At 71.6% G+C, this 57,110-nt stretch carries 51 protein-coding genes (1 of these 51 cut by a window edge); 30 read left to right on the top strand and 21 right to left on the bottom strand.

Annotated features, from left to right (window positions below; all coding sequences use genetic code 11):
- Positions 1-163: 163 nt before the first annotated feature.
- From BUB75_RS09950 to BUB75_RS46160, 3 genes are all read left to right on the top strand, one after another.
- Positions 164-2,908, top strand: coding sequence for a toxin glutamine deamidase domain-containing protein (locus BUB75_RS09950; RefSeq protein ID WP_143175107.1), 2,745 nt, complete (start codon positions 164-166; stop codon positions 2,906-2,908).
- A complete protein-coding gene (locus tag BUB75_RS09945) occupies positions 2,905-3,639 on the top strand; it encodes a YwqJ-related putative deaminase (RefSeq protein WP_073254611.1) in 735 nt (244 codons plus the stop codon). The genes BUB75_RS09950 and BUB75_RS09945 overlap by 4 nt, the downstream gene beginning before the upstream one ends.
- A 196-nt stretch (positions 3,640-3,835) precedes the next feature.
- A complete protein-coding gene (locus BUB75_RS46160) occupies positions 3,836-4,318 on the top strand; it encodes an SUKH-3 domain-containing protein (protein WP_073254608.1) in 483 nt (160 codons plus the stop codon).
- Positions 4,319-4,741: 423 nt separating this feature from the next.
- Here BUB75_RS46160 and BUB75_RS09935 read toward each other — a convergent pair whose 3' ends face one another.
- On the bottom strand, positions 4,742-6,370 hold the full coding sequence (locus tag BUB75_RS09935; RefSeq protein WP_073254605.1) for a right-handed parallel beta-helix repeat-containing protein: 1,629 nt from the start codon (positions 6,368-6,370) through the stop codon (positions 4,742-4,744).
- Between the two features lie 47 nt (positions 6,371-6,417).
- On the opposite strand from BUB75_RS09935, the gene BUB75_RS09930 reads away from it, so the two are divergent.
- The 3 genes from BUB75_RS09930 to BUB75_RS09920 are packed head-to-tail and all read left to right on the top strand — an operon-like array spanning position 6,418 to position 7,990.
- Positions 6,418-6,810 carry a YwqJ-related putative deaminase gene (locus BUB75_RS09930; protein ID WP_073254603.1) on the top strand — a complete coding sequence of 131 codons (393 nt, stop codon included), beginning with the start codon at positions 6,418-6,420 and terminating at the stop codon, positions 6,808-6,810.
- Complete coding sequence (locus tag BUB75_RS09925) at positions 6,807-7,292, top strand: SUKH-3 domain-containing protein (RefSeq protein ID WP_073254600.1); 486 nt, start codon at positions 6,807-6,809, stop codon at positions 7,290-7,292. The genes BUB75_RS09930 and BUB75_RS09925 overlap by 4 nt, the downstream gene beginning before the upstream one ends.
- Positions 7,289-7,990 carry a histidine phosphatase family protein gene (locus BUB75_RS09920; protein WP_073254597.1) on the top strand — a complete coding sequence of 234 codons (702 nt, stop codon included), beginning with the start codon at positions 7,289-7,291 and terminating at the stop codon, positions 7,988-7,990. The genes BUB75_RS09925 and BUB75_RS09920 overlap by 4 nt, the downstream gene beginning before the upstream one ends.
- 129 nt (positions 7,991-8,119) lie before the next feature.
- Here the strand turns inward: BUB75_RS09920 and BUB75_RS09915 are convergent, their stop codons facing one another.
- On the bottom strand, positions 8,120-8,635 hold the full coding sequence (locus BUB75_RS09915; RefSeq protein ID WP_073254594.1) for a hypothetical protein: 516 nt from the start codon (positions 8,633-8,635) through the stop codon (positions 8,120-8,122).
- A gap of 112 nt (positions 8,636-8,747) precedes the next feature.
- Between BUB75_RS09915 and BUB75_RS09910 the strand changes: the two genes are divergently transcribed.
- The gene (locus BUB75_RS09910; RefSeq protein WP_073254591.1) at positions 8,748-9,308 is read left to right on the top strand and encodes a hypothetical protein; all 561 of its coding nucleotides are present in this window, start codon (positions 8,748-8,750) and stop codon (positions 9,306-9,308) included.
- Positions 9,309-9,318: 10 nt separating this feature from the next.
- Here the strand turns inward: BUB75_RS09910 and mycP are convergent, their stop codons facing one another.
- Positions 9,319-10,644 (bottom strand): type VII secretion-associated serine protease mycosin, encoded by a 1,326-nt coding sequence (mycP, locus tag BUB75_RS09905; protein ID WP_073254588.1) that lies wholly within the window; start codon positions 10,642-10,644, stop codon positions 9,319-9,321.
- Between the two features lie 263 nt (positions 10,645-10,907).
- Between mycP and idi the strand changes: the two genes are divergently transcribed.
- Positions 10,908-11,492: an isopentenyl-diphosphate Delta-isomerase gene (gene idi / locus BUB75_RS09900; protein WP_218617409.1), complete on the top strand. Its 585-nt coding sequence runs from the start codon at positions 10,908-10,910 to the stop codon at positions 11,490-11,492.
- On the opposite strand, the gene BUB75_RS09895 is transcribed toward idi, so the two are convergent.
- Positions 11,469-12,389, bottom strand: coding sequence for an alpha/beta fold hydrolase (locus BUB75_RS09895; RefSeq protein ID WP_073255264.1), 921 nt, complete (start codon positions 12,387-12,389; stop codon positions 11,469-11,471). The two genes, idi and BUB75_RS09895, sit on opposite strands and share 24 nt — an antisense overlap.
- A 234-nt stretch (positions 12,390-12,623) precedes the next feature.
- On the opposite strand from BUB75_RS09895, the gene BUB75_RS09890 reads away from it, so the two are divergent.
- Complete coding sequence (locus BUB75_RS09890) at positions 12,624-13,625, top strand: WD40 repeat domain-containing protein (protein WP_073254582.1); 1,002 nt, start codon at positions 12,624-12,626, stop codon at positions 13,623-13,625.
- Between the two features lie 100 nt (positions 13,626-13,725).
- Here the strand turns inward: BUB75_RS09890 and acs are convergent, their stop codons facing one another.
- Positions 13,726-15,699: an acetate--CoA ligase gene (gene acs, locus BUB75_RS09885; protein ID WP_073254579.1), complete on the bottom strand. Its 1,974-nt coding sequence runs from the start codon at positions 15,697-15,699 to the stop codon at positions 13,726-13,728.
- A 337-nt stretch (positions 15,700-16,036) separates the two neighbouring features.
- Here acs and BUB75_RS09880 point away from each other — a divergent pair, with 337 nt between their 5' ends.
- Positions 16,037-17,683 carry a TolB-like translocation protein gene (locus tag BUB75_RS09880; protein WP_073254576.1) on the top strand — a complete coding sequence of 549 codons (1,647 nt, stop codon included), beginning with the start codon at positions 16,037-16,039 and terminating at the stop codon, positions 17,681-17,683.
- Positions 17,684-17,713: 30 nt separating this feature from the next.
- Positions 17,714-18,448, top strand: coding sequence for a Fic family protein (locus tag BUB75_RS09875; RefSeq protein ID WP_073254573.1), 735 nt, complete (start codon positions 17,714-17,716; stop codon positions 18,446-18,448).
- Positions 18,449-18,455: 7 nt separating this feature from the next.
- Here BUB75_RS09875 and BUB75_RS09870 read toward each other — a convergent pair whose 3' ends face one another.
- Together BUB75_RS09870 and BUB75_RS09865 are read right to left on the bottom strand one after the other, a co-directional pair.
- Complete coding sequence (locus tag BUB75_RS09870; RefSeq protein WP_178379811.1) at positions 18,456-19,640, bottom strand: hypothetical protein; 1,185 nt, start codon at positions 19,638-19,640, stop codon at positions 18,456-18,458.
- Positions 19,641-20,360: 720 nt separating this feature from the next.
- Positions 20,361-21,359 carry an HAD family hydrolase gene (locus tag BUB75_RS09865; RefSeq protein WP_084740628.1) on the bottom strand — a complete coding sequence of 333 codons (999 nt, stop codon included), beginning with the start codon at positions 21,357-21,359 and terminating at the stop codon, positions 20,361-20,363.
- Between the two features lie 635 nt (positions 21,360-21,994).
- Here BUB75_RS09865 and ssd point away from each other — a divergent pair.
- The 7 genes from ssd (at position 21,995) to BUB75_RS09830 (ending at position 26,929) form a co-directional block, all read left to right on the top strand.
- Positions 21,995-23,080 (top strand): septum site-determining protein Ssd, encoded by a 1,086-nt coding sequence (gene ssd, locus BUB75_RS09860; protein ID WP_073254564.1) that lies wholly within the window; start codon positions 21,995-21,997, stop codon positions 23,078-23,080.
- Complete coding sequence (locus BUB75_RS09855) at positions 23,077-24,249, top strand: TadA family conjugal transfer-associated ATPase (protein ID WP_073254561.1); 1,173 nt, start codon at positions 23,077-23,079, stop codon at positions 24,247-24,249. Before ssd ends, BUB75_RS09855 begins: the two co-directional genes overlap by 4 nt.
- Positions 24,246-25,136, top strand: coding sequence for a hypothetical protein (locus tag BUB75_RS09850; RefSeq protein WP_073254558.1), 891 nt, complete (start codon positions 24,246-24,248; stop codon positions 25,134-25,136). Before BUB75_RS09855 ends, BUB75_RS09850 begins: the two co-directional genes overlap by 4 nt.
- Positions 25,133-25,870 carry a type II secretion system F family protein gene (locus tag BUB75_RS09845; RefSeq protein WP_073254555.1) on the top strand — a complete coding sequence of 246 codons (738 nt, stop codon included), beginning with the start codon at positions 25,133-25,135 and terminating at the stop codon, positions 25,868-25,870. Before BUB75_RS09850 ends, BUB75_RS09845 begins: the two co-directional genes overlap by 4 nt.
- A 182-nt stretch (positions 25,871-26,052) precedes the next feature.
- Entirely contained in the window at positions 26,053-26,184 is a 132-nt protein-coding gene (locus BUB75_RS09840) for a DUF4244 domain-containing protein (RefSeq protein WP_425430877.1), read from the top strand.
- A gap of 20 nt (positions 26,185-26,204) precedes the next feature.
- Positions 26,205-26,525 carry a TadE family type IV pilus minor pilin gene (locus tag BUB75_RS09835; protein WP_143175105.1) on the top strand — a complete coding sequence of 107 codons (321 nt, stop codon included), beginning with the start codon at positions 26,205-26,207 and terminating at the stop codon, positions 26,523-26,525.
- Between the two features lie 68 nt (positions 26,526-26,593).
- The gene (locus BUB75_RS09830) at positions 26,594-26,929 is read left to right on the top strand and encodes an Rv3654c family TadE-like protein (RefSeq protein WP_178379810.1); all 336 of its coding nucleotides are present in this window, start codon (positions 26,594-26,596) and stop codon (positions 26,927-26,929) included.
- 220 nt (positions 26,930-27,149) lie between these two features.
- Here BUB75_RS09830 and BUB75_RS09825 read toward each other — a convergent pair whose 3' ends face one another.
- The 5 genes from BUB75_RS09825 to BUB75_RS09805 all read right to left on the bottom strand — a co-directional run bounded on the left by BUB75_RS09825 (position 27,150) and on the right by BUB75_RS09805 (position 33,746).
- On the bottom strand, positions 27,150-27,488 hold the full coding sequence (locus tag BUB75_RS09825; RefSeq protein WP_073254552.1) for a nuclear transport factor 2 family protein: 339 nt from the start codon (positions 27,486-27,488) through the stop codon (positions 27,150-27,152).
- A gap of 102 nt (positions 27,489-27,590) precedes the next feature.
- Entirely contained in the window at positions 27,591-29,000 is a 1,410-nt protein-coding gene (locus BUB75_RS09820) for a metallopeptidase TldD-related protein (protein ID WP_073254549.1), read from the bottom strand.
- Positions 28,997-30,517: a TldD/PmbA family protein gene (locus tag BUB75_RS09815; protein WP_073254546.1), complete on the bottom strand. Its 1,521-nt coding sequence runs from the start codon at positions 30,515-30,517 to the stop codon at positions 28,997-28,999. Before BUB75_RS09815 ends, BUB75_RS09820 begins: the two co-directional genes overlap by 4 nt.
- Positions 30,518-30,608: 91 nt before the next feature.
- Complete coding sequence (locus BUB75_RS09810) at positions 30,609-31,310, bottom strand: hypothetical protein (RefSeq protein WP_073254543.1); 702 nt, start codon at positions 31,308-31,310, stop codon at positions 30,609-30,611.
- A gap of 51 nt (positions 31,311-31,361) precedes the next feature.
- The gene (locus BUB75_RS09805) at positions 31,362-33,746 is read right to left on the bottom strand and encodes a DEAD/DEAH box helicase (RefSeq protein WP_073254540.1); all 2,385 of its coding nucleotides are present in this window, start codon (positions 33,744-33,746) and stop codon (positions 31,362-31,364) included.
- Positions 33,747-33,946: 200 nt separating this feature from the next.
- On the opposite strand from BUB75_RS09805, the gene BUB75_RS09800 reads away from it, so the two are divergent.
- From BUB75_RS09800 to BUB75_RS09790, 3 genes are all read left to right on the top strand, one after another.
- Positions 33,947-34,285, top strand: coding sequence for an STAS domain-containing protein (locus BUB75_RS09800; protein ID WP_073254538.1), 339 nt, complete (start codon positions 33,947-33,949; stop codon positions 34,283-34,285).
- Positions 34,285-34,728: an ATP-binding protein gene (locus BUB75_RS09795; RefSeq protein WP_073254536.1), complete on the top strand. Its 444-nt coding sequence runs from the start codon at positions 34,285-34,287 to the stop codon at positions 34,726-34,728. The genes BUB75_RS09800 and BUB75_RS09795 overlap by 1 nt, the downstream gene beginning before the upstream one ends.
- A gap of 524 nt (positions 34,729-35,252) precedes the next feature.
- Positions 35,253-37,598 carry a sodium-translocating pyrophosphatase gene (locus tag BUB75_RS09790; RefSeq protein WP_073254534.1) on the top strand — a complete coding sequence of 782 codons (2,346 nt, stop codon included), beginning with the start codon at positions 35,253-35,255 and terminating at the stop codon, positions 37,596-37,598.
- Positions 37,599-37,652: 54 nt separating this feature from the next.
- Here the strand turns inward: BUB75_RS09790 and BUB75_RS09785 are convergent, their stop codons facing one another.
- The 3 genes from BUB75_RS09785 to BUB75_RS09775 are packed head-to-tail and all read right to left on the bottom strand — an operon-like array spanning position 37,653 to position 40,947.
- Positions 37,653-38,105 carry a response regulator gene (locus BUB75_RS09785; RefSeq protein WP_073254532.1) on the bottom strand — a complete coding sequence of 151 codons (453 nt, stop codon included), beginning with the start codon at positions 38,103-38,105 and terminating at the stop codon, positions 37,653-37,655.
- Positions 38,102-39,712, bottom strand: coding sequence for a sensor histidine kinase (locus BUB75_RS09780; RefSeq protein ID WP_084740620.1), 1,611 nt, complete (start codon positions 39,710-39,712; stop codon positions 38,102-38,104). Before BUB75_RS09780 ends, BUB75_RS09785 begins: the two co-directional genes overlap by 4 nt.
- Positions 39,709-40,947 (bottom strand): PP2C family protein-serine/threonine phosphatase, encoded by a 1,239-nt coding sequence (locus BUB75_RS09775; protein ID WP_218617407.1) that lies wholly within the window; start codon positions 40,945-40,947, stop codon positions 39,709-39,711. Before BUB75_RS09775 ends, BUB75_RS09780 begins: the two co-directional genes overlap by 4 nt.
- Before the next feature lie 214 nt (positions 40,948-41,161).
- Between BUB75_RS09775 and BUB75_RS09770 the strand changes: the two genes are divergently transcribed.
- The 5 genes from BUB75_RS09770 (at position 41,162) to topA (ending at position 46,950) form a co-directional block, all read left to right on the top strand.
- On the top strand, positions 41,162-41,530 hold the full coding sequence (locus tag BUB75_RS09770; protein ID WP_073254527.1) for an STAS domain-containing protein: 369 nt from the start codon (positions 41,162-41,164) through the stop codon (positions 41,528-41,530).
- Positions 41,527-41,898 carry an STAS domain-containing protein gene (locus BUB75_RS09765; RefSeq protein WP_178379809.1) on the top strand — a complete coding sequence of 124 codons (372 nt, stop codon included), beginning with the start codon at positions 41,527-41,529 and terminating at the stop codon, positions 41,896-41,898. Before BUB75_RS09770 ends, BUB75_RS09765 begins: the two co-directional genes overlap by 4 nt.
- A 44-nt stretch (positions 41,899-41,942) precedes the next feature.
- Positions 41,943-42,818, top strand: coding sequence for a GntR family transcriptional regulator (locus BUB75_RS09760; RefSeq protein ID WP_073254521.1), 876 nt, complete (start codon positions 41,943-41,945; stop codon positions 42,816-42,818).
- 116 nt (positions 42,819-42,934) lie between these two features.
- On the top strand, positions 42,935-43,780 hold the full coding sequence (locus BUB75_RS09755; RefSeq protein ID WP_073254518.1) for a lysophospholipid acyltransferase family protein: 846 nt from the start codon (positions 42,935-42,937) through the stop codon (positions 43,778-43,780).
- Between the two features lie 281 nt (positions 43,781-44,061).
- Positions 44,062-46,950, top strand: a complete 2,889-nt coding sequence (gene topA, locus BUB75_RS09750; protein WP_084740610.1) for a type I DNA topoisomerase — start codon at positions 44,062-44,064, stop codon at positions 46,948-46,950.
- A 38-nt stretch (positions 46,951-46,988) separates the two neighbouring features.
- On the opposite strand, the gene ppgK is transcribed toward topA, so the two are convergent.
- Both ppgK and BUB75_RS44965 read right to left on the bottom strand, forming a co-directional pair.
- Entirely contained in the window at positions 46,989-47,726 is a 738-nt protein-coding gene (ppgK, locus tag BUB75_RS09745; RefSeq protein ID WP_073254515.1) for a polyphosphate--glucose phosphotransferase, read from the bottom strand.
- A gap of 124 nt (positions 47,727-47,850) precedes the next feature.
- Positions 47,851-48,069, bottom strand: a complete 219-nt coding sequence (locus BUB75_RS44965) for a hypothetical protein (RefSeq protein ID WP_143175104.1) — start codon at positions 48,067-48,069, stop codon at positions 47,851-47,853.
- Between the two features lie 239 nt (positions 48,070-48,308).
- Here BUB75_RS44965 and BUB75_RS09740 point away from each other — a divergent pair, with 239 nt between their 5' ends.
- Positions 48,309-49,262 (top strand): ADP-ribosylglycohydrolase family protein, encoded by a 954-nt coding sequence (locus BUB75_RS09740; RefSeq protein WP_218617406.1) that lies wholly within the window; start codon positions 48,309-48,311, stop codon positions 49,260-49,262.
- A gap of 33 nt (positions 49,263-49,295) precedes the next feature.
- Entirely contained in the window at positions 49,296-50,207 is a 912-nt protein-coding gene (locus BUB75_RS09735) for an alpha/beta hydrolase-fold protein (protein ID WP_143175103.1), read from the top strand.
- Here BUB75_RS09735 and BUB75_RS09730 read toward each other — a convergent pair.
- The 3 genes from BUB75_RS09730 to BUB75_RS09720 form a co-directional block, all read right to left on the bottom strand.
- A complete protein-coding gene (locus tag BUB75_RS09730) occupies positions 50,204-51,001 on the bottom strand; it encodes a spermidine synthase (protein ID WP_218617405.1) in 798 nt (265 codons plus the stop codon). The two genes, BUB75_RS09735 and BUB75_RS09730, sit on opposite strands and share 4 nt — an antisense overlap.
- 128 nt (positions 51,002-51,129) lie before the next feature.
- Positions 51,130-51,933 (bottom strand): hypothetical protein, encoded by an 804-nt coding sequence (locus BUB75_RS09725; protein ID WP_073254503.1) that lies wholly within the window; start codon positions 51,931-51,933, stop codon positions 51,130-51,132.
- A 57-nt stretch (positions 51,934-51,990) separates the two neighbouring features.
- The gene (locus tag BUB75_RS09720) at positions 51,991-52,866 is read right to left on the bottom strand and encodes a polysulfide reductase NrfD (RefSeq protein WP_073255247.1); all 876 of its coding nucleotides are present in this window, start codon (positions 52,864-52,866) and stop codon (positions 51,991-51,993) included.
- Between the two features lie 443 nt (positions 52,867-53,309).
- Here BUB75_RS09720 and tmk point away from each other — a divergent pair, with 443 nt between their 5' ends.
- A complete protein-coding gene (gene tmk / locus BUB75_RS09715; protein WP_084740603.1) occupies positions 53,310-55,478 on the top strand; it encodes a dTMP kinase in 2,169 nt (722 codons plus the stop codon).
- On the top strand, positions 55,475-56,677 hold the full coding sequence (locus BUB75_RS09710; RefSeq protein ID WP_218617404.1) for a DNA polymerase III subunit delta': 1,203 nt from the start codon (positions 55,475-55,477) through the stop codon (positions 56,675-56,677). The genes tmk and BUB75_RS09710 overlap by 4 nt, the downstream gene beginning before the upstream one ends.
- Here the strand turns inward: BUB75_RS09710 and BUB75_RS09705 are convergent.
- Positions 56,651-57,110 carry the final stretch of an LPXTG cell wall anchor domain-containing protein gene (locus BUB75_RS09705; protein WP_073254498.1) on the bottom strand. It continues 764 nt past the right edge of the window, so 460 of the gene's 1,224 nt are visible here — the last part of the coding sequence; its start codon lies beyond the right edge, outside the window; it ends in the stop codon at positions 56,651-56,653. The two genes, BUB75_RS09710 and BUB75_RS09705, sit on opposite strands and share 27 nt — an antisense overlap.

Below are 57,110 nucleotides of genomic sequence, written 5' to 3'. Positions count from 1 at the left end.
GGGTACTTTGCTGACTGGATCACAACAGTGGTCTCGGTTTCGGTAGTCTCGCCGCGCGTGTCCGAAGGAAGACCGAACCCGGCGAACAGCTTAGAACTGGATATTGCGGTTCCGCGCGTCACGATGTCCGGACGGAGCGGCTGACGCCGCGTACCGTGTCCCCGTGGAATCCTCCGGTCTGGCGCTCCACGGTCTCCCGGAGCCGTCCCGCACGGCCCGCGGTGGCTCGGTCGACGAGGCAACAGAAACAGCCCTCCCCGTCCCTGTGGACGAGGAGACCGACGACGTGCAACGGATGGGGCCACCGGAGGCCGACCCCGACGCGACCAGGTGGGCCGCCGGTCCCGCGTTGCCCGCGAGCGCGTCCGAACCGTCCTTACCGGACGGCCCCGCCTCTCCGACGGCGGTCCCCCACGCGTTGCTCCGCAGCCCGCAGCTGGAGCTGGTGCGCGGCGAACGGGACGCCCGGCCGCAGCGCTCCCGCTGGACCCGCTCCGACTTCCGCCTCGCAGCCGACCCGGACGTCGAGGCCGGCCCCCCGGCGCTGCACAACACGCCTGCGCTTCCGGACCCCAGCGACCGGATGAACGCCGACCGCCGCCGCCGTTTTGTCGACGAGCCCACCCAGCCCTACCAGATGCCGGACCCGGCCGACTTCGAACCCGGTCCCACCCCGCCTGAACTTCTGACCCCACCCGAGTTTGTCAGTGCGCCGGTAGAAACTGCTTCGGACGACGTTCAGCAGGTGCCCCTCGCGCAGGCCTTCTCTGTTGATGTGGACGAGACGCCCGCGCCAGTTTCTCCGGCGCCGACGGTGACTCCGGAGACCACGCAAGAACCAGCCGAGCCGGACACCCAGCTGATGCCACTTCCGGTCGCGGAACAGCGTCCGGATGTGCTTTTGCCGTTGGTGGATGTTGGCATCGAACCGGTCGAGCGCGATCCGTCGGGGCCGTTCGGCGGTGCACGGGACTACCGGCAGGCGGTCGCAGACCGCCTGCCGCGGGCGATCCGGCTGTTGATGCCTCCGCCGGTTGCTCCGCCGGACGCTCTGCCCCGTACCCAGGCGATCGAGTCCGGGCGGCGGCGTTCCGACGTGGAGCTTCAGGTCCAGGCGCACCGGTCCGGACGCGAGGCGCAGGTCGCGGAGGCGCGCACCGCCGAGCTGAGCAGGCAAGCCGCGATCGCCCGCGACCAGGCCTACGAGGCGCGGGCCACCTGGCAGTGGACGGCGCACCGGCGGACGACGCTCGCCGACGAGCTGCAGCAGATCACCACCGAGGCGAACACGGTCGCCGACGAACAGCGGCGGCTGTCCGAGCAGGCCCGCGGAGCGATGCGCGACGTCGCTGCCTGGGACGCGTGGATCGGGCAGCTCCGCGAGGAGGGCGCTCGGCTCGCGGCGGAGGGTCAGTCTGCGGACGCCGAGGCCGCGCTCGCCAGGGCAGAGCAGGGACAGGCGCAGGCCGGGCAGCTCCGTGACTGGCTGGACCGGGCCGAACAGCGGTTCCGGCAGCTCGGTGCTCACCTCGACGGGTTGGCCGGCGAGCGCGACAAGCGGGTCAACGAGTCCGTGGAGCTGGCCGCGCGGCAACAGTTGCTCGTCGATCGTTACCAGCGTCTCGGCAGCGAGGCGCAGCAGATGGACCGGGAGGCCGCCGCGGCGGGCGCCGAGGCGATCGGACTGCGGCTGGAGTGCCGGGAGCGGCTGATCGACCTGGTCGGGCTGCGGCCCGAGCTGTGTCGGTGGGTGAACGGTGCTGCGGTGGCGCTGGTCCGTGAGGGCGGGCGGCACGGGGTCGGACGTTATGAAATCCCGGTCGGGTATCGCCGGCCGTTGCAGTCCGAGCACGTGGCGCTGGAGCAGGTGCTGCCGCGCACCGAGGATGGGGCGTTCGAGGCGGCTCCGGAGCCGACGTCGGACTGGTTGGCCCGGCTGAACGGCGTCGGACCGTACGCGGACAACAGCCGCGCCCAGAACTGCGTCGACGCGACGCTGGCGTTTTTTGACGCCTACGTGCGCGGTCGGCCGCGGGTGGCAGTGCCGCGGATCGTGGACGCACATCGCAGCGGCACGACGCGGTTGCCGCTGCGGGGTGAGCCGACCGGACGGCGGCGGCTGGAGGACGCGCTGGGCGGGAACCTCCAACTGTTGTTCCGGCAGGCCGAGCAGGTGCAGAGCCGATTCGAGACGTACCAGGTACACGCGGCATTCGACACGGTCACGGACCAGCTGCGGAAGGCCGGGCACGGCGCGTTTGCGGTGCTGGTCAGCGGATGGCAGGACGGTGACGCGCGCACGACGGCGGTGGTCAACCATCGTGGTGCGGTGCGGTGGGTGGATCCGCAGCTCGGTGTGGTGTCGGACGCGCCGGTTCCGGTGGAGTGGGTGCGGACGCTGGAGACGGTGATCGTGGACGGCAAGGGGCGGCCGGTGCCGCTGCCCGGGATGCCGCTGTCGCCGTGGACGACGCGGACCGCGTCGACGGCGTACGCCACTGCGGTGACCGAGCCTGCGCCGGCGAACCTCCCGCCGCCGACGGCGGCCGGGCCGCCTCCCGCAGCGCCGGTGTCCCCGGCGCCGGTCTCCCCGGCTGGGGCAGCGGCCTCCCCGGTTGGGGAGCCGATTGCTCGAGAGGCTGCGCTGCCGCCGGAGGCCGCGCCGACTCCCGCGGTGCCAGCCTCGTCGCCGACGGCCGCCGCGCCGGGCGGCCCGGCTGGGGCGCCGGGTTCGCCGGGTACCCCGGCGACGGGCGCGGCTCCCGTCTCCCCGGCGGTCGGCAGCGCCTCGGCCGCCCCGGTCTCCCGGGCAGCGATACCCGCCGCGACGGCGCCGGGCAGCATCTCCGCGGCGCCGGGTAGTAGCCCTGTGGCGCAGGGCGGTAGCCCGGCCGGGACGGTGTCGTGACCGCTCCCGGTATCACCGCGAACGAAGCGCGGCGGATCGCCGCCCGCTGGGTCGCCGAAAGCAGCCCCGACCTGTCGCCCCAGCTCTACGAATTCGACGCCGGTTTTGTCGTGTGGGGAGCAGGCGCCGACCCCCAGCTCGGCGCCGGCCGTGGCGTCATCGACCGGGAGACCGGCGAGCTCTCGGTCTGGCCCGCGTTGCCGGTCGAGGTCGTCGCTCAGCGGTACCGGGCGGCACGTACGTCGCTCCCGCGTCCGCGTGCGGCCGGTGACCAGCTCACTCAGGTCCGGCGCGATCTGGACCGGGTGGGCACGCCGGCGACGATCACCTACTTGCTGATCGACGGTCCACCGGTGACCGCCCGCAGCGTGAAGGGCGACTCCGCACCCCAGCATCACCCGCTGGTCGAGGACGCTCTGCAGCGCCTTCCGGTGGAGTTCCGCGAGCGGGGATACCAGCGATGCTCCGAGGTCGTCGCGCTGTCGGTCGCGCTGTTGGCCGAGGACGCTCGTCGGGCCGGCGCAGGCGTGGCGCCGACCACTTTGGACGAGGCCCGTAAGCGGGTGTTTCGCGGCGCGGAGCTCGTCACCTATCGCGTGCGCGAGCCGGCTGACCCGCAGGATGCCGTGCTTGGTGCACCGTGCCTCTCCTGCTTGGCGATGCTCGCCTACTTCGGCTTCGACGTCGCGCCCCCGGAAGACTTCTGGGCCGAGACGGACCCCGACGCGTGAAGACCCTCCGCGCCGAGGGCGTGCCCGTTGCGGGGCTTGCCCGTCCCGAGGGCGTGCCCGTTGCGGGCCTTCCCCGCCTCGAAGGCGTGCCCGTTGCGGGGCTTGCCCGTCCCGAGGGCGTGCCCGTTGCGGGGCTTCCCCGCCCCGAGAGCGGGCCCGACGCGAAGTCTCCCCGTCCCGAAACGGAGTCCGACGCGTGAGCCGATTCCCCACCGAGGTCGAGACCGTTCTGCGTGCCAGCGGTTGGACCGAGGGACGTCGGGTTCCCGAGGCCAGCGCGGAGGCGATCCGCATCGTGTGTGCGCAGCCCGGCGCCGACGGCTCCCGGCATGTCCCGTTTCCCGCCGCCGAGGCGGTGCTCGCCGAGTTCGGTGGCATCTTCGTCCGGCAGGACGAACCGGGTCGCGAGCTGCGCCGTCGACCGTTCGCGCTGGACCCGACGATGGCGGCGGCGACTGCGGCCACGCTGGCCGACCTCGGTCGGCTGCTCGGCGTGCGGCTCTTCCCGCTGGGCGTCGAAGGCGACGGCGACGCCGTACTTACGATCGACGAGCAGGGCCGTGTCTTCGCCTTCGACCACGCCGGCGAGTGGTTCCTCGGACCCACCGTCGAGGCTGCCCTCATCACGCTGATCACCGGCACGTCCCCGGCCCGCGTCCGCGACGACGGCACCTGGTGACCGCGCGCAGAAATTTGTCCAGCTACCAACGTATCCCCGGCTGGTGATAGGTCGGTAGCTGGACAAATTTCTGGCGCCGGGTCGAGGCGGCGGCCCCGCGCCCACGCCCACGCCCACGCCCACGTGCGCCCCGCGCCCACGGGCACCCCGCGCCCGCGCCCGCGCGCCCCGTCCGCGCCCCGCGCGCCCCGCGCGCCCCGCGCCCGCGCCCCGCGCGCCCCGCGCCCCGCGCCCGCGCCCCGCGCGCCCCGCGCCCGCGCCCCGCGCGCCCCGCGCCCGCGCCCCGCGCGCCCCGCGCCCGCGCCCCGCGCGCCCCGCGCCCGCGCGCCCCGCGCCCCGCGCGCCCCGCGCCCGCGCCCCGCGCGCCCCGCGTCCGCGCCCGCGCGCCCCGCGTCCGCGCCCGCGCGCCCCGCGTCCGCGCGCCTACCTTCCGATCGCTACCCGCACATCGTCTGCGGTCAGCATCCGCAACTCCTCCATGTTCGGCATCCGCCCCAACCCCCGCAGCCGCTGCGACTGCGCCTTCCGCATGCCTTCGAACAGCTTCCGGGCCTCGCGCGCGTTACCGAAGTTCTGGCCCCGCTCCACCGACTCGAAGTGCGCCAGCAACACCGGCGACGCGTCCGGCGCCAACACGTAGTCCCCGGAGCCCACCATCCGACTCACGATCAGCGTCAATTCGTCCGGATCGTAGTTACCGAACTCGATCGTCTTCACGAACCGGGACGCCAGACCGGGGTTCGCGTCCAGGAAATCCTGCATCTCGCCGGTGTAACCGGCGGCGATCACCGCGATCTCATCGCGGTGGTCCTCCATCAGCTTGACCAGCGTGTCGATCGCTTCCTGACCGAAGTCACCACCCGCCGCACCCGACCGCGACAGCGTGTACGCCTCATCGACGAACAGGACGCCGCCCTTCGCCGCGTCGAACACCGCGGACGTCTTCTCCGCGGTGTGTCCGATGTACTGACCGACCAGGTCGCGCCGGGACACCTCGCGGAACGGCCCGCCGGGCAGCACGCCGAGCGCCGCCAGGATCTGTCCGTAGAGCCGCGCCACGGTCGTCTTACCGGTGCCGGGAGCCCCGGCGAAGATCAAATGGTGGCTCATCGCCCCGACGGCCAGGCCCGCCGACCGTCGCCACGCGTTCACCTGGATCTCGTCGATCAGCGCACGGACCTCGGCCTTCACGCCGGCCAGCCCGACCATCGCGTCCAGCTCCGCGAGCAGGGTGTCCACCTGCGAGGTGTCGGGGGCAGCCGATCCGACCCCCACCGCAGCCGCCGCCGGAGCCTCGGTGACCACCATCGTGGCCCCGTCAGCAAGCGAAACAGACCCCTCGACCTTGCAGGAATCGAGATGCCCCCCGCACCCCCGGTCGACGGTCACGCCCGCGCCACCGACCGAATGCACGTAGCAGCGCGTCAGCACCGGTGCGCTGCCCTGCGCCACGGCCACCCCGGCTTCCCGCGTCTCCGAGATGTCACAGTTTTCGAACGTCGGCCGCCCCGACTCGTACACGTAGATGCCCCGGTACCCGCACCGAACGATCGTGCAGTCGCGCAGCACCGGATCCGCACCGAGCCGCACCACGACCCCGTCGTCGCTGACGTCCTCGATCGTGGTGTCGGAGACGGTTCCGCCCGCGTCCTCGAACACCAACCCCTGCTGCGCCCCGGAGATCGTGCAGTCGGACACCGTCAGCGTGGCCCGACCCGAGGCCCGAACGCCCGGCCCGAACCCCGCCGATAGCCTGCACCCCGAAAGCTGTAACCGCCCGCCCTCGACGAGCACCGCCGGCGCATCCCCGGCCTGCAGAGTCAGGCCGGTCAAGCTGACCGATCCGCCCCGCACAACAATTAAAGGCATATACCGGTCGCGAAACGACAAGGTCGCCGAAGAAGCCACGACGGTCACATCCGCCTCGGCGATCACAAGGTTCTCGGTGTACTCACCAGCCTCTACCGTCACCACCGCGCCCGGCCCGGCGGCAGCGAGCGCCTCGCCGAGCGAGGGATAGGCGCCCGGACGGCTGGTCGAGACCACGAGCATGACCCGACGATAAAGCGTGAATCCGGGCGCCCGGTAGGGTCCACCGCATGCACTCTGGCCCACGTCCGCTGCCGATGACCGCGGGCGCGCTCATCGTCGGCGGGATGGTGCATTCGCACACCTCGATCCGCGGTGACGTGGCCCCGAACCTCCACCCCGTGGTGGCGCGAATCCTCGACGACCTTCCGGCCGAGCGGCGCGAGCGTTACACCGGTTGGTGCGCCGAGGTCGCGCTCATCTCCGACCGACTGCACGAGGCCGAGGAAGCCGCCGGACGGCCGATCACCGAGGACGAAGCCCGCCAACAGTTGCAGGGCGGCCAGATCCACATCTCCCGCATCCGCGAGGACGGCGACCCGACACACGGCCAGTTCCAGCCGCCGTGCCGTTCCTGCACCGTGCTCCTCGACGCGTTCGGCGTCACGACGGTGAGCGCATGAGCCGATTCCCCGACGACGTCGAGAAGGTGCTGCGCGCCGCCGGCTGGGCACCGGGCCGCAAGGACGATCAGCGGGCCAGGCACTGGGGACTCACGCTGAGCGCCTGGGCCTCACCCGCCGGCCACCAGCACACGTTCTCCCGCGCGGCCACCGCAGCGCTCTCCGAGTTCGGCGGCCTCGTCGTCGATCAGTCCGGACCGGGCGTCGACGTCGCCCGCACGCCGTTCGTCCTCGACCCCGAACGGGCCCTCCCCACCTGGCTCACGCTGCGCGGGCTCGGCGCCGTTCTCGGCGTCGGACTCTTCCCGCTGGGCATCGAGGACGATGGCGCGTCGGCGCTCGCGATCGACACCACCGGCCGCGTGTTCGCCCTCGACCACACCGCGGAATGGCTGCTCGGCGTCACGATCGACGAGGCGCTGACCACGCTCGTCCTCGGACGTCGCCCAGCACGGGTACGAGTGGACGGGACGGTCGGATGAACGGGTTTCCTGCCCCAGCGGTGAACGTCGCCGAACTGGTCGCGGTCCGGCACGGTCAGAGTCTCTCCAATCAGATCCTGATCGCCGCTAATCAGGCCGGGATCGCCGAGGTCACCGGCCTGCCCGCCCGCGACGCCGACGTACCGCTGTCCGAGCGGGGCGAGCGCGAGGCGCTAGCGGTCGGGCGCTGGGCACAGGCCCTCGAAACCCCGCCCGACCTGGTGATCTCCTCGCCGTACCTGCGTGCGCGGCGGACCGCCGAAGCAGCCGTGGCCGCGCTCGGGCACGCCCCCGAGTTCCTCCTCGACGACCGCGTCCGCGACCGCGAGATCGGCATCTTCACGCTGCTCCCCGAGGCCGCGGTGAAGGCCACCTACCCCGAGGAGTACGCCCGCCGCGACGCCACTGGCTTCCTCTACTACCGCCCTCCCGGCGGTGAGGCCCACACCGACATGGCGCTCCGCCTCCGCAGCTTCCTCGACGACCTCTCGCGCATCGCCGCCGACCGCCGCGTCCTCGTCGTCGCTCATGACTCGGTCGTCGTCATGCTCCGCTACATCATCGAGGGCCTGGTCGAGGCCGACGTCGCAGGCATCGCCGCCGCCGGCGGCATTCGAAATGCCTCGGTGACCCGCTGGGAGCGGCAGGGGTCGCGTCTCCGGCTGACCGCCTTCAACGACATCCGTCACCTCGATTGATACGCCGTCCGGCGAACCACCGCAGGCATGCCCGCGCCTGCATCCCCGCGCCCCGACGCGTTCCTCGCGTCCCCCGGTCAACGGTTCCGCCCCGACGTGCGGCACGTTTCCGTCTGTCAGTGGTGCGACCTACGGCCAGATCGCCTCGTCAGCGTCTGCCCAGGTGGCGACCGGGCTCACCCAGTCGGGGGCCGGCGCCGCCTGCGGACCGTAGAGATACAGGTTCGGCACCAGGCCGCGTAACGCCTGATGCACGTCGATCCGATCGTCGACGAAGTGCGTGATACCGAGCTCCCGGCAGTGAACTGCCTTGTCCGGCCGTTGCCGACAGAACCGGACGTTCCCTTCCGGGACACCTGTTCGCCGGTAAAAATCGTGGTGCTCGAGCCACCGCAGCGTCCGCTCCTGCGTTTTCGGCCCGCACTTGGAAACTATCCACGCCCGTCCGCCGAATCGTTCGACGATCCGCGGAAGGATCTCGAAGACACCGATCGCGCCCGGCGTCGACATCGCGGCCTCGATTCCGCCGTGCAGGAACACGGTGTCCTCGTTCCCGGGTTGGTCAGCGCCGCCGTTGATCACCCGTCCGAAATCGACACCCAATCGCGCTTCCAGATCAGTGTTCTCCTTTGTTCGATTACTCATCACTCCAGTGTGCGCGCAACGCAAGTGAATACCCCCGGAAACGGCGCCGAACCATGCTTTCTCGCAGGTCGACGGGGTCGCGCGGCCGTCGCATTTGGGTAGGCTGCGCGGTATGGCATTACCGGTAGCACGAACCCGGGACGAGGCTCATCTCTACATGGATATGCGCCCCTGCCCGAAGTGCGGTAAGAGCGACGTCCACTGGGACAGCGCGCTCACCTCCGACGAGGGTGCCCCGGCGCGGCGTTACAGCGGTTCCTGCCCGGGGTGCGGTGCGCCCCGAGAATTCGTCTTCCGTCTGCCCGAGCGGCCGCTGCTGCCGGGCCCCGGCGACGTGGTGCTGTTCGGCGGCGACGAGCCGTCCGAGCTGCTGGACGCGGGGGAATGGCTCTACGTCGCGGACGTCTGCGCGCAGGCCGCTGCCGGCGGCCCGGGCCGCGAGCCCGGCCCGGTGCTGAGCGCCGAGGCCCGCGAGTCGCTGATCGTCGCGGTGGCGGCCATGGACGAGGTGCTCAAGTTCATCCCGTCGGAGAAGGACGAGGTGCCGCGCGCCGGTTTCTGGTCCGACCGCGGGCGCACGCTCCGCCAGACCGAACCGGGCCGTTTCCGCCGTCGGCGCCTGCTGACGATCCGCAGTTCGTACCGCGACGCGCTCGCCCGCGCGGCGAGCTGATCCGCCGCGACTACCAGTGTGGCGGGGGCGGAGGGCCGCCCCGATCGTCCGGCGGAAGGTCCCAGCCGCGCCTGCCGGTCCGCGGACGCTGGTTCACCAGCACGAACCCGACGGTGGCGAGGCCGAGTATCAGCGCCGCGGCGATCGCCCAGCCGAACACCAGGGCCCGTGACCGCAGCGCGCTGATCCGCGAGGCCAGCGCTGGTTCGCTGGACTCGGCGGCGGGCACGGCCGGGCCGGGCGCCTTCACCGCGGAGTGGTCCGCCGACGGCACGGTCGGGGCGGGGGACGCCGACGGAGCGCTTCCGCCCTGGTTGGTGGCGGGGCTGCTCAGCAACGGGTTGCGGTTGACGGCCGGAACCGGCTCGCTGAGCGCACCGACCGGGTCGACGATGCCGAACCCGTACTGGCTGTCGCGGCCGGGAGTGCCCTCGTCATCGGCGGTGCTGATCAGCCGGTTGACGACGTTCGCCGCGGTCAGGTCGGGGTAGCGGGACCGGATCAGCGCGGCCGTCGCGCTCACCATCGGAGCGCCGAAGCTGGTGCCCTGCACGCGCCAGTACCCGTGGTCGAGCCCGGCGGCGGTGAGTTCGGTCGACGGCGCGGCGAGCACGGTCTCCGGACCCTGCAGCGAACCGGTCCAGAACCCCCCGGTGCGCAGCACCCCGGAGACCGCGACGACACCCGGCTCGCGCGCGGGGTGCCAGACCTTCGCGCCGCGGTCGTTGGAGAGGTTGCCGTCGCAGGCCACCACGACGACGTCCTTGGAGAACGCGTAGGCGATCGCGTCGCTGAGCACCTTCGCGGTGTCGGCGCTGCCCAGCGACAGGTTGATCACCTCGACGCCGCGGTCGACCGCCCACCGCACGGCCTTGGCGATCGTCGCCGCCGAGTCGTACTCGTTGCGCGGGTCGAGCACCCGGATCGGCAGGATCTTCGTCCGCGGAGCCAGGCCGACGACGCCGTCCTCGTCGTTCCGCCCGGCGATGAACGCCGCGACCGCGGTGCCGTGCCCGACGACGTCGGTGCGGCCGTCGGTCGTACCGTCGACGAAGTCGGTTCCGGGGAGCACCTGGCCGACCAGGTCGGGGTGGGTGGCGTCGACGCCGGAGTCGATGACCGCGACCGTGACGCCCCTGCCGGTGGAGTACTGCCAGGCCGACGTCGCCTGCAGGAACGACAGCTGCCACTGCTGGTCGCGCACGGTGTCGGCAGCGGCGGGAGCGGCGCCGGGCACCACCGTGCCGGCGAACGTCAGCGTCGCGAGGAGGCCGGCGAGCAGACGCCTACGGGTGCGCGGCAGCACGAATCGCCGCTCTGCCGTCCGGTCGCGCACCCGATCTCCGCCGTTCGCCCGAGCGGAGGGTGTCTCCGCCGCTGACCATCGTGTTGTCGCTTGACACGGTACGGCGAAACAACACCCCGTGCCTCGTCGGTCCCGAGAGGCGTACTCCCAGCACGCCAGGCAGACTGGAGGTAAGCACGCGGCCAGCGTCCGGGACGGAAGAGGCTTTCTTGGTGTTCGCCGACACAGACAGGGCTGATTCGGACGCACTCGCCTGTGAGCAACCGCATACCGGCGATCGGCCGGTCGGGCCGTTGATTTCACCCGTCCAGGTGACCGACGACGAGCTGATAGTCCTGCTCGACGACGCTGGACGGCCGATCGGAACCGCTCCGAAGCTGGCCAGCCACCACCGTGACACGCCGCTGCACGCCGCGTTCTCCAGCTACGTCTTCGACCGCGACGGGCGCTTCCTGCTCACCAGGCGCGCGCTCACCAAGAAAACCTGGCCCGGCGTCTGGACGAACTCCTGCTGCGGGCACCCCGCACCGGCGGAAGAGCCGGTGGCCGCGGTGCGGCGTCGGCTGCGGCACGAGCTCGGGCTGGCCGTCGAGATCGCCGAGATCGTGCCGCTGCTGCCCGACTTCCGCTACCGCGCGGAGCTGGACGGCATCGTCGAGAACGAGATCTGCCCGGTGTTCGGCGTCCGGGTCGACGCGGAACCGGTCCCGAACCCGGACGAGGTCGAGGAGTACCGCTGGGTGGACTGGACGCGGTTCACCGCGGACGCGCTGGCCGGCCACGCCGAGGTCGGCCTGTCCCCCTGGTCCCTTCTCCAGCTCGCCGAGCTGGAGAAACACCCCGCGGTGGACGCGCTACGCCTTGGCCCAGCGCAGTAGCTCGCCGGTCACCCGCTCCGGTTGCTCGGACTGCGGGAAGTGCCCGACGTCGTCCAGTACCTGCCACTCGTAACCCGCGGTCACGTACCGGCCGGAGCCCTGCGCGGTCCGCGGGAGCAGGTAGGCGTCCTCGGCGCCGTGGAGTTGCAGCGTCGGCGCGGTGATCGGCGCTTGCATCAGCTTCGCGTACCGCCAGCCGGTCGGGCGGGTCAGCGACCGCAGCGACCACCGGTAGTACTCCATCGCGCAGAACGCGGCCTGCGGGATCCGGATCGCCGTCCGGCAGGCCTCGGTGTACTCGGCGTAGTCGTCGGTCTGCTGCCAGCGCCCTCCGGCCCACTTCTCGAACAGCGCGCCGACGTACGCCGCGTCGTTCGCGGTCACCCGGTGCTCGTAACGGGGGGTCTGGAACGCGAACAGCGTGCGGCTCGCGGCGAGCTGCCCGCGCGGGTCGCTGGCGATCGCCGCCCGAAGCCGCAGCGGGTGTGGTGAGCCGAGGATGACCATGCGGCGGACCTGACGCGGATGGAACGCCGCGGTCGCCCAGGCGAGCGCGCCGCCCCAGTCGTGACCGACCAGCATCGCGTCCCGCTCGCCGAGGGCCCGGATCAGACCGCTGACATCGCTGGCGAGCGTGAACCCGTCGTAACCGCGGGGCGGTTTGTCGCTGGCGCCGTAGCCGCGGAGGTCGACCGCAGCGACCCGGTAGCCGGCCTCGGCCAGCGGCTCGATCTGATGTCTCCACGTCCACCAGTACTCGGGGAAGCCGTGCAGGAGCAGCACGAGCGGCCCTGCTCCAGCCTCCACGACATGGAACCTGCTGCCGTTGGCGCTGACGAAGCGGTGGCTCCACGGTCCGTCATGGAGAACGACCACGTCGTCCGGCGGGTTGGCCATAGCGGCCAGCGTAGAGCGCCCAGCGGCGCTGCCGAGGTCCTCGACCCCGAGGTTCATTCCTGAGTAGCGAGCGGTGACGCTCAGTCACTGGCGGCGCCGATCCGCGTACATTCTCCGGGGAGGGGTCGACCTGGGAGGATTTCTCAGTGCTCACAGCCGTGCTGGCGTGCACGTTTCTCACGCTAACTGCGCTGACAGCCTCTACCCTGACGACCCGGGGAGAGGAAGGTTTCCGTGATCGACGTGTACGCGCCAGTTGAGGTTCCCCGGTGCCCGGACTGGACGATGTCGTGGGACGCCGACCCGCCGGGGAGGGCCGCTTTCGCCGTCGATGACGGCGAGCAGACGTTGCTGTTGGCGACCGACGGACGTCGGGTACGGATGGTGGGGGCCGAGCGCCTGGAGGACCCGGGGCAACTGTCCCCGGACGGTACCCGGTTGGCGCTCGTCGTCGACCGGCCGGTACCCACCGTCTCGGTGCTCGACCTGCGGGACGGTAGCCGTCGGGGGTTTCCGGCCACCGTGCGCGGTGCCGAGGTGCTGTCCTGGCTACCCAGCGGTCGACGCCTGCTCTACGGCAACGACGAGGGGATGTACCTGCTCGACCTGGAGACCGGGCGGAGCGACGCCTACGACCTGTCCGGCGAAGAGCCGCGCGAGGTCGCGGTGGCGCCGGAGGGTGCCCGGATCGCGGTCGACGTGGGGGCGTACGTGCGGATCGCTCCGCTCGCGGGCGGCCCGCCGGTGCGCGTCCCGCTGCCCGAAGACGCCGCGCTCGGCGCTCACGGTTGGTCACCGGACGGCCGGATGCTGGCGGTCGGCCGCGAGATCACACCGTCCCGCGACCAGCGGGGTGGGTTCGACCTGGTGATCACCGCGCTCGACACCGAGCGGGGATTCCGGCCGGCCGCGCAGGTGAGCGTCGTGGGGGTCGTCGCCGGTGCGTTTGTCGGGTGGCGCTCGATGAACTCGATCCTGCTGCTCGAGCGGCGGTTCGAGGAGCCGTTCCGGCTCGTCGTACGCGCGCTCGACGGGCAGGAGATCGAGACGCTTGCCCGCCTGCACGGATCGGTGTGGGAGGTCCGCGCCGCAGCCGGCCTGCTGGAGGTCGTGCGGCCGAACCTCGATGGCGACGTCGTCGACCTGGGTGTGCCGCCGCGGTGGCAGCGCATGACAGGTGCGATGCGCGGCGCCTTCCGTAAAGAGCGCGGCTACCCGTCGGCGGGTTCTGCGTAGGGGCCCGGCTAGCGGCCTGCGATGGCGCGCTGCCGGACGTCCCCATAGCCGTAAACGGAAGCGGCCCCGGCGGAGAACCGGGGCCGCTTGCGGACGAGCTTCAGTCCTCCTTGCCGGCGTTGCCGGACAAGCCTGCGCTGATCAGGTTCATCACGGTCGGGTCCGCGAGCGTCGTGACGTCGCCAAGCGAACGGTTCTCGGCGACGTCGCGCAGCAGGCGGCGCATGATCTTGCCCGAGCGCGTCTTGGGAAGCTCCGGCACGACCAGGATCTGCCGCGGCTTCGCGATCGGTCCGATCTCCCTGGCGACGTGCTGGCGCAGCTCGGCGGCCGGGTCGGTGCCCTGCTCCGCGTCACCACGCAGGATCACGAACGCGACGATGCCCTGACCGGTCGTCGGGTCGGTCGCGCCGACGACCGCGGCCTCGGCCACCGACGGGTGGCTGACGAGGGCCGACTCCACCTCGGTCGTGGAGATCCGGTGCCCGGAGACGTTCATGACGTCGTCCACGCGGCCGAGCAGCCATAGGTCACCGTCGTCGTCCTTCTTCGCCCCGTCGCCGGCGAAGTAGTACCCCTGGTCGGCGTAGCGCGACCAGTACGTCTCCTTGTACCGCTCGTCGTCGCCCCAGATGCCGCGCAGCATCGACGGCCACGGCTCGGTGAGTACCAGGTACCCGCCGCCGCCGTCCGGTACCGGCTTGCCGCCCTCGTCGACCACCTCCACCGAGATGCCCGGCAGCGCCCGCTGCGCGCTTCCCGGCTTGGTCTCGGTGACGCCGGGCAGCGGCGAGATCATGATCGCGCCGGTCTCGGTCTGCCACCAGGTGTCCACGATCGGGCAGTTGTCACCACCGATGTGGTGGCGGTACCAGATCCACGCCTCGGGGTTGATCGGCTCGCCCACCGAACCGAGTAGCCGCAGCGTGGACAGGTCGAACTTCGCCGGGATGTCAGCGCCCCACTTCATGAACGTGCGGATCGTGGTGGGCGCCGTGTACAGGATCGTCACCTTGTACTTCTGGATGATCTCCCAGAAGCGGCCCTGGTGCGGTGTGTCCGGAGTGCCCTCGTACATCACCTGCGTGACGCCGTTCGACAGCGGCCCGTAGACGATGTAGCTGTGCCCGGTGACCCAGCCGATGTCGGCGGCACACCAGTAGATGTCGGTCTCGGGCTTCAGGTCGAAGACCGCGTGGTGGGTCCACGACGCCTGGGTGAGGTAGCCACCGCTGGTGTGCAGGATGCCCTTCGGCTTCGCGGTGGTGCCGGACGTGTAGAGGATGAACAGCGGGTTCTCGGCGTCGAACGTCGCGTGCTCGTGCTCGGTCGGCTGCCGCTCGACGATGTCGTGCCACCAGACGTCCCGGCCCTCGGTCCACGGCACATCCTCGTTCGTGCGCTTCACCACGAGGACCTTCTCGACGCCGGTGCCCGCGATCGCCTCGTCCGCAGCGGGTTTGAGCGCCGACGGCTTACCGCGCCGGTAGCCGCCGTCGGCGGTGATGACGATCTTCGCCTGGGCGTCGTCGATCCGGTTGCGCAGGCTGTCGGCGGAGAAGCCGCCGAACACCACGCTGTGCGCTGCGCCGAGCCGCGCACAGGCCAGCATGGCGACCGCGGCCTCCGGGATCATCGGCAGGTAGATCATCACCCGGTCGCCGGGGCGCACACCGAGCTCGTGCAGCGCGTGCGCCGCCTGGGCGACGAGCTTCTGCAGGTCGGAGTAGGTGATCGTGCGGGTGTCGCCGGGCTCGCCCTCCCAGTGGATGGCGACCCGGTCGCCGTTGCCCGCCTCGACGTGCCGGTCGACGCAGTTGTAGGCGACGTTCAGCTTGCCGCCGACGAACCACTTGGCGAACGGCGCGTCCCACTCCAGCGCGGTGTGCCACGGTTCGGACCAGGACAGGCGGCGAGCCTTGTCCTCCCAGAACTCGATCCGGTCGTCGCGAGCCTCTTCGTAGGCGTTCGCCTTGACGTTCGCCGCCTCGGCGAACGCAGCCGGCGGCGGGAAGGTGCGCTCTTCGCGGAGCAGGTTCGAGAGTGTGGCCTCGGAAGAGGCTTCTTCGGTCATGTGCGGAACCTCCTCAGTGAATTCTTTTCGACCGGTGCCTGCTGAGGCGGTCATCCTCTGCGCAGGCCGGAGGTCGAAAAGAGTCCAGTTGTGCCGGCGGCCACACTCAACCTAGTGCGGAGGACAGCGCTGCACAGCAGGTGGGAGCAGGACGCGGCGTTGAGCGGCACGGTTGCGGCGGTCGGCGGTCCACCACTCGGATTCAACCCTGTGGGTGGACTGTGACACCATCCGGTGGATCCCGGGTCGGTCAGGTGACCGGCAAGACCGGAAGTGGCTTAGCGTCCCGGCGGGTCCGCAACCAAGCACGTGGCCCGAGCCGGACTGGAGGACAGGGATGCGCGGGCGGCCGGTGCTGGTGGTCCTTGGGGTGTCGCTCCTCGCGGTGCTCCTCTCGGTGGGCGCGGGCTTCGGCTCTGCCGCGCTGGTCGGCGACGACGACGGCACGGAGCGGTTCGCTCGCCCGTCGTACCCGGCGAACACCGACGTGTTGCCGGAGCTGATCGCGGAGGCGTCGGACTCGGCGCCGGGGCGGTCGATCATCCTGGCCGACGGCGGGACCGGGCTGTTCAGCTCCGGCTACGTCCTGTTCGCCGCTGATACCGACGCGGTGCGCGGCGTGTCCGAGATCGACGAGCGGATCGGATCGGACAACTACTCGGTCACGACTCAGCTGGCGCCCGACGGCAAGCGGTTGGCGGTCGGCGACGCCAGCGGTTCGTTCGGCGATGTTCTGGTGGTGGACCTCGAGACGGGCGTCGCGCGGGGATACCCGGTCTTGGGGGGAAAGACCGGTTGGGTCGAGGTACTGGCCTGGTCGCCGGACGGAAAGCGGCTGGCGTTCTCCACCGACGGCTTGGGCATCCTCGACGTGGAGAGCGGCAAGGTGACGCGGGTCGCGGCCCCCAGTACGGGTTCCACGCCGAAGACCGAGTTGCTCCCGGGCGAGCAGCCGATGCCTGACGGGGACGGCGTGGCGCCCAAGACGTTCGAGACGGTGAGCGGTGCTCAGGCCGCGTTCTCGCCGGACGGCCGCTCGATCGCCTACGACGACGGCGTCAACGTCGAGGTGTACGCGGCCGACGGAACGGGCTCTCCGACGTTGATCACCGACAAGGCGGTCTGGCTGGCCGGTGCCGCGGCGTGGTCGCCGGACGGGAAGCGTCTGCTGGTGACGCGGGACGAGCTGACGGCCACCGACGGTGCGACGTCGCTGCTCGCGATCGACGTCGCAACCCGGACGGCGACGCGGGTGGCGACGTTCGACTACCTAGACTTCAGCGCGCCGATGCCGGTCGGGTGGCGTGGACCCGACGAGGTGTTGCTCTCCGGCGCCGATGAAGAGAGCGCGCTGGTGGTGGACGCCTACGGGCTCGACGGGACGCAGGGCGAGCGGCTGATCACGTTCGGATACTCGACGTACTCGGCGCAGTTCGCCGCCGGGCTGATCGGGTCCGCGGTGGCACGGGACGGTGGGTTCTCGGGTGGTCCGACGCCGACCTGGTTCCGGGCGTCGGTCGGGGTCGTGTCGGGGCTCGCGTTCGCGCTGGTGTGTGCGATCGCGGGGGTGGCGATCGGGGTGCCGCTGGTGATGCGGCGGCGGGCTGCGAGGCGGCGGGTGAGCCCGGTGCCGCTGGTCTACCCGGTGACGCCGGGCGGGTTCGCGCCGCCGGGCGGGTTCGCGCCGCCGTTCCCGACGTTCGCTCCCGGTGGCGGGGTTCGTCCGGGCCCGGGTGTGCCGGTTGGGCCGGGCGGGTTCGGTCGGCCGGGCGGGGGCGCCGGTGGCGTGCCGGTGGCGGCATGGCCGCCGCCCGTAGTCGCACCACCGTCCTCGGCCGCGCCGCCGTCCTCGGCCGCGCCGCAGTCGCCGTCCTCGGCCGTGCCGCCCTCGGCGGCTCCGCAGTCGCCGGCAGGGCCGCAGTCGCAGGCGGGGCCGCAGTCGGCGGCTGGCGCGCCGGCGTCGGATTGGGCCCTACCGCGCTGATCGCGCAGCCGTCCGGATACGGTACGTACCGTGCCGGATCCCCTCGCCCCGCTGCTCGATCTGCCCGACATCGCCGACGCGGCAGCGGACGCCCGCAAGCAGATCGACCAGCTCTTCGGGCACCAGGTCCTGCGTCGTAGCTCCGGGCCGGTGAGCGTCGAGGCGGCGTTGCGTGGAGCCCACGCGTCGGCGGCGCTCGAGGGCGCCCGCTACGACCTCGAATCGGTCCGCGCGGGCGCGGTCACCGACCCGGTCGTCCAGGGGTCGCTGCGGGTCGCCGGAGCGATCGGCTCCCTCGTGGATGTGTGGACCAAGGCACCGCTACAGGCCCTCGCCCGCCTGCACGTTCTCGCCGCGCGTGACGTCCTGCCGGTCGAAGCGCTGGGCCGCCCACGCGCCGACCCGGAGGTGGCCGCTCGGCTCTCCGCGCTGGGCGACCTGGTCGCCGGCGGCACCGACGCCCCCGCCGTCATCGTCGCCGCGATCGTCCACGGCGAAATCCTGGCGCTCGCACCGTTCGACGGACCGGGCGGCCTGGTAGCCCGCGCCGCGGCCCGTCTGACGCTGATCGCCAAGGGCCTCGACCCCAAGGCCGTATCGGTGCCGGAGGCCGGTCATCTGGCCCGCGAACCGGAGTACATCGGAGCGGCCAACGCGTACGCCACCGGCACGGCCGACGGCGTCCGCTCGTGGCTGAAGCACTACTGCGCCGCTGTCGCGCTCGGGGCCGACGAAGGCTTCGCGATCTGCGAGGCGATGAGCTGACCCGCGCTCAGCCGCGCGGCGGCGGGTAGTAGGCGCCGGGCGGCGCCGAACCCGGCCCATATCCGTTCGCCGGGTTGGGCGTTGAGTGCGGGAACGGGGGCGCGGATGCGGGCCCGCCGGGTGTCGGCTGCGGGAACGGGGGCGCGGATGCGGGCCCGCCGGGTGTCGGCTGCGGGAACGGGGGTCCGGACGGCATCGTGACAGGCGCCGGTCCGCCGGACATCGGGACCGGTCCGGCGGGTGCGGGCCCGTCGGGCGTCCGCTTGGAAAAGACGTTCCGGACGCCGTCCGGAAGCGGCCAAACCACCGCGCCACCCGCACCGCGGGCCGTGAGCACGGTCCCCACCAGCAGGATGAGCGCAGCCAGCATCATCAGGTATCCACCGCTGGCCAGCGACAGCGTGGAGTCGACCATCACCCCGGCCTCGGTGAGCTGCGGCCGATCGTCTCCGAACACCACGGTCTTCGACGAGACGCCGAAGCTGAAGAGGACCAGGAAGCTGAACCCCGCCAGCAGCACGCGGATCTGACCGGCGGAGAGCCCGAACACCGCGAGATAACCGCGGTCGAGGATGCGCAGGACGCCGAGCGCGGCGACGGCCACGGCGGCCAGGATCGCCAACCAGCTGAGCGGGGCGAGGAACGTCCCCGGCGACCAGGCGGTCCACGACGTGGAGATGTCGCCGCGGTTCTTCACCGCGACGAATCGTTCGTCCGTGTACGCGACGAACGGCAGTACCGAGAAGGCCAGCACGAGCGCGCCGCCCAGGACCGTCAGCAGGTCGCCGACGGTCGCGGTGACCGGGCCGGGACGGCCGGCCCGTGCGGTGCCGCGGGCGGTCGGCCCGATCCACCGCCGGTTGTGGGGGATGGGCTCGGTGACGTTCTCCACCGGGGTCGGTGCCACCGGGTGAGCGGGGAGGAACGCCGGCGAACCGCTGTAGGTCGGCGGGGGTGTCGCGCTGGTGTCGTACGTCGGCGGCTGCGGCGCCGGAACCGATTGGACGTCCGGGGCCGGCCAGGACGGTCCACCGTGCAGGTGCAGCGGTGCGGCCTGGTGCGGCCCGGGTTGGGATGGCCCGGGCTGAGGCAGCCCCGGCTGGGGCGGCGCCTGCCGGGGCGGCCCCTGCTGGGGAAGCGCCGGCTGGGGCGGCGCCTGCTGGGGCGGCGACGATTGCGGCGGCGTCGGCATGGGGGGCGTCGGCATGGGGGGCGCGGGCTGCGAGGGACCGCCGAAGGCGGGTCCGGCTAACGACTGCTGACCGAACGGGGCACGGTCTGGGCGAGCCTCGGCAGACCGCGTGCTCGCCGCGGACCAGGGCGCCGACGGCGGGTAGCCGGTCGATGGCCGGTCGGCCAATGGCTGGACCAGCGGCGCGGTCAAGGGGTCCCCTCCACCGAACGGGTCGAGCGGGTCGAGCGCCCGGGGTCCGTCGGACAGTGGACGCGGATCCATCGTGGCGCTCCCCTCGTACCGCCGGTGCCCCACAGCACTGTGAACGGCACTCTGAGCGCAGCATATCGGGCACAGCCCCGCACGTATCTCCGGTCAGCCGGACCTCGTGCGTATCGCGCACATCGTCAGCAACGCGTTTGTACGCGGGTCACAAAGAACGAGGGTTCGCCATGAAAAGGCCCTGACAGCAAGCGGACGGCGCCCCACTACGGGACGCCGTCACGCACAGCAATGCCGGGCTACCAAGCGTGCACCCATATCGACGAGCGCGGATCCCGTCGAATCCGCCTCGACGCGCCTCGCGCGGCTGGTCGCGCGTGGGTACCCGGAGCTGTGCCCGAGCTTCGTCCGTCGGATGTGCCGATCGAGCGGAGCCCGTGACCTCTTTCTACGCCGCTTCTCCGGGCTACGGAAGGGGTCCTGAGCAGTACGTTCATACTCCGAAGCCGCCCGGTTTCACCCCGCGGCGGACACCGCAGGCGCTGACGCTCTGTTGGCGGCCCGGCTACGTTGTGCTAATCGCGACAGTCTCGACGAATCGGAACGTCCGCGGTGACGGCCGTACCAGACCATCCCCGCCAGTGCCGCTGCGCCGACCCCGAAGCCGACCGCTGCGGTGGCGAGTACCGGCGTCGACGGGCGGACAAAGCGGGTGGGCAGCGTGACCGGCCGGCGGAACACCAACGTCGGCCAGCCGCGTTCGGCGGCGGCCTTGCGCATCCCGCGGTCGGGGTTGACCGCGAACGGATGCCCGACGGTCTCGAGCATCGGGACGTCGCTGACCGAGTCCGAGTAGGCGTAACAGTCGGCGAGGTCGTATCCCTCGCTCTCGGCGAGGTCGCGAATGGCTGCTGCCTTCGCGGGTCCGGCGGCGTAGTACTCGATCTCGCCGGTGTAGTGCCCGTCGACGACCGCCATCCGGGTTGCGACCACCCGGTCGACGCCGAGCAGCGCGCCGATCGGTGCGACGACCTCTTCTCCCGACGTGCTGACGATGACGACGTCCCGGCCGGCGGCGCGGTGCTCGCCGATCAGTGCGGCGGCCTCGGCGTAGATCGTGGGCTCGATGAGCTCGTGCAGCGTTTCGGCGACGATCTGCCGAACCTGGCTGACGTTCCAGCCGGTGATCATCGCGGTGACCGAGTCCCTGATCCGGGCCATCTGCGCTTCGTCCGCACCGGCGCGCTGGAACATCAACTGTGCGTAGGCGCTGCGCAGCATCGCCCGTCGCGTGATGAGCCCGCCCTGGTAGAACGGCCGGCCGAACGCCAGCGCGCTGGACTTCGCGATCACGGTCTTGTCGAGATCGAAGAACGCCGCGCTTCTAGCGGCTGCGGGGGTTACCGTAGTACCGGATTCCGGGCTTAGGGGGTCTGCGGGTAGATGACTACCACTGTCCACATTTGGGAGACCGGCGGTGGGTCGCTCGTCGCCTGCGCTGGCGCTCACGCTCATGGACGGAGTGTATGTCTCGCCCCGCAGCAAGACTCGATTCCGGCGCTGTTCGTCGGCGTCGCGCATCCCCGGCGGGCACCTAGGAAATTTCTTACGGATCTTGTTTCCGGTCGCTCTCGGTTGCAGAATCTGCCCGGGTTGCGCAATGATCAATGGGGGTCTCCGTGCGTGCCGAGAAACGGAGAAGCAGACACGTCATAGACGACTCGGTACTTCCCAGATGCCCTAGTTGACCGCACCCCCCCCGCGGTCATCTGGGCGGGTTCGGCTCGGCCCCCCCGGAGCCGGACCCCGGACGGTCCCCGCCCACCCCCCCGGCGGGGACCGTCCCCTTTCTCTGGGACCCAGCTGTTGGGCGCAGCTCTAGGACACACAGTTCCCGGATTCACATCCGGTATTTCTTGCTGCTTCTCGTATCTCTGCGCGCTCTCGGGCGAATCTGCGCCGAGACATAGCGAAGACCAGGGAAAACAGACTTGGTGACGATTCTCGGGCGATAGCACGTGAGTCGAGTGACGAGCAGTTGTCCACCGGGTTGATCCAGCGCGCGCGAAGCCTGTGGACAACGTTTCCGCAGGCAGTTTCGTTCGGGACGGTGGTCGGGTCGATTTCGCGATCCACCGCCGGAGGAACACATGTCGCCGCCCGAGGCACGACCGCTCGTTTGCGTCCGCGACGCGGAGTTGGCCGACTGTCTGCTCCGCCTCGGCGCCGCCGCAGGCGCGGACGTCGAGGTGCCGGTGGATCCCGTCGGAGCACGGCCACTGTGGAGTGAAGCGCCACTGGTCGTCGTCAGCATGGACGTCGCGGCCGAGTACGCCGCGGCGCGGTTGCCGCACCGCGCCGGGCTGGTCATCGTGGTCGACGAACAGCGAAACCATCCGGACGATCCGATCGTCTGGCGGTTGGCCGACGAACTCGGCGCCGAGCACGTCGTCTTTCTCCCGACCGCCGAGGCCTGGCTGGTTGACCGCTACGCCGAAGCGGTCAATGGCCCGCGGGCGCCGGGGAGGGTCGTCGCGGTCGTCGGTGGGCGCGGTGGTGCCGGGGCGAGCGTCCTGGCCACGGCGCTGGCCGTCACCGCGGCGCGCACCGGGTCACGGGCGATGCTGGTGGACGCCGACCCGCTGGGCGGTGGCCTCGATCTGCTGCTCGGCCGCGAGAACACGGCCGGTCTGCGATGGCCAGACCTCGTCGACACGGCCGGCCGGATGAGCCCGCCGGCCCTGCACGACGCGCTGCCGCGGGTGGGAGAGCTGTGTGTGCTGTCCTGGGATCGCGGCGATGTCCTCACGATCCCGACCGAAGCGGCGGAGGCCGCGTTGGAAGCCGGACGGCGGTGCTCCGACGTCCTGGTGGTCGATCTCCCACGTCGTCCGGATGACGCGGCCGTGCGGGCACTGCAAGCGGCCGACCTGACGCTGCTCATCGTCCCGGCGGAGGTGCGGGCGTGTGCGGCGGCGTCCCGGGTGATGCGCGCCGTGCGTCCGCACTGCGCGCGGCTGGCCTGTGTGGTGAGAGGCCCGGCTCCGGCCGGGTTGCGGTCGGTCGACCTGGCGACCTCCCTGGAGCTGCCGCTGGCCGGCGTTCTGCGCGCCGAGCCCCGTCTGGCCGCGACGCTCGAGCGAGGAGACGTACCGGCGGCCTCCGGGCGCGGGCCGCTCGCCGACTTCTCGCGTCGCCTGCTGGCTGACCTGGGCGTCACGGAGGCGCCGGGATGAGCAGCGCCGACACGTTGACCGACCGCGTACGTCGTCGACTGATCACGCTGGGTCATGCTCCGACACGGGCGGCGGTGGCGACCGCGGTCCGCGCGGAATACGGATCGCCGATCGGCGATCAAACGCTGGTGACGCTCACCGCGCGGTTGCACGCCGAACTCGTCGGCGCCGGTCCGCTGACGGCTCTGCTGGCCGACGCCGCGGTCACCGACGTTCTGGTCAACGGCCCGCAAGAGGTGTGGGTCGATCGTGGTGCCGGCCTCCAGCGAGTCCACTGTGACCTCGGTGATGACACGGCGGTGCGTCGACTTGCGCAACGGCTTGCGGCCGCGTGCGGACGCCGGCTGGACGATGCTTCCCCGTTCTGTGACGCACGGCTTCCGGACGGGACCCGGTTGCACGCGGCGCTGCCGCCGGTGGCGGTGGCCAACGTCCACCTCTCGCTGCGGACGTTCCGGCCGCGGGGCTTCACGGTCGACGAGCTGGTGGGCGCGGGCACGCTGACGCGCGAATCGGCGGCGATCGCCAGGGCGGTGGTCGCTCACCGGCTGGCGTTCCTGGTCACCGGTGGCACCGGCAGCGGCAAGACGACGCTGCTGGCCGCCCTGCTCGGCGAGGTACCCGGAGACGAGCGGCTGGTCGTCGTCGAGGACGCGACCGAACTCCGGCCGACCCACCCGCACGTCGTCTCGCTGGAAGCCCGCCCGGCCAACGCCGAGGGAGCGGGCGAGATCCCGGTCCGGACGCTCGTCCGGGAAGCGCTCCGGATGCGACCCGACCGGGTCATCGTCGGTGAGTGCCGGGGCGGCGAGGTGGTGGAGCTTCTCGCCGCGCTGAACACCGGTCACCGCGGTGGAGCAGGCACTTTGCACGCGAACGCACTGGACGACGTCCCGGCTCGGATCGAGGCGCTCGGGCTCGTCGGCGGGCTGGGGCGGGACGCCGTGCACGCCCAGCTCGCCAGCGCCGTCCAGGTCGTGTTCCACGTCGTACGGCGTCCACCGGGGCCGGGTGGTGCGGGCGGTCGAATCGTCACCGAGATCGGCGTCCTGCAGGTCGACGCCGACGGGCGGGTGGGCGTCGGGCCGGCGTGGCGTCGGGACGGTGGCCCTACGCCCGGGCTCGAACGCCTCCGGGCGTTGCTGACGAATCGGGGTGGTGCGCCGTGAGCAGCGTGCTCCCGGTGGTCGCCGCGTCGGCGCTGCTGCTCGCGGCGGTGTTGCTGGTGGTTCCGGGCGGCGTGCGCGGTCGGCTCCGGGTGGTGGCGCGGCCGGTCGGCGTCGGGCACGCGGGTTCGGCGACGACCGTCCCTCGGTTGCTCGGAGCGCGGCGTCGCCCTGGCGCGGCACGACGGTCCACGACGTCGCTCTTCGGTGTGGTGCTGCTGGTCGCCGCGGTGCTCGCGGTGGCGGTGGCCGGTCCGGTCGGGGGCGGTGCCGTGCTGGCGTACGGGATCGCCGGTCGGCGCGCGTACTCGCGTCGCAGCCGGGCCAGGGCCGACGACACGATCCGGGCGCTCGGCGCCGTCGCTCTCGCTGGGCTGGCCGACGACCTCCGCGCCGGCCGGACGCCGCTCGCCGCGCTGCACGCGGCCGTCGCGGCGCTGGAACGCGGCCCGGTGACGCCGCCGGTCGCGACCGCGCTGGCGGCGATTCGGAGTGCGGTGGTGCGCCATCCACCGGGCGATGTCGTCGCGGCTCTGCGGGCCGTTCCGGGGCCGCTCGCACCGGCGCTGCACCGCCTCGCGGCTGCCTGGACGCTCACCGACTGCGGGATCCCGCTGGCCGAGGTCGTCGGACAGCTGGACGTCGAGTTACGGCGGCTCGGGCGGATGCGGGAACGGGCGGCGGCACGGACGGCATCGGCACGGACGACGGCCCGGTTGGTCGCCGGGCTACCGATCCTGGGTCTCGGCCTTGGACAGCTGCTCGGAGCCCAGCCCTACGCCGTACTCACCGGCACCACCGCCGGCGCCGCGTGTGCGGCGGTCGCGATAGCACTCCACCTCACCGGCTTCTGGCTAGCGGACCGGCTCGGTCGGGTGGTGGTCGAATGAGCGGCTCCAGTGTGGCCGCGGCCGGGGCACTGGTGATCGCGGCCGTCCTGCTGGCCATCGGGCGCTCGGCGCCGCGGCGTCGGCTCCTCCGAATCTCTCGGCATCGGCGCACGACCGGTCGCCCCCGGGTCGACCGGGCGTCGCTGCTGCGCCACGGGACGCCGCTCCTGGCCGGGCTGGCCACCGCTGGGCTGCTGAGTGGGTGGGTCGGTGTGGTGGCTGGGGTGCTGGTCGGCCTCGCTACCTGGCGGGTCGTGCGGCGGCTGCCCTCGCCGGAACTCGGCCGCGAACGGGCGGTGGCGGCGGCCGAACTGCCGTACGCGATCGACCTGCTGGCCGCGGTGCTGCGGTCGGGGGCGCCGCTCGACCGTGCGGTGACCGTCGTCGGCGCGGCGATCGACGGACCGCTGGGTCGGCGGTTCACCGAGGTGGGTCGGGCGCTCCGGCTCGGCGTCACCGGGGGAGCGGGCTGGCAGGCGCTCACCGACGTGGTCGGCGCGGACGGGTTCGTGCCTGCGGCGGTGCGGGCTGCCGACAGCGGTGCGGCGTTGGCCGCCACCTGCGTCCGGTGCGCGGCCGATCTGCGCGAGCGTCGGGAGGCCAGAGCCGAAGCGGCGGCGCAGCGCGCGGGCGTGCTCCTGGTGCTGCCGCTCGGATTCTGCTTCCTTCCAGCGTTCGTCCTGGTCGGCGTGATTCCGATCCTGCTCGGGGTGCTCGATGACGTGCTGTCCTGAGCGGCCGGTCGGCACTGTTCCCTGCTCCCGCGTGCGTACGGGGGAGATCCGGTTGCCGGGACGAGCCCGGCCGACGAGAGGAGATGTCCATGCCCCAGACCCCGACCGCACTCGCGCGTCGACAGCGCCCCGCCGGGGGTGCCGGGTGGGTCGCCCGGCTCCGGTTGGCGGGCGAGGCCGGGATGAGCACGGCCGAGTACGCGGTCGGAACGATCGCGGCGGTGGCGTTCGCCGGAGTGCTGCTCAAGGTCGTGACGTCGCCGAGCGTTCAGTCGGCGCTGACCGCGATCATCGCGAAGGCGCTCAAGGGATAGACCGGCGGTCGGCGGGGTCGGTGACCGCGGAGTTGGCCGCGGCCATCCCGGTCGTGGTGTTCCTGCTGACCGCCGGCCTCGCCGCACTCACCGCCACGACGACGCAGCTGCGGTGCGTGGACGCGGCGCGGGAGGCCGCGCGGGCCGCGGCCCGCGGTGACCCCGGTGCCACCGCGGCCGGGCAGCGGGTGGCGCCCGATGGGGCCACCGTGCGACTGGTCCGTGACGGCGAGTTGATCCGGGTCACGGTGTCGGCTCCGCTGCCGGCGGTGGGGTGGGCGTGGTCCGGTCGGATCGTGGCGACCGCGGTCGCCGAGCCCGAACCACCGGCCCTCCCATGATCCGGCCCCGCCAGCTTGAGCCGCATCCCGCGGCCAGGCCGTGTCGCGGGGGTTGCCTGCGCGGCGCTGTGGGCAGCGCTTCGGTGCTGGCGCTGTCCGTCGGCCTCGCGCTCCTCACGGTCGCGCTCGGCTTCCAGGCCGTCGGTGGAGCCGCGGTCGCGCGGCATCGGGCCGGCCTCGCCGCGGACTTGGCTGCGCTGGCCGGTGCGCTACACCTCGCGGAGGGGGCGACCGCGGCCTGCGCCCGCGCCCGCGTGGTGGCCGCGGAGAACGGCGCGGACTTGGTCGGCTGCGCGGTGGTCGGCGCGGATCTCACGGCGACGGTGACCGTCGTGCCGCGTGGTCCCGCGGCACTCGTCGGCCGCGCGTCCGCCCGCGCCCGCGCAGGCCCGGTCGCCCGCTAAGCCCAGCGCGGCCAGCCCCACCGAGCGGGCCGGCGCCCAGGGCGTCCGGCGCAACGGGCCCTGCGCGCCGGGCTCGCCGCCCAGGGCGCCCGGCCCTCCCCGCCGGCCGCGCCGCCCGGCCCTCCGCACCGACCGCGCCGCCCAGGGCGCCCGGCGCAGCCGGCCCTACACGCGGGACTGGCCGCCCAGGCCTACACGCCGGGCGGCGGGGCGATCCGCTTCACTCGGGGACGCGGCCTCCGAAGAAGACCTGCGTCTCGGTCAGCCGACCGTCCCGCACCGTCGCCACCTCAGCGTTGCGGTATCGGCCGCCACCCACCAGCTCGTACTCGTACAGCAGGAACACCTCGTCCGCTCCCACCTCGACCAGGTGCACGATCCGCTGCTCAACGAACCGGTCCGCGGTCGGGAAGCACCGCTCGAGGTACGCCGCCCTGTCGATGTGGTCGTCCTGCGGACTCGTGAACACGTAATCCTCGGCCAGCAACGCCTCGATGGCCGCCCGGTCCTGCGCCTGATACGCGGCCACGGTAGCCCGGACGATCTCTGCGTTCGACATGGCCACATTGTGGCCCGCGCCCGCGCAGCGTGGCCCCCGGTGACTCCCGCGCAGAAAAGCGGCGACTCCCGCGCAGAGAAGCGGCACCGACGAACCGGCGCCTCAGGACGCCGGGGACACGCTGCTCATGTTGAAGTCGGGCACCCGAAGCGACGGCATCGCGGTCCGGTGGAAATAGTCTCCCCACTCGCGTGAGAACGCCGGAACCGTCGTACCGGCCAACGAGAAGCGCGACAGCAGATCGATCGGGCTCTCGTTGAACCGGAAGTTGTTCACCGCCCCCACGACCTCCCCACCCTCGACCAGGTACACGCCGTCCCTGGTCAGGCCGGTGAGCAGCAACGTCTGCGGATCCACCTCGCGGATGTACCAGAGGCAGGTCAGCAGCAACCCGCGATCGACGCCGGCCACCAGGTCGTCGACGCCGCCGGTGGCGCCGGCCACCTCCATGATCAGGTTGCCGACCATCGGGGTGACCGGAAGGCCGGTCAACTCCGCCGACCGCCGGGTCTGCAGCAGCGCGTTGAGCTTCCCGTTGCGGATCCAGTCGGTGGGGCCCAGCGCGAGCCCGTTGTCGAACACGCTGCTCGTCCCCGAGGACGCCCGAGCCAGGACGAACGGCGCGGACTGCAGGCCGGGCATCGTCGGGTCCGAGCGCAGCGTCACCGGCTGCGGCGTCAGCCGCTCACCTACCCGCGTGCCGTCGCCGGGGCGCGAGAACACGGTCCGGCCCTCGTGCGCCGACCGGCCGCCCATCTCCCAGTACGCGTAGATCATGAGGTCAGCCACCGCGGTCGGCGGCAGCACCGTGTCGTAGCGGCCCGGAGCCAGCTCGATCCGCCGCTCCGACCAGGCCAGCCGGCGCGCCAGCTCCGCGTCCAGAGCACCGATCGACACGTCGGAGAAGTCCCGCGTGGCCTGGCCGACCCACGCCGAGCGGGCGAGGTCGGTGGCGACCTTCCCGGTGATGCCGATGTGGCCCTGCGGCTGGACGTGCCGCAACCGCAACCCGGTCGAGGACCCGAGGTAGTAGGTGTCCACTTCGTGCTCGACGAACCCGTAGAGCAGCCGACCGGCTCCCCGCGCGGACCCGAACGCGTCGCCCAGCGCCGGCGCCACGGTGTCGAACACGTCGATCGACGTCTCGACGGGCGGCTCGTCCCAGTCCGCTGCGGCGTCGCCTTCCACCAGCGGCTGGGCGTCGTCCGCGGCACCGTTCCCGCGGGCGGTCTCCTCCGCCGCGCGGACCAGCGCCTCGATCTCGTCGGACGCCACCGCGCTGCGCGACACGGCGCCGCTGGCAACGCCGGTGCCGGTGCCGATCGTCGAGATGACCGTGACTGACCGGGACCGCATCACGCCGTTCGTGGTCAGCGTGTTCGTCGCCCACCGCAGGTTCGCGCTGGTCGACTCGCCGGCGATGACGATGCATCCGTCGCTCTTCGCGAGAGCGAGCGCCTGCTCGACGATGTCCTGCGGCCGCAGCGCGCCACTTCCCGACCCGGCGCTCATCGGCCGCCCTCCTGCACCGTGTTGAGGATCGAGACGTTGCGGAACAGCGCGCTCGGGCAGCCGTGCGATACCGGCGCGACCTGGCCCGGCTGGGCCTTACCGCAGTTGAACGCACCACCGAGCCGCCAGGTGGACGGGCCGCCCACGGCCTCCATCGAGCCCCAGAAATCCAGCGTGTTGCTCTGGTAGGCCACGTCGCGGAGCTGCCCGACCAGCGCGCCGTTCCGGATCTCGAAGAACCGCTCGCCGGTGAACTGGAAGTTGTAGCGCTGCATGTCGATCGACCACGACTTGTCGCCGACGACGTAGATGCCACGTTCGACGCCGCTGATCAGGTCCGCGGTCGAGACGTCGGTGGCGGCCGGAGCGAGCGACACGTTCGCCATCCGCTGGATCGGCACGTGGCCCGGCGAGTCCGCGTACGCGCAGCCGTTCGAGCGCGAGACGCCCAGCTCGGAGCCGAGCAACGCGGCCATGCGCCGGTCGAGCTGGTAGCCGACCAGCGTCCCCTTCCGGACGATGTCCCAGCTCTGCCCGGCCACACCCTCGTCGTCCCAACCGACCGTGGCCAGCCCGTGCTCGACGGTCCGGTCACCGGTGACGTTCATGACGTCCGAGCCGTACCGGAGCGTCCCGAGCTTGTCCGGCGTGGCGAACGAGGTACCCGCGTAGTTGGCTTCGTAGCCGAGCGCGCGGTCGAGCTCGGTGGCGTGGCCGATCGACTCGTGGATCGTCAGCCAGAGGTTCGACGGGTCGATGACCAGGTCGTAACGGCCCGCCTCGACGCTCGGCGCGGCCATCTTTGCGGCCAGCAGCTCCGGCAGCTCGGCGAGCTCGGCATTCCAGTCCCACCCGGTACCGGTCAGGTACTCCCAGCCGCGTCCGACCGGCGGCGCGAGGCTGCCCATCGTCTCGAAGCGGCCGCCGTCGGCGTCCACCGACAGTGCCTGGATGGTCGGGTTGACCCGGACGCGCTGCTGGGTGACGACGGTGCCCGCGGTGTCGGCGTAGAACTTGCCTTCGAGTACCTGGGACAGCCCGGCGGTCACGTGCGTGATGCCGTCGGCAGCCAGCAGCCGCTGCGAGTACTCGGCGAGCAGCGCGACCTTCTCCTGCTCCGGCACGTCGAACGGGTTGACCTCGTAGGAGGAGACCCACTGGACGTCCCGGTAGACCGGTTCGTCGGCCAGCTCGACCCGCTCGGTGCTCATCCGGGCGCTCACCTTCGCGACCCGCACCGCGGTTTCGGCGGCCGCGACCACGGCGTCGACGTTTAGGTCGACGGCGGCCGCGAAACCCCAGGCACCGTTGTGAACGACCCGGACGGCGAAGCCGACGTCCTCGCCGTCGTGGCTGCCTTCGAGCCGGCCGTCGCGGAGCGAGAGGCCCTGCGACCGCAACCGTTCCAGCCGGAAGTCGGCATGGCTGACGCCGAGCTCGCGGGCCCGCTGGAGCGCGGCGTCGGCGAACGCCGCGCGGGGCAGGTCGAGGAAACGCTGATCCATCTCGTGCGGCACCCGAACGACACTAGTGTGCGGCCCGTCCAGGGGGCGAGTCTGACAGCCGCGCGCCCTGGGACGGGCGCCGGCGCCGTAGCCCGGAGTCGGCTCAGTACGGGCGGTGCTGCGGGCCCGCGTAGGGGTCGTTGTCCGGGTACGAGTGACCGCCACCGCCGCCGGACTGGTACACAGTCCCGCTCGGGCGCGGCTCCTCCCGGTACGGATCGACCGTCGGGTACTCCTCGGTCCGCTGATCCATCGACGGGTACGCGTCCGTCGGGTGGTTGTCGCCGCGGTACGGCTCGGGCGGCCGGTGCCCGGCGTACGCGTCCGGGGAAGCGGGCGGGTACGGGTCGGGCTGATGGCTCTCGGCGCGGGCCCGTAGGGCCGCCTCCTCCTGCCGCGCGGCTTCCTCGCGGCGGGCCGCCTCGGCCCGCTCCCAGGACGAGATCTCCTCCTGCCGACGGGCCGCCGCCTCGCGTTCGGTCTCGCGCGGGTCCACGTCCTGGCGGGCGCGCGGATCCGATTCGCGGGCATCGTCCGGCTCACGCTTGGCGCCGGCGAGCGCGGCCTTGTTCGCCTTGCGCTCCCGCCTGCGGCGCTTCGACACGCTGAAGCCCCATCGCATGAACCAGAGGCCCAGCATGAACAGGATGCCGATCGCGACGCCGATTAGGACCAGCGTCCGACCGTTGAGGTTCGGAATGTTGAGTCCGAAGAAATGGACGTTCGCCGTGTCGCCCGGCTGCAATGCCAGCCCCACCCCGAGGGCGATCGCCACTGCGGCGAGCAGCAGGCCCAGCAGAACCATGGTCCGCGTCCTCTCCGAATCAGCCCGGTTCCTCAGCAACCGACCCGTCGGCTACCGAGGGTGTGACCCCCCGACCTGGAGGCCAAACGTACTCTGTTGAACCGCCGCGCGCCGCACGCGGTCGACGACTGCTGTCAGCAACCGGACAGCACCTGCTTTGTCCAGTGGATCATTGCCGTTGCCACATTTGGGCGAGTGCACGCAAGAGGGGCAACCGGCCGCACAGTCACAATCGGCAATGGCGTCCCGGGTCGCCGCGAGCCAGTCGACCGCCGCCGCGAACCCGCGCTCCGCGAAGCCAGCACCGCCCGGGTGGCCGTCGTAGACGAAGACCGTCGCGAGCCCGGTGTCCTGATGCGACGCGGTCGACAGGCCGCCGATGTCCCACCGGTCGCAGCTGGCCACCAGCGGTAGCAACCCGATCGCTGCGTGTTCCGCCGCGTGTGCCGACCCTGCGACGTCCAACTCCTCGAGCTCCGCCTCGGCCAGCACCGACTCGTCGAGCGTGTACCAGACCGCCCGGGTGCGCAGTTGCTGCGGCGGCAGGTCGAGCGGCTGCTCGTCCAGTACTTCACCGGTGACGATCCGCCGCCGGAGGAACGACACCACCTGGTTGGTGACGTCGACCGTCCCGAAGCAGAGCTGGACGCCGTCGACCTCGACGCGCTGCTCCACCGAGACGACGTCCAGGTCGGTGACGTCTCGGGACTGCGTGTACCAGTCCGGCTCCGCGCGACGGACGAGCGCCACCAGGTTGTCCAGGTCGAGTTCCTCGACGACGAACGTCTCGCCGCGGTGCAGGTGCACCGCCCCGGTGTGGACGCTCGACGGCGCCGACCCGGCGTCGACGGTGCCGAGCAGCCGACCGGTCGCCGCCTCGACGATCGACACCGGCTCGCCGCCGGTGCCGCGGAGGTCGGCGTCCGGACGGCCCCGGGACGTCCAGTACCAACCGGCCGGCCGACGGCGCAGCACCCCGGCCGCGACCAGGCCCTCCAGCGCGGCGCGCGCCGCGTCGCCGCCGAACAGCGGCAGGTCGGCCTCGGTGAGCGGCAGCTCGGACGCCGCACACGCCAGCTGCGGGCCGAGCACGTACGGGTTCGACGGATCGAGCACGGTGGCCTCCACCGGCCGGCCGAACACCGCTCCCGGGTGGTGCACGAGGTAGCTGTCGAGCGGGTCGTCACGCGCGACCAGCACCGCGAGCGCGTCCCGGCTGCCGCGCCCCGCCCGTCCCGCCTGCTGCCAGAGCGACGCGATGCGGCCGGGGTAACCGGTCAGCACGACGGCGTCCAGCCCGGTGACGTCGACGCCGAGCTCGAGCGCGTTCGTGGACGCCAGCCCGAGGAGTTCCCCCGACCGCAGCGCGGCCTCCAACTCCCGGCGATCGTCGGCCAGGTAGCCGGCGCGGTAGGCCGCGACCTGCTCGACGAGCTCGGGCACCGCTTCGGCCAGCGCCCGCTTCGCGCCGAGCGCCACCGCCTCGGCGCCCCGGCGCGAGCGGACGAAGGCCAGCGTCCGCGCCCCGACCGAGACCAGGTCGGCGAGCAGGTCGGCCGCCTCGGCCGTCGCCGTGCGGCGGGTCGGTGCGCCGCGTTCACCGACCACGGGGCTGACCGGCGGCTCCCAGAGCGCGAACGTCGTCGCCCCGCGCGGTGACGCGTCGTCGGTGACGGCCCGCACCGGCGCACCGATCAGCGCACCGGCCGAGCCGGCCGGGTCGGCCACCGTCGCCGACGCGAGGACGAAGACCGGCGCCGACCGGTAGCGCGCGCAGATCCGCCGCAGCCGACGCAGCACGTGCGCGACGTGGGACCCGAACACACCCCGGTACGCGTGGCACTCGTCGACCACGACGAAGCGCAGCCGACGGAAGAACGACGCCCACATGTCGTGCCGGGGCAGGATGCCGCGGTGCAGCATGTCGGGGTTGGTGAGCACCAGGCGGCTGTGTGCGCGCACCCACTCGCGCTCGGTGTCGGGGGTGTCGCCGTCGTAGAGCGCCGGACGGATGCCACCGGGGATGTCGAGCAGCCCGCGCAGTTGGTCGGCGGCGAGCGCCTTCGTGGGGGACAGGTAGAGGGCGGTGGCCCGGTCGTCGGCGAGCAGCGCGGTCAGCGTCGGCAGCTGGTACGCCAGCGACTTACCGGACGCCGTGCCGGTGGCGACCACCACCGACTCGCCGGCCGCCGCGGCCTCGGCCGCTTCGACCTGGTGCGCCCACGGGCGGGTGACCCCGCGCGCGGCGAACGCGTCACGCAGCGGCTGCGGTGCCCAGGTCGGCCAGTCGACGACGACACCAGGCCGCGCCGGGATCCGCTCGACGTGCGTGACCGGGTCGTTCGCCCGACCCGCCCGAACTCGATCCAGCCACGCCTCCGGGCCGCCAGTGATCGACGGGGCCGGGGTTGCTTCGGCGGAAAGTTGGGGAACCACTCAAGCACTGTGCCACGTATGTACGAAGCTTGGCGCCGAGAGATCTGCCCGTTATCGACAGTTCGTAGTGAGATACTGACGGCGGGTAGACACGTCGTGCGTTTGGTCGACCGCAGTACACGTCGGCCGGTGGTTGAATCAGGTCCGAGGTCGGCTCCCAGTGGGGCGGCCGAGTCGGCCGGGCATCCTGGAGGGTCTTCGTGGAGCTGTCGTTGACGACACGAGCCGTGGGACGCCACACGGTTCTCGCGGTCGGCGGTGAGATCGACGTCTACACCGCGCCGCAGCTCCGGGCGGAGCTGATCCGCCTCGCCGACGCCGGGTACGCGCACATCGTCGTCGACATGGAGCGGGTGGACTTCCTCGACTCCACCGGCCTGGGCGTCCTGGTAGGTGCGTTGAAGCGGGCACGGGCGGTCGGCGGGTCGGTGGAGCTGGCCTGTTCCCAGCCGAAGATCCTGAAGATCTTCAACGTCACCGGTCTGGAGAAGGTGTTCGGCATCCACCCATCTGTCGAAGCGGCGGTTGCGGCCGGTTGATGCGCACCGTGAGGTTGGCGTTCTCTCCGACCCCCGCACACGTCCGCACGGCTCGGCTGGTCGCCGTGGCGACGGCGCGGAACGCCGGCGTGGCGGAGGGAGTCCTCGACGAGATCCGGCTCGCCGTCGGTGAAGCCTGTTCACGCGCGGTCGGGCTGCATGTCCAGCACAAACGGTCCGAGCTGATCGAGGTCGAGTTCACCGACGGGCCGCGGTTCGAGGTCGTCGTCCGTGACTGCGCGCCCGCCGATCAGGCGCTGCACGCGGACCTCGCGGTCAGCAACCCGTTCGTCGCGGGCCCGGCGTTCGCCGAGACCGAGTCCGAGGAAGAGGTCGCGGCCGGCGTCGGACTCGCCCTGCTGACCGGCCTGGTGGAAGACGTGACGGTGACGGCCGCCGCCGATCGGGACGGCACCGTAGTCCACATGTCCTGGCCTAAGTAGGGCGGCCCGCCGAGGGGGCGAGCCTGACAGGCGAGCGCGAGGCCTTGAGACCACAGCAAAGGTCGAGGCGGCCTCGCGCTCGACTGCCAGCCTCGTCCTCGGCGGGCTCCAGGTCCGTAGAAAAGCAACGGCGCCTGCGGCGCCTTTGTAAGCAACTGCTCATGGGGACGCTTTGGGCGTGCGCCATCGGAGGCACGCGGCCCCAATAGCACCTAACGGTCACACGATTCGCAACAGGCTCCCTGGTCACGAAGCTCCCATGTGGGTGGAGTCACGCCGCATCCGCACGGACCGATGCGCACGAACCTGATCGATTCCGACGCATCGACGTTCTCCGCGTTATCGCCGGTCAGCAGCGATGTGACTCATCTCGCACCGCAGGTCGCGATGCCAGCTGTGGTCAACGTCACCTAGACTCCCCAAATCCCGGCGGAGAGATCCCCCGTCCCCATTCGTTACCGCCGGGCCCTCAGCGCAGGCTTCTGGTAGAGCGCCTCACCGCGCTCGCCCGTTCAGGAGGACGCATGGAAGGGCCAAACCTCGCCATCGGCGGCGAGGGCGTAGAACTCAGTGGCAGCAACGTGACCTACGTGGTCATCGCCGCCGCGATCGCCCTACTCGCTCTTGGCGTAGCCGCCGCATTGGTGCGCGCGGTGCTCTCTGCCGGTCAAGGCACGACAAAAATGCAGGAAATCGCTGCGGCGGTCCAGGAGGGCGCCGCCGCCTACCTGGCCCGCCAGTTCAAAACACTAGGGATCTTCGTCGTCATCGCGGTGATCCTTCTGTTCGTCCTCCCGGTACCCGGCGACGAGTTGTCGGTGCGAATCGGACGCTCGGTCTTCTTCATCGTCGGTGCGCTGTTCTCGGCGTTCATCGGTTACATCGGCATGTGGCTGGCGACCCGGGCGAACGTGCGGGTCGCCGCGGCGGCCCGGGAGGCCGGCGGGGCGGCAACCGCGATGCGGATCGCGTTCCGCACCGGTGGCGTGGTCGGCTTCTTCACGGTCGGCCTGGGTCTGCTCGGCGCCGCGAGCGTCGTGCTGATCTACAACGGCGACGCGCCGACCGTGCTGGAGGGCTTCGGTTTCGGTGCCGCGCTGCTCGCGATGTTCATGCGGGTCGGCGGCGGCATCTTCACCAAGGCCGCCGACGTCGGCGCCGACCTGGTCGGCAAGGTCGAGCAGGGCATCCCCGAGGACGACCCGCGCAACGCCGCGACGATCGCCGACAACGTGGGCGACAACGTCGGTGACTGCGCGGGCATGGCGGCCGACCTGTTCGAGTCCTACGCCGTGACGCTGGTGGCCTCGCTCATCCTGGGCAAGGTCGCGTTCGGCGAGCAAGGCTTGGTCTTCCCGCTGATCGTGCCCGCGATCGGCGTCGTCACCGCGATCATCGGCGTGTTCCTCACCCGGCTGCGTCCGAGCGACAAGTCCGGGATGACCGCGATCAACCGCGCGTTCTTCATCTCCGCGCTGATCTCCGCGGTGCTTTGCTCGATCGCGGCGTTCGCCTACCTTCCGTCCTCGTTCGCCGACTTCGAAGGCGTCAACGAGACGATCTCGAACCACAACGGTGACCCGCGGGTGCTCGCGGTGGTGGCGGTGCTCATCGGCATCGTGCTGGCGGCCGCGATCCAGCTGCTGACCGGTTACTTCACCGCGGTCGGTAGCCGCCCGGTGCGCGACATCGGTAAGACCGCGCTGACCGGCCCGGCGACCGTCGTGCTGTCCGGCATCACGGTCGGTCTGGAGTCGGCCGTCTACACCGCCCTGCTGATCAGCGCCGGGGTTTTCGGCGCTTACCTGCTCGGCGGCGGCATCACGGTGATCTCGCTGTTCGCGGTCGCGCTGGCCGGTACCGGCCTGCTGACCACGGTCGGCGTCATCGTCGCGATGGACACGTTCGGCCCGATCTCGGACAACGCCCAGGGCATCGCCGAGATGTCCGGCGACATCGACGAGGCCGGCGCGCGGACGCTCACCGACCTCGACGCGGTCGGCAACACCACGAAGGCGATCACCAAGGGCATCGCGATCGCGACCGCCGTTCTCGCGGCGACCGCGCTGTTCGGTTCGTTCACCGACGCGGTGCGCACCTCCGCCGAGGAGGCCGGCCAGCGGATCACCGGTGAGTACGCGGGGGTCTTGGACGTAGCCAACCCGAAGAACCTCGTCGGGCTGATCATCGGTGCGTCGGTGGTGTTCCTGTTCTCCGGCCTGGCGATCAACGCGGTCACCAGGGCGGCCGGCGCGATCGTGTTCGAGGTGCGGCGTCAGTTCCGGGAGATCCCCGGGATCATGGAGGGCACCGGCAAGCCGGAGTACGGCAAGGTCGTCGACATCTGCACCCGTGACTCGCTGCGGGAGCTGGCGACGCCGGGTCTGCTCGCTGTGCTGGCACCGATCGCGGTCGGGTTCGGCCTCGGGGTCGGGCCGCTGGGCGCGTACCTGGCGGGCGCGATCGCGACCGGCACGCTGATGGCGGTGTTCCTGGCCAACTCCGGTGGCGCCTGGGACAACGCGAAGAAGATGGTGGAGGACGGCGCGTTCGGCGGTAAGGGTTCCGCCGCGCACGACGCCACCGTCATCGGTGACACCGTGGGTGACCCGTTCAAGGACACCGCGGGTCCGGCCATCAACCCGCTGATCAAGGTGATGAACCTGGTCGCGCTGATCGTCGCCCCGGCAGTCGTCACGTTCTCCACCGGTCCGGACGAGAACGTCGGCATCCGGGTAGCGGTCGCGCTGGTCGCTACGGCGATCATCGTCGGCGCTGTCATCGTCTCCCGGCGTCGCCCGATCTCGATCGCCGAGGACGGTCAGGAGCAGCCCGCCCCGGCCACCAAGAACGAACCCGTAGGCGTCTGACGCCTCACACGTCGCAGGCCCCGTCCGCAGCAGCGGACGGGGCCTGCGTTCGTTTTAGGCGGGCCGTGCGGGGGGTAGGCGGACGACTGTCAAAAAGAACTCGTCCACCTGGCGGACGACGTTGACGAACTGCTCGAAGTCGACCGGCTTCGTCACGTACGCGTTCGCGTGCAGGTTGTAGCTGCGCATGACGTCCTCTTCGGCCTCCGAGGTGGTCAGCACCACCACCGGAATCCGGCGGAGCGCCTCGTCGGCCTTGATCTCCGCGAGCACCTCGCGCCCGTCCATCCGCGGCAGGTTCAGGTCGAGCAGCACCAGGTCGGGCGTCGGCACATCGCTGTATTCGCCCTCCTTGCGCAGGAAGAGCAGCGCGTCGACCCCGTTGTTGACCACGTGCAGCGAGTTGCGGAGCTTGTGGTCGTCGAACGCTTCCTTGGTCATCAGGACGTCGCCCGGATCGTCCTCGACCAGCAGGACCTCGATCGGAAGGGGTTCGACCTCTGTCACGCGTCGCTCTCCGTTCGTGCCGCGCCGACGCCGGTGGTGGCGGGTTGCGCGTCGACCGGCTCCGTCGGTGACGGTACCGGCAACGTCCAGCGGAACGTCGTGCCGCCGCCGGACGACGCCTCGGTGTCGAGCCAGATCCGGCCGCCGTGATGCTCGATGATCTTCCGTACCATCGCCAGCCCGATCCCGGTGCCGTCGTACTGCTCCTTGCCGTGCAGGCGCTGGAAGATCACGAACACGCGCTCGGCGTACTGCGGCTCGATCCCGATGCCGTTGTCGCTGCACACGAACTCGTAGACGTCGCCTTTTTGCTCCACGGTGATCCGGATGCGCGGCGCGGCCATGCCGTGGAACTTGATCGCGTTGCCGATGAGGTTCTGGAAGACCTGGGTCAGCAGGATCGGGTTGCCGTGGACGCGGGGCAGCGAGTCCGCCTCCACCACCGCGTCGCTCTCCTCGATAGTGCTGCCGAGGCTGGTCAGCGCCCGGTCGAGCACGCTGTCGAGCGAGATGTCCTCGAACTCGCCGGTGGTGCGGCCCACCCGGGAGAACGCCAGCAGGTCGTTGATCAGCCGCTGCATCCGCTTCGCGCCGTCGACGGCGAAGTCGATGTACTGCTGGCCGCGTTCGTCGAGCTGGCCGGAGTAGCGCCGGGACAGCATCTGGCAGAAGCTCGCCACCTTGCGCAGCGGCTCCTGGAGGTCGTGCGAGGCGACGTACGCGAACTGCTCCAGTTCGGTGTTGGATCGCTGCAGGTCCGCCGTCTGAGCCGCGAGCTGGTCGGTCTGCTCCTTGAGGCGGTCCTGGGCGGCGACCGCGGTGGAGAGCGCGGCCACCAGCGAGGACCGCATCGCGTCGACGTCGGCGGCGAGCCGGTTGATCTCCTGCGGCCCCTCGACCGTGACCTTGTGGGTCAGCGCACCACCGACGACCTGCTTGGTCTCCGCGCCGATCCGCTCCAGCGGCTGCAGCACCCAGCTGCGCAGCGCGCGCCACAGGATGACGCCGGCGATCAGGACACCGACCAGCGCCAGGATGCCCACCACGATCAGCGTCGTGATCGCGGTCTCGAGGTCGTCGTAGACCTCGTTGCGCACCACCGTGAGGTCGTTCTGGAAGGTCGTGATGGCCTGTCGGACGGCGTCGAAGAGGACCTTGCCCTCGTCGTCGTCGCCGATGTTCGGCGGCTGTCCGGCCCGCACCGAGGCGATCAGCGGCTCGGCGTACTGGGTGCGCCAGGCGGCGATCGCGGCGTCGATCCGGTCGAGGTCCTGCGCGAGCTTCTGGTTGTCACCGATCCTGATCCGCAGGCTCTCCAGGTACTGCCGCTGCTCCTTCTGGCCGTCGTAGTACGGCTGGAGGAAGTCCTGCTGCTCGGTCAGCACGAAGCCGCGGACGCCGGTCTCCTGGTTGAGCAGCGCGGCCTCCAGCTGGTACCCCGAGATCCGGGCCGGGCCGACGCGTTCGAGCAGGTCGTCGTTGCGGCTGATCGTGCGGCCGAGCGCCGTTGCGGCGAGGCCGGCGACGATCGTCGTCAGCACCCCGACGACGACGAACGTGATGAGCAGGCGGCGGCGGAGCGTCCACTCGCCGGTGCGAGGGCTCACCGGGGCTCCCCCTCGCCCGACCGGTGGGAGAGCACGACCAGCGCCGCGTCGTCGGCCAGCGCACCGCCGTTGCGTTCCTCGACGGCGTCCAGCAGCGCCTCCGGCCAGCTGTCGGTGACCGGCAAATCCGCACGACGCTGGGCGATCAACTCCACGAGCCCCTCCTCACCGAGCCGATCCGGCCCGTTCCCGGTGCGGGCTTCGAACAAACCGTCCGTGAACAGCAGCAGCGCCCACGACGGCGGGAGCTCGAGCGGCACCGCGGGCCAGCGCCCTTCGGGGAGGAACCCCAGCGCCGGGCCGCGCGGACCCATCGGCAGCTGGTCGACGGCGTGCTCGCCGGAATCGGTGATCAGGATGGGGGACGGGTGCCCGGCGAGGTACATCTCGGCCGAGTGGCGGTCGGGGGCGATCACGACCATGCAGACCGTGGCGAACGCGAACGGGCTGTGCCGCTCGCGCACGACGAGCGTGTCGAGCACCGACAGCATCCCGGCCGCAGGGACGCCGGAGAGCACCAGCGTCCGCCACGCGATGCGCAGGCAGACGCCGAGCGCCGCCTCGTCCGGGCCGTGGCCGCTCACGTCGCCGATCAACGCGAACACCGAGCCGTCGCGCTCGATCACGTCGAAGAAGTCACCGCCGAGCAGCGCCATCCGGCGACCCGGGCGGTAGGCGTGCGCGAAGTGCACGTGTGCGTCGTCGAGCAGGGGCGTGGGCAGCAGCGCACGCTCCATGCGGGCGTTCTCGCTGGCGAGCAACTCGGCCTCGCGGAGCCGCAGCGCGGCCGAGTCGGCGCGCTTGCGCTCGATCGCGAACCGGATCGCCCGAGCCAGGAGCTCGCCGTCGACCTGGCCCTTGACCAGGTAGTCCTCGGCGCCTGCCGCGACCGCCTCGACGCCGCGGTGCTCGTCGGCCAGGCCGGTGAGGACGATCACCGCGGCCTGCGGCGCCAGCTCCAGTATCCGGGTCAGCCCCTGCATTCCGGTCGCATCCGGCAGCGCCAGGTCGAGCAGCACGCAGCGGACGCCGGGATCGAGCGCGGCCGTGGCGTCGGCGAGGTTCTGCACCCAGGTCAGCTCGAAGGCCACCCGGGCACCGGCGAGTAGTTCCTCGACCAGGAACGCGTCACCGTGATCGTCCTCGACGAGGATGACCCGGACGGGTCCGGCATCAGCCGGGTCGACCGGGCGCCCGCTCAGCCCGTGCGTGGGCGGGTAGGTGGCAGCGCTCACCGACAACTCCTTCTTTCGGCGTCACCGAGGATAGGTGGACGCCGGGCCGACCGGGTCGGGTGGGCGCTATGCCGCACCGTGGACGGGGGCACTAGCCCCATATCGATAAGCGTCTGCGAGCGCTGAAACGTAACTACTCCTAGCCGAAAGCGTTTGCCGCGACGAGAAACTGGATAGAGGGAACCGGACGGTAGTCCTCTCCGCGGAGGTTCGCGTGTCGTTGCAGGTGAATGTGGAGCACGTCGACGAGGTCGCGCGCTGCGTTGTCGTCGGTGAGGTGGACATGGCCACCACGCCCCAGCTGCGGGACGAATTGCTCGGTCTCGTCGACGACGGTCATCGACGCCTGGTGTTGGACGTCTCCGGGGTTCCGTTCCTGGACTCCACCGGCCTCGGCGTGTTGATGGAGGTGCACCGCCGCCTTCGCGACAACGACGGAGCGGTGGCGCTCGTCGGTGCGCGGCCCGCGCTGATCCGGCTGTTGACGATCACGAACCTCTCCCGGGCCTTGCCGGTGTATCGATCGGTCGAGGACGCGTCCGCGGCAGTGAGCGGACACCCGGCGGCCGAGGTCACGGGGTGACCCAGCGGTTTCCTACTGCTGCTGAGGAATCGACCGGATGGGACAACGCGGGCCAGGTCAGGTGCGAGCCGTCCTGGTCCGGGTACCGCGTGGTGCTCGTCGGTGAGGTCGATCTCACGCTGGCCGCGCAGTGGGACCAGGTCTTCGCGACGCTGGCCGACGCTGATCCGGCGGACGTCACCGTCGACCTCTCGGCGGCGACGTTCATCGACTCCAGCGTCCTGGGGGCGTTCGTCCGGCTGCATCGCACGGTGACCGGGCGGGACCGCGAGACGACGTTGACCGGCGCGACCGGCTCGGTGGCTCGCACGATCTCGCTGGCCGGTCTGGATCGCGTGATCCCGATTGTACCCGCGAGCGAAACCTGAGTTATTTGAGTAACATGTCCAATTAAGCATGTTACTGTCCGCCCGTGCAGGCGGATGCCGCGTATGCGCGGTTGCGGGAGGCCATCGTCGACGGTCAGTACCCGGCCGGGAGTCGCCTGACCGAGGTGGAGATCGCCGAGATGCTCGGCATGTCCCGCACCCCGGTCCGGGAGGCCCTCCGGCGGCTGGCCGGCGACGGGTTGGTGCGTGCCTCCGATCGGGGGGTCATCGTCGACCTGATGGACGACGAGGAAGCGAGGCATGCACGGACCGTGCGTGCCTCGCTCGATGTCCTCGTCGCGGAACTCGCCGCTCGGAGGCAGAAAGCCGGGCAGATCTCGCCGGCCGCCATGCGCGCCGCCGAGGAGGCGGCAGCGGAGGCGGAGACAAGCCTGGACCGCGGCGACGCCGACGCGGCCTACCGGCACGACCAGCGGCTGCATCGACTGATCGCGGAGCTGGCAGGCAACCCGGTCGCACTGCAGATGCTCGACCGGCTCGCCGACCGCCTCGAGGTCGCCCGGCTGGCCGCCGGGTCGCGCGCTGCGCGCGCCAACGGCACCGGTAATAAGGCCGGTAAGAAAAAGGTGAACGGCGTGCAGCTCGCGGCGAAGGTCCCCGCCGCGGTCGGTGCGGCTACGGGCGGTGCGGACGCCGTCCTCAGCGACATGAACGGCGCTGCCATGAACGGTGCTGACGTGAACGGCGTCGACGTGGACGCCGCGCCGGCAGACGGCGTCGGCGGCAGAGCGTCCGCCAAGCGTTTGAAGGGCGCGGGCGGCAACGGCGGGGTCGGACAGCTGGCGGTCCCCGTGCTCTCGCCGGAGCTCGGCGAGGAGCACCGGCGCATACTGGCGGCGATCGCCGCCGGGCAGCCGGCGGCGGCCTGGCTGGCGGCCCGTGAGCACGCTCACGGTTGATGCGGAACCGGACGGGCGCGCGAGGCGTTCTTCCGGGACCAACCGGGGAGGTCGACGCCTATCCTACGGTTCGGTAACCTACGGGTCCGTAGTAACCGAGGAGCAGAGGGCGCTGTATGGCCGAAATCGTGTACCCACCGGTGGTCGCCCTCGCCAGGGCCGCCTTCGCCTCGATCCGGGTGAAGGTCGACGAGGTGGGTGGCGAACACATTCCGCGCACCGGCGGCGCGGTACTGGCCAGCAACCACGTCAGCTACCTCGACTTCCTGTTCTGTGGGCTGGCCGCGCAGCCGTCGAAGCGGTTGGTCCGGTTCATGGCGAAGCAGTCGGTTTTCGACCACAAGATCTCCGGGCCGTTGATGCGTGGCATGAAGCACATTCCGGTCGACCGGGCGGCCGGCGCCGGGGCGTACGGCGCCGCGGTGAAGTCGCTGGCCGGCGGAGAGATCGTCGGCGTCTTCCCGGAGGCGACCGTGAGCCGGTCGTTCCTGCTGAAGGACTTCAAGCTGGGGGCCGCGCGCATGGCGGCCGAGGCCGGAGTGCCGCTGGTGCCGATGGTCGTCTGGGGTACCCAGCGGTACTGGTCGAAGGAGAACCCTCGCCAGCTGACTCGTCGGAACAACCCGGTGCTGCTCCGGGTGGGCGAGCCGCTGCACCCGACCACGGCGGACGACCCCGCCGAGGTCACCGCCGAGATGAAGAGCCGGATGGCGGTGCTGCTCGAGGAAGCCATCGAGGCCGACACTTACCAGCCGACCGGCCCGGACGACACCTGGTGGCTGCCCGCCTCCAAGGGCGGCACCGCGCCGACCCCCGAGGACGCTGCGGTCATCGAAAAAGCCGAGGTCGAGGAGCGGATCGCCAAGGCCAAGGCGAAGGTGCGCGCGGCGGCTGAGGCCCGGGTGAAGGCTCGGGCGAAGGCCAAGGCGAAAAAGAAGCCGAGCCCGAAAGCGGACGCCTGACCGACGAATTGGCATGACTCGGCCGGTGGATAGCCGGAAATCTGAGCGCCGGAGTGCGACGCTGGAACACCTGTGTACAGCGTCGTTACCGCCGGGTGTACCGCCGGAGCCAGCCGGACCGGCAGCAGCGGCCCGCCCGACCGGCCACCGTGCTTGCCCTGATCGACGGATGGGCGGACATCGAATGGCCACGTCCGCGCGTTACGTTTGACAGCGGACGCCCGCTGGGTTGCACACTGCCCAGCGGCCGTCCACCCGAGCCATGTTGACCTTGGAGATCCGTGAGCGCTCCTACCACCACCGCTGCCGCCGCCAAGCGGGGCCGGCGTACCGGCACCCCCGCGGGCGACGACGGCCTGCGTCTGGTGATCGTCGAGTCGCCGGCCAAGGCGAAGAAGATCGCCGACTACCTCGGCCCCGGATACGTGGTCGAGGCAAGCATCGGCCACATCCGTGACCTGCCTCGCAACGCCGACGACGTACCCGCGAAGTACAAGGGCGAGTCCTGGGCCCGGCTCGGCGTCGACGTCGACCGGGAGTTCGCGCCGCTCTACGTCGTCAGCCCGGACCGGAAGGCGCAGGTCACCAAGCTCAAGCAGCTGGTGAAGGACGCCACAGAGCTCTACCTCGCGACAGATGAGGACCGCGAGGGTGAGGCCATCGCCTGGCACCTGGTCGAGGAACTCCGGCCGCGCGTGCCGGTGCGCCGGATGGTGTTCCACGAGATCACCCGGCCCGCGATCCTCGAGGCCGTCGCCAACACGCGCGAGCTGAACCTCTCGCTGGTCGACGCCCAGGAGACCCGTCGCATCCTCGACCGGCTGTACGGCTACGAGGTCTCGCCGGTCCTCTGGAAGAAGGTCATGCCGAGGCTCTCGGCGGGCCGCGTGCAGTCGGTGGCGACCCGGATCGTGGTCGAGCGCGAGCGCGCCCGGATGAAGTTCCGCTCGGCCGAGTACTGGGACATTCGGGGTCAGTTCGCGGTCGACGGCAAGTCCGCCGCGGACGAGCCGCGTGACTTCATGGCGACGCTGGTCGGCCTGAACGGCGATCGGGTGGCGACCGGCCGCGACTTCGAGCCGACGACCGGGCAGCTCAAGAACGAGGTGCGCGGCGACGTCATCCAGCTCGACGAGGCGGGGGCCCGTGGGCTCGCCGCCCGGCTGGAGGGCGCCGCGTTCAAGGTGACGCGGGTCGACGAGAAGCCGTACCGGCGCAAGCCGTACGCGCCGTTCATGACCTCCACGCTGCAGCAGGAGGCGAGCCGCAAGCTGCGGTTCGCGGCCGAGCAGACGATGCGGGTCGCGCAGCGGCTGTACGAGAACGGCTACATCACGTACATGCGTACGGACTCGACGAACCTGTCCGAGACCGCGCTGAACGCTGCTCGCCAGCAGGTCCGTGAGCTCTACGGCGACCGGTACGTGCCGACCGAGCCCCGCCGGTACGCGCGCAAGGTGAAGAACGCGCAGGAGGCTCACGAGGCGATCCGTCCGTCCGGCGACCACTTCCGGACGCCCGGCGAGCTGGCGCGCGAGCTGTCCAGCGACGAGTTCCGGCTCTACGAGCTGATCTGGAAGCGGACGATCGCGTCGCAGATGATCGACGCGGTGGGTCAGTCGGTCTCGGTGCGGCTGTCCGGCACGTCGTCGACCTCCGAGGTGGCGGATTTTGCCGCTTCGGGGCGCACGATCACCGAGCCGGGCTTCCTCCGGGCGTACGTCGAGGACATCGACGAGTCGCACGACGGCAGCGGAACCGACGGCCAGACCGATGACGAAGAGCGTCGGCTGCCGCGCCTGGCCAAGGACGACCCGCTGACCGCTCACGACCTGACCGCCGAGGGGCACAACACCCAGCCGCCACCGCGCTACACCGAGGCGAGCCTGGTGAAGGCGCTGGAGGAGCTGGGTATCGGGCGGCCGTCGACGTACGCGTCGATCATGCGGACGATCCAGGACCGCGGATACGTGTGGAAGAAGGGCGCGGCCCTGGTGCCGTCGTTCATCGCGTTCGCGGTCGTGCAGCTGCTCGAGCAGTACTTCCCGCGGCTGGTCGACTACAAGTTCACCGCGAACGTCGAGGAGGACCTGGACGACATCGCGGCCGGCGAGCGTCGCCGGGTCGACTGGCTGACCCGGTTCTACTTCGGGGCGCCGGAGAATGCGGACGTCCGGGAGGAGAGCGTCTCCCGCGCCGGTGGCCTCAAGCACCTGGTCGCGCTGAACCTCGGCGACATCGACGCCCGCGGCGTGAACTCGATCCCGCTCTTCACGGACGTCTCCGGGCGGAACGTCGTGGTGCGTGTCGGCCGCTACGGGCCGTACCTGCAGCGCACCAGCGGCCCGGACGACGAGGGCGACCGGGCGTCACTGCCGGACGACCTGGAGCCGGACTCGCTGACGCCCGAGCGCGCCGAAGAGCTGCTCTCGGCGCCGCAGGGCGGGCGGGAGCTGGGGATCTATCCGGGCACCGAGGAGCCGGTGGTCGCCAAGGCCGGGCGCTTCGGGCCGTACGTCCAGAGCGGGGACCGCACGTCGAGCTTGTTCAGCTCGATGTCGCTGGAGACGCTGACGCTCGAGGACGCGCTGAAGCTGCTGTCGCTGCCTCGTACGTTGGGGGCGCATCCGGGCGACAGCGAGCCGGTGACCGCGCAGAACGGCCGGTACGGGCCGTACGTGAAGCACGGGTCGGAGTCACGGTCGCTGGGGTCCGAGGACGAGCTGTTCACGGTGACGCTCGACCAGGCGCTCGCGTTGCTGGCCCAGCCCAAGACCCGTGGTCGCCGGGCCGCTCCGGCGGCCCCGCTGCGCGAGATGGGCGCCAACGACCCGGTGAGTGGTCAGCCGATGGTGATCAAGGACGGGCGCTTCGGTCCGTACGTCACCGACGGGGAGACCAACGCCAGTCTCCGCAAGGGTGACGAGGTCGCGGAGCTGACGCCGGAGCGGGCGGCCGAGCTGCTCGCCGACCGGCGGGCGCGCGGACCGGCGAAGAAGACCGCCAGGAAGAAGGCGGCGCCGGCGAAGAAGGCCACGAAGTCCGCCGAGGGTGCGACGAAGAAGGCCGCCACGGCGAAGAAGACCCCGGCCAAGAAGACGACGACGGCGAAAAAGGCGACGAAGAAGGCCGCGCCGAAGAAGACGCCCGCCAAGGCCACCAAGGAGTAGACGAGCCGCCCCGCCCGGAAGGGCGGGGCGGCTTCGCATTACTTGACGGTGGCCGCGGCCATCGCTGCGCCGACGATCCCGGCGTTGTTGAGCAGCGCGGCCGGCACGATGTCGGCCTTGACCGAGAGCTCGGACATCCACTTCTCGGCCTTCTTGCTCACCCCGCCGCCGACGATGATCAGGTCGGGGGAGAACAGCATCTCGATGTGGTCGAGGTACTCGTCCACGCGGGAGGCCCACTTGCTCCAGCTCAGGTCGTTCTCCTCGCGGGCCCGGTCGGACGCCCGCAGCTCGGCGTCCTTGCCGTGCAGTTCGAGGTGGCCGAGCTCGGTGTTCGGCACCAGGTCGCCGTCGCGGAACAGCGCGCTGCCGATGCCGGTGCCGAATGTGAAGAGCATGACCGTGCCCTTCCGGTCCTGACCGGCGCCGAACGCCATCTCGGCGACGCCCGCGGCGTCCGCGTCGTTGAGCACGGTGACCGGCCGGTGGGTCAGCTCGGTGAACACCGTCGCCGCGTCCAGGCCGATCCAGTCCTGGTGCAGGTTCGCGGCGGTCTTGATCACGCCTCGGACGACGACGCCGGGGAACGTGACGCCGATCGGGCCCTCGCCGGGGAAGTGCGCGGCGACTTCGGCGAGGACCGGTAGGACCGTCGCGGGGTCGGCCGGGCGGGGGGTCTCCAGCCGGAACCGCTCAGCGGTCAGCGTGCCGGAGTCGATGTCGACCGGCGCGCCCTTGATCCCTGACCCGCCGATGTCGATGCCGAGGATGGTCATGCCGCCTCCTGCGTCCGCGGTGGGCTCTCCCCTGAGCCACCCTTCCTCTGGGACCTACCTTGCTGGCCCGCGGCGGAAACGTACTAGGCGGGTAACCTCCCGGCCACGTCGGGTCGGCGAACCCTCAGTCGGTGGCCTTTCCGAGTGCGTCGGCGAGCAGAGCGTCGACTGCAGTGAGCGTCGGACAGGCGCCCTGGCGTCCACAGGCCGCGCAGCGGCCGTTCGCGTCGGGCTGGTGGGCCTGCCACAGTTGGACGCAACCCCGCCAGTAGGTCCGTACTCGCGCTTGCGGCGGCGGATCGATCGGCGGTGGCTGCTTCCGGCTGTAACCGCTGTACGTCACGGTTGGTCTCCATCTACCGCGCGGGCTCTGCCTCGGGCGGCGCCGCGCTGTTCCCGGTACTCAACGGCAGTCACTTCAGGTCACCCCAGGACTACCTATCGCGACGCTCCCAGACTGATCGGGTGTAACGCAAGTCGCAAACGGCGCTCACGTGACTAATCGGTTACGCCGAGGCCGGTAGCTATCCAAATCGGACGATGGCTTTACGGTGGTGCGTTGGGGTGACGAAGGGGCGGACAGTGGACGATCGAGTAGCGGGCACCTTGGTAGCGGCGGCCTGCGCAGATGCCCTCGGAGTGGCGTACGAACCGTCGCAGCGCGGCCCCGCCGACGGGCGGCCGCAGATGCTCGGTGGCGGTTACGGCAATTACCAGCCGGGCGAGTACAGCGACGACACCCAGATGGCGGTCGTGATCGCCGAGGTGGCCGCCGCCGGGCTCGACCTGCGTACCGACGAGGCGCTCGACCGGATCGCGAAGGGCTTCGTTGTCGACTGGCTCGGTGGCGGAGCGACCGACGTCGGCGCGCAGACCCGGTCGCTGCTCGACCGGGCGGCGCACACCCCGTTCCGGGAGGCCGGTGGCGCCGCGCTGCTCCGCGGGATCGGGGCGGACATGCACGCGCGGACCGGACGTACCGCGGGCAACGGCTCGCTGATGCGAACCGCGCCGGTCGCGTTGGCCTACCCGGGTGATCCGGACGCGATCGTCGAGGCGGCGCGCGCGGTCAGCGCGCTGACCCACCACGACCCGGTCGCCGGTGACGCCTGTGCGCTCTGGTGCCTGGCGATCGACCACGCGATCCGCGCCGGTGAGCTCGACGTCAGGGTGGGGCTCGACCGCATCGAGTCGTCCGCGTACTGGTCCGACCGGATCACGGAGGCCGAGGCGGAACCGCCGTCGGCGTTCGCGCCGGCGTCCGGCTGGGTCGTCGCCGCGTTCCAGGCCGCGTGGTCGGCGATCGTGCGGGTGCGGGCGATCGACGATCCGGCCGAGCGGCTCCGCTCCGGGATCGTGGCCGCGGTGAACGGCGGCGGCGACACCGACACGGTGGCCGCGATCGCCGGTGCGCTGCTGGGCGCTTCCTGCGGGCTCAGCGCGGTTCCGGACGAGTGGCGTTCGCTGGTCCACGGATGGCCGGACCTGAACGCCGAAGGGCTGGCTCGGCTGGCGCTGGCGTGCAGAAGGGGATGAATTTATCCAAGTCGCCCATCTAGTCTGCTCACCGTGGTGAGTAGACGGGCGGTTCTCGGGGGTGGCGTCGCCGGCCTCGGGCTGCTGGCGGTGGGCGGTGTGGGGCTGGTCGGTGCCGGTGTGCTGCCCGGGCAGCACAAGATGCGCCGGGCACTGGGCGCCTGCGACGTGTACGTGTCCGAGCCCCGTTCGGCGGCCGGTGAGCTGATTCGCGGCGAGTTCCGGTCCGCTCGCCGCCGGGCGGTGGTGCGATACCGGATCGCCTACCCACCCGGAGCGCGCGACGACGATCAACTGCCGGTCTGCCTCGTCCTGCACGGCTTCGGCGGCGACGAGGGGGTGCTGGGGGACGGCATCGCGCTCCCGCGGTATCTGGCGGACGTCGTCGCGGACGGCGTGCCTCCGTTCGTCCTGGCCGCCGCCGACGGTGGACCGCGGTACTGGCATCCGCGCGCCGACGGTGACGATCCGCTCGGCATGCTCACCGACGAGTTCCTGCCGCTGCTGGTCGGCCGCGGGCTGGAAGCCGGCGCCGGTCAGCGGATCGGGCTGCTCGGTTACTCGATGGGCGGGTACGGCGCGCTGCTGTTCGCCGAGCTCTACCCGACCAGGGTCGCGGCCGTGGCTGCGGGTAGCCCGGCGATCTGGCGCGACTACGCGGAAGCGCGACAGGCGAGCGTGGATGCGTTCGACTCGGCCGCGGACTGGAGCCGCTACGACGTGCTGTCCCGCGGATCCGCGCTGGCCGGCATGCCGGTCCGGGTCGACTACGGACGGGACGACTTCATCGCGCCGAACATGCCGGCCCTGCGGGACGTGCTGCCCGCCGAAGCCACCGTGCGCCAGGCGGCGGGCTGCCACGACGACACATTCTGGCGTTCGGTGGCGCCGGAAGTCCTGACGTTCATCGGCCGGACCTTCGCCGAAGTGCCGATGAGCCCCTAGCGGATCAAGTGCGGCGGTGGCGCGGGCGGCACCAGCGGGGCGTCGTCGGTGGTGACCACCGCACCGGCGGCGAACCGCTCGAGGTCGGCGCCCTCCAGTACGCGGGTGGGCGCGACCGACCGGGCCAGCAGCCGCGCGAGGTCGGTGGTCGGCAGCGGTGCCGACGAGGCGGCGAGCATCAGGTTGCCGTACCGGCGTCCCTTCAGGACCGGCGACTCGGACACCAGCGCGACGTGCGGGAACGTGGCCCGTGCGGTGGCGACCTCGGCGCGGGCCAGGCTCAGCGGCGGCCCGTCGGTGACGTTCGCCAGGTAGAGGCCGCCGGGGCGCAGCACCCTGGTGACGTCGGTGATGAACTCGGTCGTGGTCAGGTGCGGTGGGACGACCGGACCGACGAACGCGTCCCGCACCACGACGTCCGCGGAGGCACTGTGCTGCCCGGCCAGGACGTCGCGGCCGTCACCGGCACGGATCCGCAGGCCGGGACCGGTCCGGATCCCGAACACCGTCCGGATCAACGCGATCAGCTCCGCGTTGTACTCGGCCACCAGCTGCCGCGAGCCCGGCCGGGAGGCCGCGACGTACCGGGGGAACGCGCAGGCGCCGCCGCCGATGTGCACGAGGTACAGCGGCTGCTCCTCGTCCGGACGGTGCAGGTCGACGGTGCGGGCCATCCACTGCTGGTACTCGAACTCCAGGTGGGTGGGGTCGGCCAAGTTCAAGTACGAGTTCGGGACGCCGTCCAGCAGCAGCATCCAGCCGTCGTCGGCGTCGAGGTCCTGGACGATCTCCACGGTGACGCCGTCCAGCTCGTACCTCCCGGGGGACGGGGCGCCCGGGTTGTTCGATCTGTGCCGTTTATTAGGGTTGCTGCCCGCTGCCACCCCTCCAGCATGCTCCAGTCACGAGGGGAAGGGGTGGGTCAGGTGACGTGCCAGCCGTTCGCGCGGACCGTCGTCTGCCCGGTCGGCGTCGGCGCGGACACGACGAGGACCACCATCTTCTGCGTGATGTCCTCGCCGATCGCCTTGTCCGACGACGTCAGCACGCAGATCACCTTTGTGGTGTCCAGCCGGATGGGGTTGTCCGCCGGCGCGTTCCGGATGCTCGTCCCGCACTGCGTCGGGCGGATCGTCGGCCGGGCCACCACCGCGGCCTTGACGCCGTTGACCAGGTGCAGCTGCGGCGTCCCGTAACACCCGGTGCGGGCCTGGTAGAAGAGGTCGGCGCGGGACGCGTCGGCGTCGACCCGCGGCTCGTCCAGATCGACGTACCGCGTCATCGACGAACCGCACGGCGGCAGCGCGAGCTGCAGTGACTGCGGCCGGTAGGCCTGGGAGTAGGTCGCGGCGGCCGCGCTCGGCGGCGGCATCTGGTCGCCGGGCAGCGGCTGTCCCGGCATCGGCGCGACGGCCTGGCCCGACGCCGCCTGTTCCGGCGGCGCCTGGCCACCGTCCACCGCGGGGTTGGCTCCGGAGACCGCGACGATCGTCTGCAGGTCGGACATGCTCAGCCAGGTCAGGACCGCGATACCGAGCGCCACGGTCGCGAACAGGGCGGCGACTCCGGAGAGTGCCATCGCGATCGGGTCGCGGCCGGACGGCTCGGGGGCCGGGCGCTCCTCGGGTGGCTCGGCTAGCAGATCGAGCAGAGGCGTCCCGGGCAGGGGCGGGTGAGGCCGGACCAGTCCCGGGTTGTGGTGTGCGCCCATCGGGTTGTTGGCCATCGCTCCCCCCAGCGAAACGCCGCGAACTGCGCTTTACGGACGTTACCACCCTTCGGCTCAGCGTGCCGACTGTCGTCCCGCGTGATAGACGCCCAGCCGGTTCATCGCTCCGGACACCAGCAGCGCCGCCCCGCCTCCGATCGCGGCCCAGCGTCCGGTCCGGCCGAACCGGTCGCGTCCGAGCAGCGTGGCGCCCGCACCGAGCGCGGTCAGCGCTGCGGCCCTGGTCAGCATCCATCCGGCCGGACCGCTGCGGAACGGCACGCTCAGCGAGCTCGGTGCCGCCCGCAGCCGGAGGGCCGCGGCCAGCTCCATCGCGGCGCCGGCCAGCGCCAGGCGGCGGGCCGGGACCGGGTCGGTGCCGAGCGTCGCGAACAGGCCGATGCCCGCCGCGCCGCTGATGCTGCTGCCCGCGAACAGGAACGGCAGCTCCCGATAGGCCTCGTGCCAGGCGGGCACTTCGGTGTCGACGAGGGTCACCGCCGTGTAGGTGCAGACCGCCGGTCCGAGGACGCCTGCGGCGGCTCCGGCCACCGTGGCCACCGTGCGCAGGCCGGCCAGCTCGGCGGCCGCGGCGATCGTCGCCAGGCCCGCGAACGGCAACGTCAACCACGTCCCCAGGCTGAGCGGGAAGCTGGGATCGGGTGCGCGGAGACCGGACAGGAAGCGTTCCGGGCGTCGGTGGTCGCGGACCAGTGCTGCGACGGCCGCGGCCGCGCAGCCGGCCGCGGCGTAACGGCTCGTTGTGGTCAGCCGCCGGTCGCCGGTCAGCTCGGCGAGTGCGGCGAGGCCTGCGGACGCACCGGCGATGCCGCCGAAGTAGAGGTAGGCCGGGATGTCCGGCGCCTCACGCGCCGAGGTGACCCGGATCGGCCGGTGGACGTAGTACGCCGGGACCGCTGGCGCGCCGCCGTCCCGTCCGGGTCCGGACATGCCCGCCTCCATCGCGTCCGAATGAGCTTTGAGAGACCCATCGGAAACGGGTTGGTCCACCTGAACAAATGCCGCAATGTGCGGCATTACCGCACGTCACCGGCGTAGTGGCCGAAGAGATCGGCCGACCGGATGAGGGCGCGTGACCGTCCGGCGCCAATCGTCGGCCGGTCACCGCAGACTCATCAGTCCCAACAGCCTCAGGCTGGGGGAGCGTTGCACAATGGAAGTCACGGGCGCCGGGGCGGGCGCCCTGAGTCGTTCTTGACGACCTTTCTCGAAGGAGTTTCGGATGTCGCTTCACTCGGCCGGGCCCGGGTTACGGAGCCGCCCCGCCGCCGCCAGGCCGGTCCGCGGTAGCGCCTGGACATAAGGCAGCGGCCGGGTGCCGCTCCCCGGATACGCTCAAGGCTGCGGACCCCACGTAGCCAGGAGAAGTAGCCATCAGTGCGGCACCGGGCCCACCAGGCCCCCCCGACCCCAGGCCGCTCGCGACCGACGCGTCGCAGATTCGAGCGGTCCTGCGAAACCGGCCCTTCCGCCGGTTGTGGCTGACGTTCGGCCTGTCCAGCCTGGGTGACTGGCTCGGCCTGCTCGCGACGAGCCTGTTCGCGGCCGGGCAGGTGACCGGATCGACCGCCAAGGGCCTCGCGTTCGGCGGTGTCGTGGTGGCCCGGCTGCTGCCGACGATCGTGCTCGGGCCGCTGGCCGGAGCGTTCGTCGACCGGTTCGACCGGCGGCTCACGATGGTGGTCTGCGACCTGATCCGGTTCGTACTGTTCGCGTCGATCCCGCTGGTGGCGGTCGTCGGGTCGGTGCCGGTGGCGGTCGTGTGGGCGCTGATCGCCACGTTCGCGATCGAGGTCGTCGGGATGTTCTGGAACCCGGCGAAGGAGGCATCGGTTCCGAATCTGGTGCCGCGCGAGCAGCTCGAGGCGGCGAACCAGCTCAGCCTGATCGCCACGTACGGTGTTACGCCTCTGCTCGCGGTGGCGATCGGGGCGGGGCTCAACCGCTTCTTGCTCTCGCTGGTGCAGGACGATCCGACGCGGCTCGCGATCAACCCGAACGACGTCGCGCTCTACCTCAACGCGCTGACGTTCCTGGTCGCGGCTCTGGTGACCGCCACGATCAAGGAGATCAGCACCGGCGAAGGGCGGCTACGTCGCTCCGGGCCGGCCGGCGTCCCGGAACCCAGCCTGCCGACCGCGTTGCTCGACGGGTGGAAGTACGCGGGCCGGACGCCGTTGGTGCGCGGCCTGGTGCTCGGCATCCTCGGTGCGTTCGCCGCTGGTGGGGTCGTCGTCGGCGTCGGACAGTTCTTCGCGGTTGGCCTCGGCGGTGGCGACGCGACGTTCTACCTGCTCTTCGGTGCGCTGTTCGTCGGTCTGGCCGGTGGCATGGCGTTCGGTCCCTCGCTGGTGCGCGGGCTCTCCCGGCGACGGTGGTTCTGCGCGAGCATCGGGTTGTCCGGGTTCGCCGTTGCGGTGTTGCCGTTCTCGCTGCACCTGACGATGGCGATCCCACTGACCGTGCTGGCCGGAACCGGCGCCGGCATGGCGTACCTGGCCGGCACGACGCTGCTCGGTGCCGAGGTGCCGGACGCCATGCGCGGACGGGTGTTCGCGTTCGTGCAGTCCACGGTGCGGGTCGTCCTGCTGCTGTCGATCGCGGTCTCCTCGCTGCTGGTCGGCATCGGCGGAGGGCGGAAGATCCCGCTCGGGGCGTTCGACCTCGACCTGTCCGCCGCGCGGCTCCTGCTTCTGGTGAGCGGTGTGCTGGCCATCGTCGCGAGTGTGTTCTCATTCCGGGCAATGGATGACAAACCTGGTGTCCCGTTGTTCCGGGACCTCTATTCGACGCTGCGCGGCCACTCGCTCCCGGTGCCGGGCGACCGCTCCGGCGACGGCCTGTTCATCGTCTTCGAAGGCGGTGAGGGGGCAGGCAAGTCGACGCAGGCGCGTGCGCTGTCGGACTGGCTCACCGCCCGCGGGTTCGAGGTCGTCGCAACCCGCGAACCCGGCGCGACGCCGCTGGGCAGGCAGATCCGCTCGCTGATCCTCGACCACTCCGATGATGCGCCGTCGGCGCGCTCGGAGGCGCTGTTGTACGCCGCCGACCGCGCGCACCACGTCGCGACCGTGATCCGGCCCGCGCTGGAGCGGGGTGCGATCGTCGTCTGCGACCGGTACATCGACTCGTCGCTGGCCTATCAGGGGGCCGGGCGTGACCTGGCGCCCGAGGACATCGAGTGGCTCTCCCGGTGGGCGACCGCCGAGCTCGTCCCGGACCTGGTGATCCTGCTCGACGTCGACCCGTCGATCGGGCTGACGCGGGTGGGCGACCGCGGCGCGGTCGACCGCCTGGAGGCCGAGTCACGGGAGTTCCACGAGCGAGTGCGGCGGGCGTTCCTCGACCGAGCCGCGACCGATCCGCGGCGCTATCTGGTGCTCGACGCGGGAAGCTCGGCCGCGATGCTCTCCGATCGGATCAAGGTGCGGGTGGCGCCACTGCTGAAGGTGCGGCCGGGGGTCCCCGACCCCGAGAGCGCCGACCCCGAGAGTGCCGCCCCCGGAGCCGAAGGCTCCGACGTTTCGATGGAGGCACGTTGACCGTCGCGCTGGTTCCCGGTGTTTTTGCGGACGTCGTCGGACAGGACGACGCCGTGGCGGTGCTCGCCCGTGCGGCTGCCGCGGCCGGGCACGTCGTCGCGGGGGAGCCCGTGCCGCCCGGCGAGATGACCCACGCCTGGCTGTTCACCGGCCCGCCCGGCTCCGGGCGGTCGGTGGCGGCCCGGGCGTTCGCCGCGGCGCTGCAGTGCCCGCGCGGTGGCTGCGGTGAGTGCGTCGAGTGCCACACGACGCTCGGCGGTACCCACGCCGACGTGCGGGTCGTCGCCCCGGAAGGGCTGTCGATCGGCGTCAAGGACATGCGGGCGCTGGTGCTGCGGGCGGCGACCTCGCCGTCCGGCGGCCGCTGGCAGGTCGTCCTGGTCGAGGACGCGGACCGGCTCACCGAGGCGGCCTCGAACGCCCTGCTCAAGGCCGTCGAGGAACCGACCGACCGCACGGTCTTCCTGCTCTGCGCCCCGTCCTCCCACCCGGACGACGTCTCGGTGACGATCCGTTCCCGGTGCCGGGTGGTGCCGCTGCGGACGCCGTCGGCGGTCGCGGTGGCGGACGTGCTGGTGCGCCGGGACGGCATCGACGAGACCACGGCCCGGTGGGCCGCCGCGGTCGCGCAGGGCCACGTCGGCCGTGCCCGCCGGCTGGCCCGCGACCCGGACGCGCAGGCCCGGCGGCGGGCGGTGCTCGCCGTGCCGCGCTCGCTCAGCAACATCTCGGCCTGCTACGACGCGGCCGAGGCGCTGATCGCCGCGTCCGAGGCCGAGGCCGCAGCGGCCACCGAGGGCCAGGCCGCCGCGGAGAAGGCTGAGCTCGAGCGGGCGCTCGGCGCCGGGGGCACCGGCAAGGGAGCGACGGCCGCAACTCGGGGCACCGCGGGCCAGATCAAGGAGCTGGAGCGGAAGCAGAAGTCGCGGGCCACCCGGGCGCAGCGGGACGCGCTGGACCGAGCGCTGGTCGACCTGGCGGCGTTCTACCGCGACGTTCTGATGGTGCGGCTCGGTGCGGTGGTGCCGCTGGTGCACGTCGACATCGAGGACATGGTGCGGGCGGCGGCGGCCCGCTGGGAGCCGGAATCGATCCTCCGCCGGATCGAAGCGGTGTTGCGATGCCGGACGGCGCTGGAGGAGAACGTGAAGCCGCGGATCGCGGTCGAGGCGCTAATGGTGACGCTGTTCGAGGGGTGAGCGTCGGCGCCTGCGACGGGTGACGCGGATGATGAACCATCCTGTTCCGATCAGCGCCATGCCGAGCGCTGCCAGCACGGACAGGCTGGCACCGGTCAGCGGTAGCGCCGGTCCGGCCGCGGGCTGCTCCGAGGGCGCGGCCACGTTGGCGCTCGCGGCGGGTTCTGCGGGCTCGACGCTGTCCGGGGTGTTGCCGGCGTCCGGCGCCGCGGCGTCGCTCTCGGCTTCTGGCTCTGGCGTGCCCGGCTCCGGATCCGGATCCGCGCACGTCCGGCAGGGTGCATCGAGTCCACCCATCGGCACTCGCGCCGACACGTCCAGGTCCCCGATCGTGGCGTCGAGCAGCCGTCCGGCGCCCTCCGCCCCCAGGAGTTGTAGCCGCACCGCCGCCGCCGACGCGTCCACGCTCGTGTGGCCGGTGCGCTCGCGCACG

It is taken from the genome of Cryptosporangium aurantiacum (assembly GCF_900143005.1).
Taxonomy (GTDB): domain Bacteria; phylum Actinomycetota; class Actinomycetes; order Mycobacteriales; family Cryptosporangiaceae; genus Cryptosporangium; species Cryptosporangium aurantiacum.
This window is presented reverse-complemented; position numbering and strand designations above follow the sequence as displayed.

Coding starts and splice junctions, on each gene's coding strand:
- BUB75_RS09935 (WP_073254605.1), bottom strand. CDS start 6,370: ATGCTCGTGGTCTCGACCAGCCGTCCGGGCGCCTATCCCTCGCTCGGC.
- BUB75_RS09930 (WP_073254603.1), top strand. CDS start 6,418: ATGCACTCTGGCCCACGTCCGCTGCCGATGACCGCGGGCGCGCTCATC.
- BUB75_RS09925 (WP_073254600.1), top strand. CDS start 6,807: ATGAGCCGATTCCCCGACGACGTCGAGAAGGTGCTGCGCGCCGCCGGC.
- BUB75_RS09920 (WP_073254597.1), top strand. CDS start 7,289: ATGAACGGGTTTCCTGCCCCAGCGGTGAACGTCGCCGAACTGGTCGCG.
- BUB75_RS09915 (WP_073254594.1), bottom strand. CDS start 8,635: ATGAGTAATCGAACAAAGGAGAACACTGATCTGGAAGCGCGATTGGGT.
- BUB75_RS09910 (WP_073254591.1), top strand. CDS start 8,748: ATGGCATTACCGGTAGCACGAACCCGGGACGAGGCTCATCTCTACATG.
- BUB75_RS09895 (WP_073255264.1), bottom strand. CDS start 12,389: ATGGCCAACCCGCCGGACGACGTGGTCGTTCTCCATGACGGACCGTGG.
- acs (WP_073254579.1), bottom strand. CDS start 15,699: ATGACCGAAGAAGCCTCTTCCGAGGCCACACTCTCGAACCTGCTCCGC.
- BUB75_RS09880 (WP_073254576.1), top strand. CDS start 16,037: ATGCGCGGGCGGCCGGTGCTGGTGGTCCTTGGGGTGTCGCTCCTCGCG.
- BUB75_RS09870 (WP_178379811.1), bottom strand. CDS start 19,640: ATGCCGACGCCGCCGCAATCGTCGCCGCCCCAGCAGGCGCCGCCCCAG.
- BUB75_RS09865 (WP_084740628.1), bottom strand. CDS start 21,359: ATGAGCGTGAGCGCCAGCGCAGGCGACGAGCGACCCACCGCCGGTCTC.
- ssd (WP_073254564.1), top strand. CDS start 21,995: ATGTCGCCGCCCGAGGCACGACCGCTCGTTTGCGTCCGCGACGCGGAG.
- BUB75_RS09855 (WP_073254561.1), top strand. CDS start 23,077: ATGAGCAGCGCCGACACGTTGACCGACCGCGTACGTCGTCGACTGATC.
- BUB75_RS09845 (WP_073254555.1), top strand. CDS start 25,133: ATGAGCGGCTCCAGTGTGGCCGCGGCCGGGGCACTGGTGATCGCGGCC.
- BUB75_RS09840 (WP_425430877.1), top strand. CDS start 26,053: ATGAGCACGGCCGAGTACGCGGTCGGAACGATCGCGGCGGTGGCGTTC.
- BUB75_RS09825 (WP_073254552.1), bottom strand. CDS start 27,488: ATGTCGAACGCAGAGATCGTCCGGGCTACCGTGGCCGCGTATCAGGCG.
- BUB75_RS09820 (WP_073254549.1), bottom strand. CDS start 29,000: ATGAGCGCCGGGTCGGGAAGTGGCGCGCTGCGGCCGCAGGACATCGTC.
- BUB75_RS09810 (WP_073254543.1), bottom strand. CDS start 31,310: ATGGTTCTGCTGGGCCTGCTGCTCGCCGCAGTGGCGATCGCCCTCGGG.
- BUB75_RS09795 (WP_073254536.1), top strand. CDS start 34,285: ATGCGCACCGTGAGGTTGGCGTTCTCTCCGACCCCCGCACACGTCCGC.
- BUB75_RS09790 (WP_073254534.1), top strand. CDS start 35,253: ATGGAAGGGCCAAACCTCGCCATCGGCGGCGAGGGCGTAGAACTCAGT.
- BUB75_RS09755 (WP_073254518.1), top strand. CDS start 42,935: ATGGCCGAAATCGTGTACCCACCGGTGGTCGCCCTCGCCAGGGCCGCC.
- ppgK (WP_073254515.1), bottom strand. CDS start 47,726: ATGACCATCCTCGGCATCGACATCGGCGGGTCAGGGATCAAGGGCGCG.
- BUB75_RS09725 (WP_073254503.1), bottom strand. CDS start 51,933: ATGGCCAACAACCCGATGGGCGCACACCACAACCCGGGACTGGTCCGG.
- BUB75_RS09720 (WP_073255247.1), bottom strand. CDS start 52,866: ATGTCCGGACCCGGACGGGACGGCGGCGCGCCAGCGGTCCCGGCGTAC.